Origin of the sequence: Streptomyces sp. NPDC006339, assembly GCF_040612775.1 — a bacterium.
Taxonomy (GTDB): Bacteria; Actinomycetota; Actinomycetes; order Streptomycetales; family Streptomycetaceae; genus Streptomyces.
Genome location: NZ_JBEXQW010000001.1, coordinates 225,113 through 278,900, shown reverse-complemented (window position 1 = coordinate 278,900; position 53,788 = coordinate 225,113). Strand labels below are relative to the sequence as shown.

Sequence of the window (53,788 nt, the reverse complement as noted above, 5' to 3'; positions counted from 1 at the left end):
CTGAAGGTCAACCTCGTCGACAACCGCAAGGTTGCCGCCCACGAGCGCGAGGCCCGCAGCCTCGAGCACCTTGCCCGCAAGCTTCGCTAACCCCGAAAGGAGCCCGCTATGGGCTTTCGCATCTCGCACGCCGGCACCCAGTCGACCCTGTCCTACACCCAGATCGCGCAGCTGGGCGAGGCGGTGAAGCGTGCCGCCAGCATCGCCAGTTGGATGACCCTGCGTCCGCTGTTCGCCCCGAGTCGCGACGGCTACGCGGAGATTCCTCCGGTGCGGGCCGCCAAGTACGGCAAGGCGCTCCTCAAGGTCGCGGGCGACCTGCCGGACGGCTGGGACAAGGTCGCCCGCCAGATCGGCCAGTCCGCTCTCCGCGCCGCCGGCCGCAACGAGCCCTGGGTGTGGTCGTGATGGGCTCCGTCTGGCGTGACGCCCGCAGCATCGCCGACCTGGGCCAGACGATGGCGGACTGGCTGGAGGGCCGGATCCCGTCCTGGCCGGGCTACGACGGTCCGTTCGGGCAAGAAGAGGAGGGCGGCGCCCGTCACCTCATCCCCGTGCTCGCGGCCGTGAACCGGGCCGGATTCGTGACCGTCGACTCCCAGCCCGGGACCGTGTCGCGCGACTCGACTGGTGAGGTGACATGGCGGCAGCGGGCCTACGTGCAGGGGGTCATCGACCGCCGCAACCCGCTCCTCGACCGCCTTGTCGTCGCGGCGAAGCAGACGGGTCTGACCGTGCACCGCGGTACCCGCCGGCCGGACGAGTCGATCGTGCTGACCGAGGTCCGCGGTGAGCCGTTCACCGGCATCACGACGAAGCTGCGCCGGAACTACCTCGCCCGCGAGTGGAACGGAATCGGCAAGCACGCGCTGAAGGAGCTCCGTACCTACGGCGTCCACCTGCTGATCTGCGACTACGTGTGGGCGTCCGACCGCCGGCTGTGGCCGCTGCTGACGGAGGCGGTCCGGTGATCGTCGACTGGCGGCAGACCCGCCGACCCGCGATCTCGTTCGCCGTCTTCGGTGCCCTCGCGTTCGTCTTCGGCGCGCAGGTGCCGCTGCTGTGGCGGATCGCCCTCGTCGTCTTCGCCGGCCTCGCGGTCGTCGCGTCCAGCGTCGTGCCGTGTCCGCCGACCATCCGCCTCGTCAAGCCCACCACCATCCCGCCCCAGCGCACCACCGGAACCTGAAGGGATTGATTGCCGTGAGCGGCACGTCGTTCACCGAGCAGTCCGCGAACGCGGACAAGATCCGCACCGAGGCGCACATTGCAGCGGCTGACGCGGAAGCCGAGCGCCGGCGCCGCGAAGCCCTCGACGCCCCCAAGCTGGCCGCCGCCAAGGCCAGGGCGGAGGAGATCGAGCGCAACTCCCGTGCGGCTGCCGAGGCCGAGGAGAAGCAGCGAGCCGAGCAGCTCGCCGCCGAACAGGCCGAGGCCCGGCGCAAGCTCGCCGGGCAGAAGCTCGACACGCAGGCAGCGAAGGCCGTGAAGTACTTCGCGATCGTCTGCTTCCTCGTCGCGCTGCCACTGCAGATCCGGGCCTTCTGGGAGCCGGAGCGCCCCTGGAACGTGGCCCTGCCGATCATGCTGGAGTCGGCGGCCTGGGTGACGCTGCGGCTCGTCGAGGCCGCCATCGCGAACCGGCGAGTGGTCTGGCCCTACCTGGCGGCGACCGCCGTGTTCGCGTCGATCGCGGCGGCCATCAACGTCACGGACGGCGCGCTGAACCCCAAGATCGGGCTTGTCTTCGGGCTCGTCGGCGGCGTCGCCTCCCTGGCAGGCCCCGGCGTGTGGACGATCCACAAGTTCGGCGACCGTGCCAAGCACGCCCAGGCCACCCGCGTCGAACGGCGGATCGCTGAAGCCGCAGCGAAGAAGGCCGAGGCCGAGCTCGCCGCCAGGAAGGTGGAGGCGGAAGGCCGGCGCCAGATCGAGGCCGACCGGCGCGCCGCGCACGAGGCGAAGGTCGCCGCAGACAAGGCGGCCGAGACGGCGGCGCTCGCGGCCCAGGACGAGCAGCGCCGCTCCCTCTACCCGGAGGCGTGGGAGCAGTACGAGAGGATCCTCGCCGCTCACCCGCTCGGCACGATCAGCCGCGACCGGGCCTGGGACGAGGCTCGCCGCGCCGCCGGCCACCCCGACGTGTATGCCCGGTACCAGATTTTCACTCTCAACGCCCCCGCCAACGTGAAGTCGTCGGACCTGTGGGCGGAGGCATGGAAGTCGGTCAAGGGCCTGCCGCTGGGGCAGACGATCGAGACCCTGGCCACTGAGCTCGCCGCTCGCGAGTACGTCGAGCAGGTCGTCGCGGAGCACCTCGACACGGCCGGACACCTTGCCGTCGAGGAGCTCATCGCCGACATCTTTGGGCGCGGCGGAGAAGGCGGCGGCACCCCCGTGAAGGGGAAGCCCAAGAGGCCGTCTGGCGGCCCGGCTGAGGGCGCTACAGCCCTTGGGGGAATTGAGAAGGAGGGCCCCTCGCCCTCCGGCCGTAAGGATGCCGTGGAGCCCCTGAAGGATGCCGATCTGGATGCCGCCCGGAAGCTCCACGATGCGGCCCCGGAGAAGTTCTCTACTCCTGCTGTCGCGAAGCTCATCGGTCGATCTGACACCTACTCCAAGCGCGTCCGCGATGCGGTCCGTGACGCCGTCCGCTCCGAGAAGAGCTGAGGACCAATGACTACCGCCCCGCACTCTGAGCAGGCTGTCGAGCGGCCCGCGCTGACCCTCGTCAAGGACAACGTCGAGCAGCCCGTCGAGGGCACGGTCGTCGCCCACCAGGGCACCGCCGTCACCGAGCAGCCGGCGTGGCTGACCGCCGTGTGGGACCACGCCTGGCAGCACCGTCTGTACGTCCCGCAGATCGGCCGCGGCTACGGCCACCTCATCCGCCGCTGGGTCGACGGATACCGCGACGGCTGGCCGCAGCAGATCGCCACCGCCAAGGCCGACCTCAAGGCCGCCAAGGGCGACTCCGCCGCCGAGGCCAAGGCGCGGGCCCTGCTGCAGAAGCACCGCGCCGAGTACCGCCGGCACCGCCTCGTCCACGGACTGAAGACCGGAGGCTGGGCCGCCACTGTCGCGCTCGGCATCGTGGTTGGCACCGCTCTCGGGGGTGTCCTCGTCGACATCCCGCTCGCCCTCACCGCTCTCGGCATTGGCGCCTGGAGCGGACGGCCTGGTGCCCCGGTCGCCCTCACCAGCGGCACCGTAGGCGTCGACGAGCTCTCCGCCGCCGACCCCGAGCAGGACGAGGCAGAGCTCCGCGCCGCCCTCGCTGCAGCCGGGTTCACCAACTCCATCCGCATCATCGAAGCGTCCCCCGTCCGTGCCGACGGAAGCCGCGAGATCACCTTCGACCTCGGCGGCGCCACCACCGTCACCGAGCTCCGCAAGAAGATCGAGTCGATCGCTGCCGCCCTCAAGCGGGACGTCACCATGGTCGACATCACCAAGGGCGACCACCTGGGGCAGGCCCGCCTGTGGCTCGCCAACAGTGACCCCTTCGAGATCGCCCGCCGCTCCCCGCTGCTTGAGCAGGCCACGCCCCTCGACTCGTGGCGCAACGGCATCCCCGTCGCCTACGGCAAGCGCGGCAACACCATCTACATCCCCCTGGTCAACCAGAATACGGTCATCGGAGGCCGCAGCCGCTCTGGCAAGGGCGTCGGCGCATCCAACCTGATTGTCGGCGCAGCCATGGACCCGATGGTCAATCTGCGGATCGTTGCAGGCAAGCACAACGGCGAATGGGATCCCTACGCCCGCGCCGGCCTCGCCTCCACCTACTTCAAGCCCAGCCCGGAGCGACTCCTCGCCCTCCTCAAGGGCCTCCTCGCCGACAAGGACCGGCGCGAGCGGGACCTCGGAAAGCTGGCCAAGTCCAAGCTGATCCACAACCTGATCGCCCAGATCGGCGGAGTCGAACTCCTCGTCATCGACGAGCTCGCCACCTACACCAGGCCCGGGAAGCCGCTGCGTGACGAGATCCTCGCCGCCATTGAGGAACTGTCGCAGGTGGCCCTCGGCGCTGGCATCCTCATGGTGCTCATCACGCAGTACCCCGAGGTCGATGTCCTGCCGCAGGCCATCAGCATGAACTGCGGCACCAAGTGGGCCATGCTTGTCGAGAACGCCAGCCAGTCCAACGCCATCCTCGGATCCGGCCAGGCGGGTGCCGGCCGGGACGCCTCTAAGTTCGACCCGCCGCGGCCCGGCCTGGGCTGGCTCGTCGACCCGTTCGCCGGGGTCACTGACCTTGCCCGGTCTTTCGATCTCGACGAGGACGAGCGTGGCGAGATCACGGAACTGCTCAAGCGGGCCGCCGACTTCCGGCAGGCCGCAGGCCGACTCGTCGGCCAGTGGGAAGACCCGATCGAGATGTACCTGCTCGATGTGACCGGGCTGTCGTCGGCGGCCGGCGGGCCGAAGCGGGACGGCGCTCCCGGCCGAGCTGTGCACGAGATGACCGAGGCCCAGCGGGACCAGGTCGGTGCCCTGCAGGGCGCTCTCATGGCCATGGACCACTTCGGGCGGGACGAGGCCCAACTCGACGAGATGGCCCGCTTCATGGGGGACGGGGTCACCCCCGACGAACTTGGGGAGCTCCTCCGGAAGGCGGGCGCTGGCGGCACCGTCAAGGTCACCGTGCCGCACAAGACGGGGCGGGTGAACGGCTACCGCCGAGCAGACCTCATGGACGCTCTGGCCTTCCTGACAGGCGCCTGACCGCCCGGACAGCGCACCTTTTTATCCCGGTATATCCCCTGGTCGGGGGCCGGACAGGCCCCGGACGCGACCCGGGTCACATCCCCCTTCCGTCCGCCCTCTGTCCGGGGTGCATACCGGTCCAAACCATGCCCCCGTCCGGGGTGCAAACCACCACAAACGACATCCTGAAGGAGACCACGATCATGGCCCTCAAGCCCGTCTACAACGACACCCGCGGCGACCAGAAGAGCCTCCTCCGCGACATCCGCCCCGGCAACCGCATCTACGTCATCCACGACATCGCCGAGCGCTACGTCCTCGGCAAGGGACCCCACGGCTACGACGAGCCCCACTACTACAGCGAGTACGAAGTCACCCGCGACAAAGCCCCGTTCACCGGCCACCCCATGGTCCGCTGCACCACCACCGGCGGCCTGCAGAGCATCACCCAGCTCCACAACCGCGAACGCCGGCTCTACACCCAGCTCCCCGCCGGCATGCAGCACATCGCCGCCTAGCCGGTTCTGACGGCTGCCCGATCCGCCCGACCAGAACGGGCGGTGAGGGGAGCCGGAACAACCCCGGACCCAAACACCCCACCAAGGAGACACGCATGGGCTTCATCAAGAAGACCGCCGACAGCATCGCCGCCGATCTCGCTTCTGGCGACACCGCCCGCATCGAGCAGGCCGCCAAGGACTACGTACACGCCCTGCTGGAAGGACCCGGCACCGCATCCCAGAACGCCAGCGCGCTCGCGGAAGCCGTCAAGAAAAGCAAGAAGAAGTGACCCCCAACGGCTGAGTGCACATCCCCCGTGGGGCGCCCCTGACCGCCTGGACAGCACCAGGGGCGCCCCTCCTCCCGCGAACGGAAGACGACCACATGACCACAACCGCCCCGCCCCCCGTCAAGCCCGCCACCGGAATCGACGCCCACCAGCTCATCGCCGACATCGAGCAGTACCTCGCCGACCAGGCGCCGCGCACCGCCCACCCGCTCGTCACCAAGACCACCGACCAGCTCATCGCCGAAGCCCTCGCCGACCAGCCCGCCACCGCCGCGGCACCCACCCTCGCCGCACCCAGCAAGACGTGGCGGCTCCTGCCCGACTGGGCCCTCGGCATCGTCCGGCAGCTCCACGCTGGCCAGACCCGGCACATCACCGTCACCCAGCACCTCCAGCTCACCGCCCTCGTCATCGAGCAGTACGGCTGGAAGCGCGGCGCCCTCCGATCCACCTCTGGGCGTCGCTGCATCCTCGGCGCCCAGGCCGTCCTCTGCCGTCTCGGCTACGGCGACGAGCACACCGCCCGCGAAGCCGGCCAGCGCATCCAGAACATCCTCACCCGTCGCGGCATCGCCGAGCCCTACCACCGCTGGAACGACCGCACCGGCCGAACCCAGACCGAAGTCCTCCACCTCATCCGCGAAGCCGCCGCAACCAGCTCCTGAAAGGACCAGCCATGGCCTGGTACCACGACGCCTCAGACGCCGACCTCGTGCAGTCGATCGAGCTGGCACGAGACACCATCCGCCTCGCACGCAAGCAGGGCAACAAGCAGCGCGAAGAAGCCTTCACCGAAGACCTCAACAACTTCCTCGACGAAGCTCGCCGCCGCGGGTGGAAGCAGGGAAGCCCCTGGCCCGGACGGTAGCCCCCACCCCGCACCGACGAAGGAGATCCGTGCCCATTCAGATCCGCATCACGTCCTACGGCACCGGCCACAACGACCCGCCGCACGCCACCAACCCCGTCGTCGTCGACACCACCGCGCTCCGCAACCCGCCCGAAGACCCCGCAGTCCGCCGCCAGCTCACCCAACTCACCGGCCTCAACCCCGACGTCGCCACCTACGTCATGAACACACCCGGCGCCGAAAACCTCGTCGACCAGGCCCGCCGACAGGTCGAGCAGCGCATCAAGCGTGGCGACCAACACATCGACGTCCACGTCCACTGCTACGGCGGCCGTCACCGGTCCGTCGCCATCGCCGAACAGCTCGGCCAGCAACTCCGAGGCCACGGGCGAGTGCACGTCCAACACCGGCACATCAGCCAGCCCATCCTGCCCAGCCGACCGCGGTAACGCCTAACCAAGGAGAACCAGTGTTCAAGCGCTGCCCCTCTGCCGAGATCGACGACGAGCCCTGCAGCTCAGGCGTCCACGACCACCTGTTCCTCGACGCCGACAACGCAGGCGCCTACGGCTGCGAAGACCACATCCTCAAGCTCCTCCTCCGCTTCCCCCGTGGCCGAGTCGTCGGGAGCCCCCACGACCCCGGCTCCGGTATCCGCATTCTCAAGGCCGCCTCCACCGCCCGGAGGAACCGATGAACGCACTTCGACTCAAGGTGACCTACTCACCCGCGCACTACGTCCGCGGCGGCCTCAGGCCAGCCATCGTCCTCTCCCGGAAGCCCGACCCCGACTGCCCCGACTGCTGCGGCGACGGCGTCATCGCCTACGACATCGACTGCATCAACACAGACCCGCGCCACTGCGCGCCGGAAAACCCCCTCCTCAGCCTGCCGTTACCGCGCAAGGTCAACCCGAACTACCGGAACTACCGACGCCGACAGAGGCTCGCCACCACCAGCCGCGGGCTGGGTAAGACCACCAACAACGACTAGGGAGCAAGCCATGGGATACGCCCGCTACGAGATCTACCGGAACGGCGAGAAGATCGAAGCCGGATACGACGTCGCCACGACATGCGAGCGCGACGAATGCGACGCACAGATCGACCGCGGTCTCGCCCACCTCTGCGGCAAAACGCCCGGCGGGGACGAGCACGGATGCGGTGGCTACTACTGCAGCAGCCACCTCTACATGAGCCTCGACGACGAGGTTGGCGACCTCTGCGGTCAGTGCATCGCCGACTACAAGCGCCAGGCCACCAACGCCTGACTGCTACCCGCGGCCCTCGTCCTCGACGGGGGCCGCAGGTGTCGCCCGGGCCATCCACCGGCCCGTACCCCGCGACTCCATCGGCAGCATCGTCGGCGCCAAGCCGAACACGGCACACAACCGGTCCAGTTCCGACCGGCACTCCAACTCAGAATCCGCCTGCACCGAGAACACCGTCGCCATGAAGGCAGTCTCTCGAATAGGTCACCCCTATCGCACTCGAAACGGCAATAGGTTGACTCAATCCGGTTGCCGAACATATGGTGTGCTCAATCGGAGCTTTGCGCCTGCTGAGGCCGCCCACGCTGGGCGGCCCTTCGCGTTTCCCGACGGAGGTGGCCATGCCCGACGTCATCCTCGTCGACGAAACCGCAGCCGCCTGGTACGCCGGCCGCCCCCGCGTCACCATCCGCCGCTGGGCCCACGAAGGCCGAATCGCCCGCTACGGCTCCGGCCGCGGCAAGGTCCGCTACAACATCCTCGAACTCGACATGGGTGTGAGAGACGAAGAGACCAACGCCCTCATCAGGCCCGGAAAGACTCCCGCCCTACCGGCGGGCGCCCGCGCCGCCTGACCGCACCGCCCCCGACTGATTGGAGGGGGCGTCCGTGCGTCTCCGTGCTCTGCTGTCTGCGTTACTCCTCACCGCCGCAGTGTTGACCGGCGCCTCTCCGTCATCGGCCGTCGAACCGGACCTGCGGCAGTCGTTCACGATCCAGGGCCTGGATCTGCACGACACGACGATGAAGCGATACGGCGACACCTACTACCTGTACGGCTCGATGTACGGCTGCGGATACCAGTGGTACGTGAGCGGTACCCCGTGGTGCGGATTCGGCGTCTCGACCGCACCGAGCCCGCAGGGGCCATGGACGATGCCGCAGCCACTGTTCGACCCGGCGTCGTGGGACCCGTGGTCGAAGCGGTCGTGGCAGGTCACGTGCGGCGGCACCGGCCAGGGCTGCTTCAACCCGCGCATGATCCAGCGGACCGGTTGGGGCCCGAACGACGGCGTCTTCGTCCTGTGGTTCAACGCACCGAGGCACTACTCCGACACCGGCGCCAACGCGTACAACGTCATGGGCTGTGCGGGCCCTGCCGGCCCGTGCGGTCCCGGCGTGACGCCCTATGGCTCCTACAACAAGCCCTCGCTCTCGGTCTGCGCTGGCAACGGCGACTTCGGCTTCATCGAGCGCCCCGGTCAGCGGCCCGCGATCGTGTGCTCCATGCCGGGCGCCAACCAGCTCAACCTGGAAGAGCTCACCTACTCGGGCTCCGGAGGCACCGGCCAAGGCGTGCGCAAGATCGGGAACATGGGCGGGCCGATCGAAGGCCCCGGCGGCTGGTGGGACGAGACGACGCAGCAGTACGTGCTGACCTACTCCGACCAAGGGTGCGGCTACTGCGCCGGCACCCCGATCGGCTACGCGACTGCGCCCTCGCTCTACAGCGGCTGGACAGCGCCAGGAAACGTCGGCTGGGGCGCACCCGCCTACGGCCGCCGCATCTTCAACGGCAACAGCTGCGGCGGCCAGCCGCGGACCGTGACCGTCCTCGACGGCCAACCGTGGCAGATCATCGACCTGTGGTTCGGCACCCGCAACGAAACCGACGCGGACACCCACCTCGTACCGCTCGACTACCAACCGCAGCCCGGCACCGCCGGCGACGGACAGATCTGGCGGCCCCCGCTCACGCTCGACTGCTGACCGAGGGGAGGCTGGCCGAATGCCCTTCCCCGTAGGCACCCCGACGGCGACGTTGGAGGGCACACTCCCCGCTGCCGTGGCGGGCACAGGGTTCAACGGCCGCGGCCGACTCACCCCGACGCACCAACTTGTGGACAGCGACCGCAATGCCGCCTATGCCGGCGGCGGTCCCTTCAAGGTGACCAACGGCGCCTTTTCCGTCACCCTCCTGCCCACCGACGCAGCAGGCATCGAACCGCTCCCGGCCACCCCAGGTGGAACCCCACCCGACGAATGGCTGTGGGAGCTCGACATCTGGCCGGCCGGCGGCGAGCGCATCCACTTCTGGACACGCATCGACGGAACGGGCACCGTCCAGTTCGCAGACCTCGAACGTCTCCCGAAGCCAGGCAGTCCGACCCCGGAAGAAGCAGTACTAGTCGAGGGCCCGCCGGGGCCCCCAGGGCCAGCCGGGCCCACTGGCCCCCAAGGGCCCGCCGGCCCGCAAGGAGAGACTGGGCTGCAGGGGCCGACCGGCGCCGCAGGCCCGCAAGGACCGCCAGGCGCCGACGGCGCCCAGGGCGAACAGGGGCCCGCCGGACCCCAAGGCGAGGCCGGTCCACAAGGACCCACTGGAGCGACGGGACCCACTGGCCCTCCAGGGCCTCCGGGACCCAGCCACCGAACCGCCGAAGCCCGAATCACCAACGGCGCCATCACCGACCTGCCCTCAGCCCCCAGCTGGACGATCGTCACCAACTCTGCGGGCACACCCCTCCAGTGCTCCATCGCCGCTGCAGCAGGCGACCGCATACGTGTCGACGTCGCCATGATGTACAACGGTGGCCGTTTCATGGACATTGCCATGCTGTCCAGCGCTGGCGGCATCGCCATCTACCACGGCTCGGGTACATCGTCCCCGCTGGCCGAAGGCGCCCCCTGGCTCTACCCCTCGACAGCCTTCTCGAAGGTCGCGAGCGTGATGCTCACTGTCGGCTCCGGCCATCTCAACGCAGGCGTGGCCACCTTCGCTCTCGTCCACCAAGGCACAAGCACCGGGCGCGTGTACGCCAACGCTACGTACCCATGGTTGATGACCCTGGAAAACCTCGGCCCTCAGCCTGCCTAAAGGAGGCCCCGTGGCAGACGACCTGCTGATGATCGTGCCAACCCGCGGCCGGCCCGACAGCGTGCCCGCGATCCTTGATTGCTGGCGTCAAACCGGCGCAACCGCAGACTTGCTGTTCGCGGTCGACGACGATGACCCCACGCTCGCCGGCTACCGCGAGCACATGGAGACCATCAACGACCCACGGATCCACTGGGTCATTGGACGCCGACTGCGGCTGTGCGGCACCCTCAACCAGGTTGCCTTGGCCATGGCGCCGCGCTACCGGTTCCTTGCGTTCATGGGTGACGACCACCGACCCCGCACGGTCGGCTGGGACGAGCGCTTCCGTATCTGCCTGTCCGGCGGCCCCGGGATCGTCTACGGCAACGACCTGCTGCAGGGCGAGACGATGGCCACCGCCGTCGCCATGACCTCCGACATCGTCACCACCCTCGGCTACATGGCGCCCCCCACCCTCATCCACCTGTGCCTCGACCTCGTATGGATGGACTGGGGCCGCGGCATGGGCCGCATCACCTACCTCGGCGACGTGGTCCTTGAACACATGCACCCGGCCATCGGCAAAGCCGCCATGGACGCCGGCTACCAGGAGTGCAACAGCTCCGAGCAGGCCACCTCCGATGCCACCGCCTACTACCACTACCGCGACGAGGGCGGACTCGAAGCCGACCTCGAAAAGCTACGGCTTCTCGTGCAGCTCGAGCACTACAAGCCGCGCTACGTCATGGGCATGGAAGAGGAGGCAGCATGAGCATCAGCGACATCATCGGCGCTTGGAACGAAGCCGACCCCACGGCGATACACCCCAGCCGCAGCATCTCTGAGGATGCCTACGAAGCCTCCGGGCAGAACCAGGCGGCCCTGCTGTCGACGGTCATCCCCGAAGGCAGCCGCGTCATCGACTTCGGCTGCGGCGACGGACGGGTCGCCGTGCCGCTGCGAGCGCTCGGCTACGACGTCATCGGCGCCGACGGCTCCCAGGTGATGCTCAACCGTCTCGCCGAACGCGACCCCGGCATGACGACCGTCGTCAGCGACGGGACAGACCTCGCCGGCGCCATCGGGAAGAAGGCCGACGCCGTGTTCTCCCTCGCCGTCCTCATCCACCACACCTACGAGTCGTGCGAGAAGATCATCGAAGGGCTGCGGGCGGCCGTCCGCGTCAACGGCCTCCTCGTCCTCGACTGGCCCATCGCCGACGAACCAGGTGAAGGCGGCAGTTGGATCGGTGTCACGACCTGGTCCCGCGAGCAGCAGGACACCGTCTGCGCACGCGTCGGCCTCAAGCGCCTGGACGTCGAAGGCGTGCCGTGGCCCGTGTTCCGAGCCGTGAAGGCCGCCGGGTGATGCGCGTCCTTTTGACCGGCACAGCCGGGTTCGTAGGCCGCCACCTGCACCGGGCGCTCGACGAACGGGGCGACACCGTCACCGCCGTCGACCTCGTGCACGGGCGGGACGCGCTCGATCTCTTCCGGTTCGACAGCGCCCCCTACGACCTCGCCATCCACTGTGCCGCGATCGTCGGCGGGCGCGCCAGCATCGACGGCTCCCCGCTCGGTGTTGCCACCAACCTGGCCCTCGACTCGTGGTACATGCGCTGGCTCGCACGTACCCAGACCCCGCGAGCCGTGTACTTCAGCTCCTCAGCCGCCTACCCGGTCGCCCTGCAGACGCCCGGCCCGGTACGACGCCTCGTCGAGGCTGACATCGACTACCAGCAGCCTGGCCGACCGGACGCCACATACGGCCTCGCTAAGCTCACCGGCGAACAGCTCTGCCAGTACGCGGCGGCCGAGGGTACGCAGATGACCGTCCTGCGGCCGTTCTCCGGGTACGGCAGCGACCAGGACGACGCCTATCCCTTCCCAGCGTTCATCCGCCGGGCCAAGGAACGGCAGGACCCTTTCGAGATCTGGGGCGACGGCACCTCCACCCGCGACTGGATCCACATCGACGACCTCGTCGGCGCCACCCTCGCGGCTGCCGACGAGGACGTTGAGGGCCCGGTCAACCTCGGTACCGGCAGGGCAACCAGCTTCGACGAACTCGCCCGCATGGTCACCACGGCCGTCGGCTACACGCCCCCGCTCAAGCACCTTGCCTCCGCCCCGCAAGGGGTGCACCACCGGGTGTGCGACCCCAGCAAGATGCTCGAGTTCTACCTGCCCAAGGTCACCCTCGAAGAGGGCATCCAGCGGGCGCTGGCCGCATGAGCGGCGGATGGCAGCGGTCGAATCGCGTCAAGCGACTCCCGCACAACTGGCGAGCGATCCGGGCACGGATCTTGAAGAGGGACCCCGTATGCAAGATCTGCGGGGTGCGGCCCTCGGCGTTCTGCGACCACATCGAGGCCAAGGTCGATGACCACACAGACACCGGCCTGCAGGGCGTGTGCGGACCATGCCACGACCAGAAGTCCAGCCGTGAGGGCAACCAGGCGCAGCGTGACAATGCCAAGCCTGGGCGCAAGCGGCCGACCGAAGCACACCCAGGGGTGAAGTGATGCCGGCATACCTCATCCAGCACCCCCTGGAGAAGCGACGCGAGGATGTCCTCGTCGAGGATCCCAACCTGACCCTCTCCTTCCAGGGCGAGTGGGCGGTGTTCTCCGATGCTGGCGGAGTGTGCTTGGCCATACCGAGTGCGCAGCAGGCGTCCATCCAGCGAGTCGACGCAAACGACGTCGCCGAACCGGCCGCCCGGCAGGCTGGCTGACGTGGCCGGCCAGGGCGAGGTGGAGGGCATGGGACTGGGACAGGTGGCCGTGCAGTGCCCGGAGTGCGGCACCAGCGTCCCGATCGCCTTGCGGCACCTGAGCGCGACCAGCGACACCGACAAGCTCATGATCGTTGTCGAGCCTGACCTGACCGACGTCTGGGCTCACAGCTGGCTCCACGAGATCACCTGATCAAGATCGTTGGCGAGGTCAACGATCAGCCGGTGCCCTGGGGGATACCCCCCTGCCGGCCCCTCTGCCCATCGGGGCCGTATAGCACCTGACTCCCTGTACGGGTTCCCTAGGGCCCTGACCTGCGGAGATGCAACGCCCACGGCTGACGAACCTGGCTCGGCGTACCTTGCTCGTCGATAACAATGCAGGTCAAGCGACTGTAGCCGTAACGCCGAGCCGGTAGACTGGCCTCATGCCCGCCATCGTTCACGCCGACTGCGAGCGCTGCGACGGTCCAATGCCGCTCCTGGCTCGGGCCGACGCCCGCTTCTGCTCTCCGGCCTGCCGCCAGGCGGCGTACCGGACGAGGCGTGCGGCAGAGCAGGAGCGGATCGCGTCGGAACGGGCTTCCCGCATCCCCGTCGAGCTGACGTCCCGGCCACGCTGGGTGCGGTACAGCGGGCGAAAGGTGCCTCTGCGCGTCGATGGCCGCTTCGCCGCGGTCAACGACCCATCGACGTGGTCCGACTTCGAGACGGCTGAGGCGGCAACCGCCGGCGATGGCATCGGGTTCGTACTGACTGCCCACGACCGGCTGGTAGTCATCGACCTTGACCATGCCGTCGAGCTGGGCCGGGTCCTGCCTTGGGCGCAGCGCGTTCTGGATGCCCTGCCCCCGACGTACATGGAACGCGGCAAGTCTGGCTCTGGCCTGCATCTGTGGTTCCGCGGCGAGGTTCCTGCCGGTCGCCGGATCCGGCAGGGCGAGCTGGCTCTCGAGGTCTACAGCGACCGCCGCTTCATCATCGTCGGCGACCGGGTCCCCGGTACGCCTCTTGAGCTTGCCGAGCTGCCTGATGCAGCCGGCGTGATCGCCTCGCTGGTCTGACGCCCCTGGTGGCGACAGGGCGGGGCTGAGTAGTCCCCCGCCCCTCGCGCCCTGGTGGCGCGTCTAGACCCTGGAGGTCGTCATGGGCACTCGAGGTCCCATTGCCAAGCGCTCCGAGGAGCGCAGGCGCCGCAATAAGGACGACGGCCCTGCGCTGGTCAAGGCGCCGTCGGGTACGCCGAACGTGCTCCCCGACCTTCCCGAGCCGGACCCTGACTGGCATCCCATCGCCGCCGACTGGTACCTGTCGCTGCGTGATTCCGGGCAGGCCGCCTTCTACCAGCCGTCCGACTGGGCGGTTGCTCGCTACGCGGCGGAGCTGATGTCCCGGGCCCTGAAGACCGACCGGCCGCCTAACGGTCAGCTGGTGGCTGCCCTCAATTCGGTGATGGGCAGCCTCCTGACGACGGAGGGCGACCGCCGCCGGGCGCGCATCGAGCTGGAGCGGCAGCCTGCCGTGGCTCCTGCGCCCGCCTCGGTGACGGCGATCGCCGACTACCGCGCTTCGATCGGTGGGTGACGAGAAGGTCCCCGACGTCGTCACCCCGTTCACGATCGGCCCTTCTTGGCGGCGCGGCCCGGACGGAAAGTTCGTCCTGCCTAAGTACACGCTGGGCTGGCACGCCCTGGCTTGGTCGGCCACGTACCTGCAGCACTACGTCGGGGCGCCGTGGCGCTACACCGCCGAGCAGGCACGGCTGACACTGTGGTGGTACGCGATGGACCCGGCGACGAACCGGTTCCTGTGGCGGGACGGTGTCATCCAACGCCTGAAGGGCTGGGGCAAGGACCCGCTGATCGCCACGTGGTCGGCGTTCGAGTTCGTCGGCCCCTGCCGCTTCGACGAGGTCGCCGACGAGGGCAATGAGTGGGGTGTCCCGCCGGGGCAACCGCTGGGCAGGCAGCATCCCGCCGCCTGGGTTCAGATCGCTGCGGTCAGCCAGGACCAGACCCGGAACACGATGACCCTCTTCCCGTCGATCCTGACGAAGCGGGCGATCGAAGAGTTTCGGATCGACCTCGGCAAGGAGATCATCTACGCCGACAAGGGCCGGGCCCGCATCGAGGCCGTGACCAGCTCCCCGCGGGCGCTGGAAGGTGGGCGGCCGACCGCAGTGAACATGGGCGAGACCCACCACTGGCTGGAGTCGAACCAGGGGCACGAGATGGCTGCGGTCATCGAGCGTAACGCCACGAAGTCGGCTGACGGGTCTTCCCGGACCCTGGCGAACACGAACGCCTACGAGCCGGGGGAGGACTCGGTCGCAGAGCGGACCAGGGAAGCGTTCGAGGCGGCGGAAGCCGGCCGGGCGGCGGGCACTGGCCTGTTCTACGACTCGTTGGAGGCTCCGGCCGAGGCGAAGCTGACGGAGGAGTGGATCGAGCCCACTCTGCGCGCGGTCCGCGGTGACTCGACTTGGCTGGACATCGAGCGGCTGAAGGCGTCGATCCTCGATGTTCGCAATCCGCCCAGCCGCAGCCGCCGGTTCTGGTTCAACCAGATCACGGCCGCCGAGGACGCCTTCCTGGCGCCCTACGAGTGGAACGCCTGTCCTCATGAAGGCATCAGCCTCGCTGACGGCGACGAAATCGTCTTGTTCTTCGACGGCTCCAAGTCGGACGACGCGACCGGCCTCGTGGCCTGTCGGCTGTCCGACGGCCACGTGCAGACGATCGGAGTGTGGCAGCGGCCGGCGAACTGGCCCGACGACATTCCTTGGCGGGTGCCTCGCGAGGAGGTCGACGGGGTTGTTGACCTGACATTCGCCACCTACAAGCCGCTGGCGTTCTTCGCCGACCCGGGATCCGGCTTCGACGAAGCGGATGGTGAACGTTACTGGGACGGCTACATCGACGCCTGGGCGCAGCGCTACGGCAAGCGCCTGAAGCTGAAGGCGGTGTCCTCGGGCCACGGCGCACACGCAGTGATGTGGGACATGCGTGACCGGCGCCGGCAGCAGACCTTCACGGAGGCTGTCGACCGCTTCTACCGGGACGTGCTGGAGAGGCAGTTGACCCATGACGGACACAAGGTCCTGCGCCAGCACGTGGCGAATGCCCGGCGTCGCACGAATGCCTGGGGCTACACGATCGGCAAGGAGCACCGCGAATCGGCCCGCAAGGTCGACTTGGCGGTCTGCGCGATCGGCGCACGGATGCTACGTCGAATGGTGATGAACAGCCCGGCTTGGGCGAAGCGGTCTACGGCCCGCGGCAAGGGAAGGGTGGTGGTGCTCCGGTGACGATTCCCACCCTTCCCCGGCTCAGTCTGTCTGACGACGAACTGCAGATCCTGACGTGGCTGCGGTCGGACCTGTTGTCGCAGCGTGTCAAGCTCGCGTTGTTGGACGCCTATTTCAACGGCGAGCAGGTCATCCGCGATCTGGGCATCAGCATCCCTCCGCAGCTGAAGACGCTCCACACGGTCATCGGATGGCCCAGGATCGGCGTAGAGGCTCTGGAGCAGCGCCTTGATCTGGAGGCTTTCCGGTGGGCTGACGGCTCGGACTCGTCCGAGCTCGAGGAGATAGCCGAGGCCAACGACCTCTACGACGAGTCCAGCCTGGCGCACCTGGACGCACTCACGTATGGCCGCGAGTACGTCACCGTCGGGTCGGCGGACGATGACGACGCTCCGCCGATCATCACCTACGAGTCGCCCATGGACATGACTCTGCGGTGGGATGCCCGACTGCGTCGGCCCCAGGAGGCCCTGCGGGAGTGCCAGGACCGGTACAACTTCGGCCTGGCGCCGGATGAGCGCCTGGTGACCTTGTACCTGCCGCAGCAGACGATCCACGCGGTGGAGACGAGCGCCGGCTGGGAAGTGCTCGACCGCGACGAGCACAAGCTGAACGTCCTGCCGGTGCTGCGGATGGCGAACCGGCAGCGTACTGGGGACCGGGTCGGCAAGTCGGAGATCACGCCCGAGGTTCAGTCCATCACGGATGCGGCGTGCCGACGGCTGATGGGCATCGAGGTGGCCGCCGAGTTCTTCGGTGCCCCTCAGCGCTACATCCTCGGAGCGTCGGAGTCCGCGTTCCAGGATGCAGAGGGCAACGCCAAGAGTGCCTGGGAGACGTACATCGGCCGCGTTCTGGCGCTGGAGCGGGACGAGGACGGCAACGTGCCTACGGTGGGTGCCTTCACCGCCCACGACCCCTCAGGCCAGACGAAGATCATCGATCTGTACGCGCGCATCATGTCGTCGCAGCTGTCGGTCCCGCCGCACATGCTCGGCTACACCAGCGACAACCCGGCCAGTGCCGACGCCATCCGGTCCTCCGAAGGCGCTCTGATCAAGAAGGCCGAGCGGCGGATCCGCCGGTTCGGGGCGACGCACCGGGCGACGATGAAGCTGGCGCTGTGGATCCGAGACGGCGAGCCGCCGGATCCGTCGCGCCGTATCGAGACGCTGTGGCGGAACCCGGCCACGCCGACGATCGCCGCCCAGACGGATGCCGCCGTGAAGATGGTGCAGGCCGGTCTTCTGCCTGCCGATTCCGAGGTGGCGCTGGAGATGGCGGGTCTCACTGAGGACCAGCGCCAGCGGGTCGCCGCCGAGCGCCGCCGAGCCGAGGGCAATGCGCTGCTCGCCCGGCTGACGCAGGCTTCTGGGTCGGCACCAGAGGAGCCGCAGCGGGAGCCGGAGGCAGACGGTGGCGACGATCTCTGATGCCTCTCCACAGGCAGCCCGTTCGCGGGCTGCTCAGTCAGCACTGACTCGGCTCTTGATCCGGGACATCCGAGCCCTGAGGCGGCTCATTGTTCCATCCCGGCTCGAGGAGTCCCTGTCGCTGTGGCGTGCGGCCGTCCGGGCGCTGGTGGACCAGTACGGTGCTGCAGCGGCGTCGCTGGCCGCCGACTCTTACGACCGGCAGCGCGCTGGTGCGGGCCCTCCGGGCCGGTTCAGCGCCAGGCTCTCCAGCCCAGTGCCCGAGGAGCAGGTCACGGCAAGCCTTAGGTGGGCGACCAAGGATCTGTGGCCCACCGAGACGGTGCAGGCGCCGTTCAGTGTCCGGCTGGAGGAGGCCGAGCGTCGCGCGGAGGGGGTGGCCCAGAAGCTGGTCGCCGACCAGGCGCGGGCCACGATGCGGCAGTCGGTGCAGCGGGATCCCGGCGCCGTAGCCTACGCCCGTGCCGCCGCCCTGGGCGGGTGCTCGTTCTGCAAGCTTCTGGCCAGCAGGGGCGCCGTGTACAAGAACGCCCAGACAGCCGGCCGGGACTCCGACGAGCGCTTCACCGGAGACGACAGCGTCGTGAAGTTCCACGACAACTGCCACTGCACGATCATTCCTGTCTTCCGTGGCCAGAGCTTCGAACTGTCTGCGCACGCGGCGGAGTGGGACCGGCTGTACCGCGAGTACGCCCAGGGCCACTCCGGCGACCAGCTCCGCCTGTTCAGGCGGGCTCTCGCCGAGCACGACCGGCACCCCTTGCCGGCCGCGCACTGACCCACCCAAGGTCGCCCTGGAGGCGGCCTTTCTCAGCCCCTGGAGGGCCAGTTCACCATGCCTGAAGAGACCCAGATCGAAGAGGTCGAAGAGCAGCAGGAGCCCGAGACCGCCCCGGAGGCGGAGGGATCCGACGAGGAGCTCTTCGACGCGGACCGCGCCAAGAGGGCGATCAGCAAGAAGAACGCGGAGAACAAGAGCCTCCGCGATCGTCTCAAGGAGCTCGAGCCGCTCGCCCGCAAGGCGAAGGAGCTCGAGGACGCGCAGAAGTCGGAGCAGGAGCGACTCGCCGAGCAGCTCGCCGCGCAGCAGGAGAAGGCGGCCAAGGCGATCCGTACAGCGGTTGCCTCGAAGGTCGAGGCGCTCGCCGCGAAGGAGTTCGCCGACCCAGAGGACGCGGCCAGCGCCCTGAACCTGCCGGACTACGTGGACGACGACGGCGTCATCGACACCGAGGCCATCAAGCGTGACCTGGCCGATCTCCTCAAGCGCAAGCCGCACTGGGCGAAGGCGCCCGACGGGCCGCGCTCGCCGCGGCCGGACCGCACCCAGGGCTCGTCAGGCAACGGCAACCGAACCCCCAACAGCCCGGCGGAAGAGTTCGCGGGCTTCATGCAACGGGCCCTCAACGGCCGCTGAGAGAGGTAGACCATGGCTGCTACGCCGCCCATCAAGCTGTCGGACATCGATTCGACCTTCCTGCCCGAGACCCTCGTCGGGCCCATCTTCGAGAAGAGCGTCGAGCAGTCGGCAGTCATGTCGCTCGCCAAGCGCGTGCCGCTGGCGATGACGGCGAACACCGCGGTGCCGGTGCCGCTGGACGTCCCGACGGCCGACTGGGTCGAGCAGGCCGGCCGGAAGCCGATCAGCACCGGCGGGGTCGACATCAAGCAGATGACCGGCAAGAAGATCGCCGTCCTCATCCCCGTCGCGATGGAGGTCGCGAACTCCAACGCCGCGGGCCTGTGGACGCAGCTCCAGCGCGACCTGCCGACCGCCTTCGCCCGCGCCTTCGATCGGGCCACGATCCACGGCAAGACGATGAAGGGCGCCACCGGACCCTTCCCGGACTACCTGGCGATGACGTCCAAGAGCGTCACCATCGGCGGCACCACGCAGGCCAACGGCGGCATCTACGGCGACATTGTCAAGGGCATGAAGGAGACCATCGACGACGACTGGGACTACACCGGCACCGTCCTGGACCACCGGATGAAGCCCAGCCTGCTCGGAGCGACCGACACCACCGGCCGCCCGATCTTCGTCGACACCACCCAGCCCGGTACCGGTGCAGCCCTCGCGGGCACGCTCGTCGGCGAGCCGGTCGCCTACTCCCGGTCCGTCTCCGGCAAGCTGCGCCGCCAGTCCGGGACCATCGACACTGGCCTGCGAGGCATCGGCGGCGACTGGTCCCAGACCGCCTACGGCGTCGGCATGGACATCACCGTCAAGATCAGCCGCGAGGCGACGTACATCGACGAGGACGGCGGCGTCCACTCCGCGTTCCAGGAGAACCTGGTGCTCCTCCTCGCGGAGGCGTACTACGGCTTCGTCCTCGGCGACGAGGAGGCGTTCGTCAAGTACCTGGCGGCCGGCGGCGCCTCGTGACCCTGGGCGGCCGGGCGATGCAGATCGTCGCCCGGCTGCACGGCTACCCGCCCCGCCACAACGCGGGAGCCGAGTGGATGGTCCACAGCATGCTGCGGGCGCTCGTCGACCGCGGCCACGACGTCTCGGTGTGGCTCTCTCGGTACACCGACGACAGGGAGCCCTACAACCTGGACGGCGTGCAGGTCGTGCCGCTGGAGGCGCGGCTGGACGCGGGCTCGGCGATCCGCAAGGCGGATGTGGTCGTCTCTCACCTGGAGAACGTTCCGTCGGCTGGAGCGCTGGCCCGTGGCTTCGGCAGGCCGCTCGTGGTGGTCTGCCACAACACGCACCTGCCGAGCTTCCGGCAGATGGCGTCCGGGGACACTGCCCTGGCGGTCTACAACTCGCAGTGGATGCACCGCGAGTCCGAGCTGTTCTTCACCGAGTACCCGAAGAGCATCAGGCCCCGCCAGTCGCTCATCGTCCGGCCGCCGGTGTTCGCTGACGAGTACCGGACGAAGCCCGGCGACCGCGTCACGTTGATCAACTGCAACGAGGACAAGGGCGGCCTGCTGTTCGAGAAGCTGGCCCGCCGCATGCCTGAGACGCAGTTCCTCGCGGTCCGCGGCGCCTACGGCGAGCAGATCCTGCCCGAACTGCCGAACGTCGAGATCCTCGACCACGTCCCCGGGCACGAGATGCGGGAGAAGGTGTACAGCCGCACGAAACTGCTGCTGATGCCGTCCTCGTATGAGTCGTGGGGTCGCGCGGGCGTCGAGGCGATGGCATCCGGTATCCCGGTGATTGCACACCCCACCCCGGGGCTGTGTGAGTCGCTCGGCGAAGCCGGCGTGTTCGTCGACCTGCACGACGTCGACGGCTACGAGTCCGTCATCCGCAAGCTCCTGGACCAGCGGGCCGAGTACCAGCTGGTGTCGAAGCGGGCCAAGGCCCGTAGCGCCGAGCTGGATCCGACCGGGGACCTGAACGCCTGGTGCGACGCCATGGAGGCGCTGATCACCACCTAGGAGGGGCGATGACGTTCGTGGCTCCCACGGCCGAGCAACTCGGCATCTACCTCGACCTGCCCGAGATCAACGGCGAGCGGGCCGACCTTCTCATCGAGCAGGCCGTCGCCTTGTGCGAGTCGGTCGTCAAGCCGCTGCCGGACCAGGCGACAGCTGTGGTGCTGTCGGTGGCGGGCCGCGCCTATGTCAACCCGCAGCAGGTGTCCTACGAGACGATCGGCCCGATGTCGGTGCAGAGGCCGAGCGGCTCGGGAGGCCTGTATCTGACGAAGGCCGACAAGGCGGCCCTCAAGTCGCTCGCCGGCCGCGGCGGGGCATTCACGGTCGATCCGACCCCAACGTCGGCCGACCCCTCGCCTACCTATCCAGTCAGCGAACCCTACGGCCCGGGAATGGTCTACGAACCGGGTTGGGGCTGGGTCTGATGCCCGGCCCGTACCCCTACGGAGAGACCATCCGCATCCTGCGTACCGGGGCCTCGCCCGGCCGGGATGAGCGGGGGCAGCCTCTGCCCGGCCCGGATGCGTCGTTCGACGTCGAGGGCTGCGTCGTCACCCCACGGGTCGAAACCCCCCAGGTCGGGGGAGATCAGCAGCAGGCCCGCGACACCGTGATCGTCGGTTGGACCGTGTACGTTCCGGCCGGCACTCAGTTGCACACCACGGACAAGGTGCGGATTCGGGGCGTCGTCTGCGAGATCACTGGCGAACCGGGCGACTGGGGGCGCAGCCCCTTCACCGGCACCCGCGGTCCGGTGCAGTTCGCTGCGGACCGGGTGACCGGCTAGCCGCGGGCCTGCTCCACGGCGGCGATCAGCTTGGTCGCCGCATCGTTGGAGCTCCTGCGAATGGACAGGCTGTGCGGGTCGGACTGCGGCGGCCTGCCACCAGCAAGCAGCCCTCCGGCTTCCGCCGCGGGTGCGCTGCCAGGCAGCACGAACTGGACGTAGCCGTGGAAGAGGCGGGTCGCCGGCTTCAGCCGCGTCCCTGTGACGTCCACCGCACGAATCTTGAACTGGGCTTCCGGCTGCCCGATCTGCCTCTTGACGATGGTGATCCATTCGCCGTCGAAGTGGATGCTTCCTTGCACGCCCTTGACGTCCATACCGCCCCCTAGTGAGAGGTGGTCATGATGCCCGCGAAGTTCAAGATGTCCAAGCGGGGCGTAGGTCAGCTCCTGCGCAGCGACATGATCCTCGCCGAGATGGTCCGTCGCGCCGAGGTCATCAAGGGCGTGGCCCAGGGCATCGCCCCCGTGGGCGGCCCTGCCGATCCGCACCGCGGCCTGTACAAGGACAGCTTCTTCGTGCAGCCGGTACGCCGTGGCGGTCGGCGCAGGGACCGAGCCGTCGCCATCGTGGGCAACACAGCCCCCTACGGCGCCCACGTGGAGTACGGAACCGAGCGGGTCCAGGCACACCACGTGCTGCTGCGCGCGGCGCAGGCGGGAGGCCGCTGATGGCAGACGTTGGCAGCGTCGATGTCGAGCTGGAGCTCATCAAGTGGCTGCAGGCCAAGGCAGGTCCGACGGTCGTTGTGCGGGACGAGGTCGACAACCACCTGCTTGAGGAGCTGCCCACGATCCAGGTGCAGAGGCTCCCGGCCGGCGGAGACGACGGCTTCCGGCTCGACCGGGCTCTGGTCGACATCGACGTGTACGACGCGACGCGCGCGGACGCCATCTCTCTTGCCGGCCAGGTCAGGGGATGGTTGCTAAGCGACCTGCCCGGCACGAAGACGTCGACCGCCGTGTTCGGGCGGGTCACGTCCACCCCGCCGCCGGCGGTCCGCCCCTACGAGAACACGTCCCTTCGCAGGGTTGGGGCGACCTACCAGATCTACAGCCACCCGGTTTCCTGACCGGCCCCTGGGCCCGCGCCGGACCCCCAGTATCCCGCCCGAGCGCGGGCCTCTTCCATGTCTGGAGACACCATGGTCAACATCACCCGCGCCGCGGATCTCACGATGGTCGGCGCCAACGGAGGCGGCTGGGTCGCGCCCGTCGGCACCCCGGCGCTCGCATCCCCGCTCACACAGCCGACTGACCCCTGGCAGGCCCTGGGCGCCATCTCCGACGATGGCCTCGTCAACGGCTGGGACGAGGAGTCGCAGCAGTTCACGCCGTGGGGCCTCACCTCGCCGTTCCGCACGCAGATCACCCAGTCCGTGCGCACGTTTTCCCTGACCGTCTGGGAGACGTCCCGACTCCCTGTGATGTCCCTGCACTACCGCATCGACGAGGCCGACCTCGCCCCCGTCGGCGGTATCACCAGCTTCGCGGAGACCGCCTCCCCGGTTCCGGACCGTCGCGCGTTCTGGTTCCTCGTCATCGACGGCGACAACTACCGCGGCTTCTACGTCCCCGAAGGCGAGATCAACGAGCGATCCGACGTCACGTACAAGCAGGACGAGATGTCCGGCTTCGAATGGACCATCACCACCTACCCGGACGCCGCCGGCAACACCGTGTACCACGTCGACAAGATCCCGGCGACGCCGAGCGACCCGCTCAGCTAACCCAAGACCGGGTGGGCGGGCTACACCGTCGGCGCGGGCCCGGCCCGCCCACCCTCCGTTCCCTTCTCTGCCCGCGCCATCACCCAGACGAAAGGCCCGCGCCATGACCACACCCGAAACCACGCCCGCCGAGGCCCAGGAAACCGAGGCGGCCGGCCACTACATCACGACCACCCTGGCCGGAAAGGACGTCGAGTGCGCCCCCAGCGGCGCTTGGCGCCAGTCGACGATGCGCAAGCTCCGCATCGGCGACATCGACGCCTTCATGGAAGACGTCCTGAGCCCCGAGTCCTACGACACGTACCTGGACCTCGACCCGACCAACGACGAGGTCGCCGCCTTCGCCAACGCCGCCGGCGAGGCGTCGGGCGAGCAGATGGGAAAGTCCAGTGGACCGTCGGCGTCGTCGAGGCGCACGCGGAAGCGGTAGAAGCCGACCTCGCCCGCTACTACCCGCGGGACGCCGACCAGATCGACGCATGGTGGCGCGGGGAGATGTCGTCGCGCCGCCTTCGCGTCCTCATCCAGCACTTGCCGCCCGAGTCGGCCACCATGACCGCACTGCGCAACGCCCTGAGCGCTGAGGAGTACGAGCGGCAGGCGCGCGGCGGCAAGCCGGAAGAGGGCCGCTGGTCGATGGGCGAGCAACTGCTCGCAGGGATCTCGGACGGCATCCGGGAGTTGCAGTACATCCTCGTGGTCGCCAACTCCAACGGGAAGGGCCGCAAGCCCCGCCGGCCGGAGCCGATCCGCCGCCCTGGCGTCACGCCCAAGCCAGAACGCGAACCCATGTCGGATACCGCCGCTGAGCGGCTGTTCACGCTGATCAACGGGGGCGCGTCCTGACGCGTTGAGAGGGGGCGGGCTATGGCCATCCAGGTCGGGTCGGTCGAGGTCGATGTCGTCCCCAACACTCGCGGCATCTACGCACAGCTGCGGTCTGGGCTGGTCCCGGCGGCGACGCGTGCCGGAACCGACGCTGGCAATGCCGCAGGCCGCTCGTTCGGCCCGGCCATGCGGGCTCAGGTCGGGGACATCGGTCTGCGCATCGGCGAGGAGATCGGGCAGCAGATCGCCAACCGGGTCACAGCGTCGATGCGGGACTCGGTGCGGGATGGCATCACTCAGGGCGGGCGGGCCGCGCGGCCCGCCGCAGCCCGTCAGGGCGATGACACCGCCGGCGCGTTCTCCCGCGCCCTGCGGGCCCGCCTGGAGGCGGCGTTCCGTAGCCTTCCGAGGATCGAGGTCGGCGTCGACACCTCCGAAGCGGACTCTGATCTGCAGGCCCTGCGCGTGCGCATGGAGGCCCTGGCGGGCAAGCGCGTCGGCATCGACATCGACGCGGGTGAGGCTCGCGCGGAGATCCGGCTGATCGAGGCCGAACTCACCCGCCTGGGCGCCGAGCATCCCAACGTGCAGGTTCGTGCCGACACGGCGACCGCTCTCGCCGAGCTGGCGGCCGTTCATGCGGCCATCGAGGCAGTGGACGGGCAACGTGTCCGGGTGGACGTCGACACGTCCGGGGCCCTGTCGGCTGTGCTCCACCTGGCCGTCGCCATCGGTGGTCTCGGCGCCCTGCCTGCGATCCCGGTGCTGGCGGCCGGCATTGGCGCCATCGGATCCGCTGCCGTGGCCGCCGCGGCGGGTGTCGGCGCCCTGGCTGCTGTGGCAGCTCCCGCGTTCGTCGGAATGGCCGGCGCTCTGCAAGCACAGAAGCAGGCGCAGGACGCCGCTACCACCGCCTCGCTCAAGGGGGGTCAGGCGGCAGCCGCCGGGGCGTCTCGCGCCCTTCAGGTGGCGGGCGCTCAGCAGGCTCTCGCTGCCGCGCACCGCAACGCCGCCCAGCAGATCCAGTCCGCGCAGGAGCAGGTGGAGCGGGCCGAGCGAGGCGTCGAGGACGCCGAGCGTCAGCTCGCCGCCTCCCAGAGGGAATCACGGCAGGCACAGCTCGACCTGGTGGCGGCCCGTCAAGAGGCTGCCCGGCAGCTTGAGGATCTCGCCGACCGATACGCGTCCGCCCAACTGTCTCAGCGCGACGCGGCCCTCTCTCTGGCCGAGGCTCAGCAGCGCCAGCGAGAGGTCGAGGCCGACCGGAAGTCGACGGTGCTGGACCGGCAGCGGGCTGCCCTGGCAGTGGCCCAGGCGACCCAGCGGCTTAAGGAGCAGACTACCGAGACGGCCCGGCTGAAGAGTGAGACGGCCGCCGCGAACAAGGCGGGGGTGAACGGCAGCAAGACCGTCCTGCAGGCGCAGGACCGGCTGGCGAAAGCCCAGGAGACGGTCCGCGACCACACCCGCGGAGTCGCCGACGCCCAGGACGCCGTCGTCAAGGCGCAGAGGAACGTCGCCCGAGCCCAGGCGCAGGCCGCAGACTCGATCGCATCCGCGCAACGCCAGATAGCCTCCTCGTCGCTTCAGGCGGCCGGAGGCGTAGATCAGGCTGCCATCGCGCAAGCCAAGTACCAGCAGGCCCTGGCGAAGCTGTCACCGGCGGCGCGCGGTACCTTCGACGCCTTCCTGGCTCTGCGGACCGCCTTCGACGGCTGGTCCAAGGCGCTGCAGCCGGCCGTCATGCCGATCTTCACGCGGGCCATCAACGGCGTGAAGAACAGCCTGCCCGGCCTCACGCCGATCGTCCTAGCGGCAGCCAAGGCCATCGGAATGCTGCAGGACCGGGTCTCCGCGGGCTTCAAATCCCCGTGGTGGAAGGAGTTCAAGGCCGACCTGGCCGGGGCTGTGACCCCTGCAATCGTGGGCCTGGGCGTATCCTTCGGGCGGATCTTCAAGGGCATGGCCGGAGTCGTACAGGCCTTTCTGCCGCACATGGAGTCCATCAGCCGACGCATGCAGGAGATCACCGGGCGGTTCGCCTCCTGGGGCACTGGCCTGAAGGGAAGCGCCAAGTTCGAGGGCTTCCTGGCCTACTCGGCGGAGCAGGCGCCGATCCTCGCGGAGGCTCTGGGCGACATCGGCAGCGCGCTTTACCAGATGGCCAAGGCTGCTGAGCCGCTCTCCGGCCCCGTGCTCGCCGCCCTGGGGGCAGTCGCGTCGGCGGTGGCCTCAATCGCCGAGACGCTGCCCTGGCTGATCCAGCTGTTGTATGCGGCGTGGGTGGCGACCAAGCTGTGGACACTGGCCATGATCGCTTTCAACCTGGTGATGAGCGCCAACCCGATCACTCTGATCGTCATCGGCATCATCGCTTTGGTGGCCGCGGTCATCTATGCCTACAAGCACTGGGGATGGTTCCGTGAAGCCGTCCAGGCGGCTTGGGCTGGCATTCAGGCATCTGCGATGTGGGCGTGGGAGAACGTCCTGAAGCCCGTGTTCAGTGGTCTCGTCGCAGCTTTCAAGGTGGTGGCTGCTGCAGCGACCTGGTTGTGGCAGAACGTCCTCGGGCCGGCATTCCGGTTCATCGGCGCCGCAGCCCGCATCCTCATCACGGTGATCCTGGTCGTCCTCGTCGCACCTTTCGTCATCGCTCTGAAAGCGATGGCGGCGGTCGGCACGTGGCTGTGGAAGAACGCCCTGAAGCCCGTCTTTGAGGGCATCGGGAAGCTGGCCGACTGGCTCTGGACGGTATGGCTGAAGCCGACCTTCGACAGCATCGTCACGATCCTGCAGTTCGTTGGCCGCATCGCCGTGTGGCTGTGGGAGAACGTGCTCGGGCCTGTCTTCGGCTGGATCGGCCGGGCTGCCAAGTGGATGTGGACCAACGCCCTCAAGCCGGCCTTCGACAGCTTCATCCGCGGCCTCGACGCTGTAGGCAAGGCTGCCAAGTGGGTATGGGAGAAGGTCTTGTCGCCGACGTTCACCTTCATCGGCGACAAGGGGAAGTGGCTGTGGGACAAGGCCCTCAAGCCTGCCTTCGACAACATCAGGAAGGGTGTCGACGCAGTCGGAAAGAGCTTCGACGACGCCAAGAACTTCATCGGCAAGGCATGGGGCGGCCTCCAGGAGATCGCGAAGAAGCCCGTCCGGTTCATCGTGGACAAGATCTACGACGGGGCGATCGTTCCCACCTGGAATCTGATCGCCGGCGCGTTCGGCGCCCCGAAGCTCGAAAAGATGAACCTCCAGGGCTGGGCCCGCGGCGGCATCCTTCCCGGTCAGTCCTCCTACCGGCAGGGCGACGACCAACTGGTGCCGATGCGCCGAGGCGAGGGTGTCTACGTGTCGGAGGCGATGCGAGACCCCTACGAGCGGGCGAGGCTCCACGCGGTGAACGCCGCCGCGATGAAGGGCAAGCCTCTGGACCAGTTCCAGGGATTCGCCAAGGGCGGCATCTTCGACTGGGTCGGCAAGGCAACGTCTTCGGCAGTGGACCTGGCCAAGAGCGGTGTCTCCTGGCTCAAGGACGGCGTGAAGGAGTCCGCAGCCGCCGGTCTGCGCAGGGTCGTCGAACCGCTGATCGCCAAGATCTCCGGGTCGGCATCCCTCTACCGCGACATGGTCACCGGCATCCCCAAGAAGATGATCAGCGCAATCCTGGGATACGGAAGTGAGGCAGACAAGCGCCTCGGCGCCGCAGGGATCGGAGGGGGAGGCTTTGCCAAGGGCCTCGCCTGGGCGCGGACCCAGGCCGGCCTGCCCTACCAGTGGGGAGGTAACGGCAACCCCAGCTGGGACTGCTCCGGGCTCGTTTCCGCTATCGAATCGGTCATCCGTGGCGAGACTCCTCACCGCAGGTGGGCGACAGGGGCGTTCAGCGGAAAGACGGCACCCCCTGGCTGGGTGCTCAACGGCCGCAGCCCCTACCGCATCGGCATCACGAACGCGGGCGTCGGCCACACGGCAGGCACCCTCAACGGCGTCAACGTCGAATCCCGAGGTGGCGACGGCGTTGTGATCGGCTCCAGGGCCAGGGCATGGAACGACAAGCTGTTCACCCACCACTACGCCTACATGGGCAAGTACGACTCCGGCGGCTACCTGCAGCCGGGCCTCAACCTTGCCTACAACGGCACCGGCCGGCCCGAGCCTGTCTTCACCACCTCGCAGGCAGCCGCACTACAGAAGGCCGCAGTGACACCGGGAGGGGGTGTCTTCGAGGGCGATCTGTACCTCGACTCAGGAGAGTTCATGGGCAAGGTCCACGGAGTCATGGGCCAGCGCGACCAGGCACTGCTCTCCGCGATTCGCGCCGGCCGAGGGAGGTGACCGTGGCGATCCCTGGGAACTTCCTGTCGGAATCGACGTCGTCGATGGACCCGTCGGTCTCCGGCTGGGTAGCGATGCTGAACTGCACCATCTCAAAGGGGACAGGCGGACGGGTGGGCGACGGATGCCTGTCCGTCCGCAGCGTCGCCGCCGGTGAGATGCAGGCCCGCACCGTCGCCTCGTACCCGGTCCTCCCAGGGACCGAGTACCAGGCATTTGCCGATGCCTCCGGCTCCACCGTGCCGGAGCGCATCGGCATCCGCTGGCTCAACGCTGCTTCGGCGGAGATCAGCATCAGCTGGTCGCTCACCACATCGGCAGCATCCAGCTCCTGGCATCGCATAGCCGTGGCTGATGTGGCGCCCGATGCCGCCGCACACGCCCAGGTCGTGTTCTCCTCCACGCCGGCTGCAGGCCTCGTCAGCTCCTTCTACGAGAACGTCTACCTGGGGCTGCCCGTCCGCACGACGGGCAACCTGCTGGCGGCCAACACAGAAACCAGCGAACGGGGCAGCAGCCTCGCTTACGTGGCTGTCACGAACTGCTCCATCTCCCGGACAGCGCCGCCGGTGACGTGGCCGGTCGACTACTACCTGGCTGGCGGCCACACCATCACGATGACCGTCACCGCGAACGGGCCGGCGGACTTCCGCTCCACCGACCTGGCGCCGGTGACTCCAGGCACGGAGTACCTCGCCTACGCCTACCTCAACCCGCCGGCATCCGGCACGGCAGCGTGGATCGAGCTGCGCTTCTACAACGCCTCGTCGGCGCAGATCCAGGCCACACGGTCCGTGCTGTCGGCGCCCGGCACCGGTTGGTACCGGCAGCGCGTTGCCGACTTCGCACCGGCAGGCGCCGCCTATGCGACCGTCGCGTTCGGCCTGTCAACCGCTACTGCGGGCCAGGTCATGCGCATCGATCAGTCCGTCGTCATCGTGGCACCGGACCTGCGTGAAGGAAGCGTCGTCCCTTACCGCGACGCCAGCTTCGAGCGGGACACGGGGAACTGGTCGGTCGTCTCCGGTGTCGCGACCCTCGCCCGCCTCACCCCTTGGGGCACGGACGGCCTTGAGGGCTCCTACTGCATGACCGTGTCGTCCGCGACGGCCACCACGTCAGTGATCCGCTCGCCGAGGTACGCGATCGGAGCGGCAGGCGGGCAGACGTGGATCTCCGAGACGGGCATGAAGGTGGCCGCCGGCAGCTTCAACTTCATCGCCACGATCCGCTACTACAACGCCGCCAACACCGAAATTGGGCAGGTCTCCAGCCGCAGTACGCCCGTACCGGCATCGGGCTGGTGGCTGATCACAGAGACGGGCAGCGCCCCGGCCGGCACCACGCAGGCCGCGATCGAGTACACGCTGGCCGCAACCAGCGCATCGTCCGTCCTGCGCATGGACAAGGTGTCTCTCTGGCAGACCCTCCCCATCACTGAGGTCACCGCCAACGACGACACCGCGTCCATCACCATCACCCTGCGAGAGCTGCCGACCACGGACACCATCACGGTGTGGCGCGTCACCGCCGACGGCACCCGCACCCTCGTCCGCGGACCGAACGGCCTCATCGACAGAGCAGTCACCACCTCTGATGTCCTGGTCATCGAGGACTACGAGGCGCCCCTCGGCGTCCCTGTCTCGTACTACTCCGAGTCCAGGAGCACCTCCAATGCCCTCACGGCGAGCCGGACGACAAGCGTCGTCACCCTGGCCGTGAGTGACCGAAACGAGGCGTGGCTGAAGGACCCGGCCCACCCGGAGCGCAACCTCAAGGTGCTTGTCCACCGGGCGCCGGACTGGGACCGGCCCATAGCGCAGGTCGAGCACCGGGTCCGCCGCCGCCGGAACTCGGTGATCTTCTCCGACGTCCGCGGTGGCCTCGAAGGGGACCTCTCCGTGTGGACCCGTACCGACGCGGAACGCGCCAGTCTGCACCGGCTGCTCGACTCCGGCAGTGTGCTGCTCTGGCAGGCCGCACCAGGGATGGGCGTCGACGACATGTACGTCAACGTTGGCCAGGTCCGCGAGAGCCGTGTCACCGACTACGCCCCCGAGCTGTGGCGCGCTTGGACGCTGCCTCTGAAGCAGGCCGACATGCCAGTCACCGTCGGCGTCGCCTCGTCCGCCGGCCGCACGTGGCAGGACATCCTCACCGAGAACGCCACCTGGGGCGACGTCCTCGCCAAGTACGCCACCTGGGAAGACGTCCTGTTCCACCGCCCGATCGGAGGCTGAATGTATCCGGTCTCTGCCCGTTTCCTGCAGCGGATTGTCGAGGACCACACTCCCATCACGGAGGTGGTCCTCTTCCGTACAGACGGCTCAGTCGAGCGCCTCGACCACGAAGGCGGCACGGTCACTGTCGACTGGGGCGCCCAGTGCCGCCGCACCTGCAACGTGACCGTCCCTGACCCCGTGCTCATCCCGCGGACCCCGACGGACAAGCTCGCCGTCTACGGGGCACGGCTGCGCATCTCCCGGGGTGTCGAGTACGCGGACGGCACGCAGGAACTCGTTCCGGTCGGTGTTTTCCGGCTGGACGAGGTCACGGGCGACGTGGACGACGGGCCGGTCACCCTCGGCGGCAAGAGCCTCGAATGCATCGTCGCCGACGACAAGTTCACCGCCGCCTACCGGGCCTCCGGTACGGCTGTGGGCGCGATCACCGCGCTCATCCAGAGGACGCTGCCCGACGCGATCGTGACGAGCACGGCCGCAGATGCGGCCATCGGGCCACGGACATGGGACGTGGAAGCCGACCCATGGGCCGCAGTCCTTGAGCTCGCCGCAGCGATCGGGGCAACCTGCTACTGCACACCGGACGGCGAATTCGTCATCGCCGAGCTACCCGACCTCACCACTGCAACACCTGCGTGGTCGATCGAGGCAGGTGAGGGCGGAGCATACATCCAGGCATCGCGCGGCATGACCGTCGACAACGTGCACAACGGCGTCCTCGCCCGCGGGGAGAACACCGAGAACAACATCGCCCCGGTCTCATCCCTCGTCGTCGACAATGACCCGACAAGCCCCACCTACTGGTCCGGTCCTTTCGGCCGGCGGCCGACGTTCTACTCGTCCAGCACGCTCATCACCACCAGCGCCTGCACCGCTGCGGCCACACTGCTGCTCCGCTCCGCACAGTCCCCGAACGCGTCCGCAGACATCTCTGCCCTGCCCAACCCGGCCCTCGAAGCCGGCGACATCGTCAGGGTCGTCTACCCGGACGGCACCAAAGAGCTCCACCAGGCAGCGAGCTTCTCCATACCCCTGGACATCGGCGGCTCCTTCACCTTGCAGACGATCAGCGCCAAGGAGGGCACATGACCTCCGGCTTCCAGGCCATCGCGATCGACCTCGCCGACGCCCTCCACGATGAGGCCCTTCGGGCCGGCGCCTCCTCTCCCGCTGTACGCGGGGCGACCTGGCAGACAGCCGTCATCACCGCTGTGGCCACCGACGGCACACTCACAGCCGCCGGCATCCCCGGCATCCGCCGCCTCGAGCGCTTCACTGACCCCGTCGTCGGTGACGCTATCGTCATCTCCCAAGCCCCGACCGGCGCCTGGATCGCCATCGACCGGCTCGCAGCAAGCGCCGGCGAGTGGACCGCGCTCACCCCCGCGGCCGGCTTCTCGGCAACCCCCGCCTACCAGTCACCGCGGTACCGGCTCGTTGGCCGGACCGTGCACATACAGGGCCACTTCACCAAGAGCACGACACTCGTGTCTGGTGACGTTTTCACGACCGTGCCGGCCGCGATCCGCCCGCCTGCAGATCACGACATGGTTGTTGTCGGCTCACAGGGCAACGCGGGCGCGAACATCGGGGCCTTCCGCGGGATCTTGAGGACCAACGGCAACTTCGAGTACCGCGGCCCCTCCGTCTCGACGATCGTCGCCATCCCCCCCACTACCTACTGGCTGAGCTGAGGAGAGCCCATGGCCACCGACGACTACTCCCAGGGCATCTCCATCGCCGACCTGACCAGCACCCCCAACGCAGAAACACTCGGCAAGAACATCGCCAACCCCCTCGCCGCCCGCTCCATCATGCGGTTCGCGTCCGCTTCCGCCCGTGCCGCCGCCCTCACCGGTGTTGCCGCGCCCGTCGAAGGCATGGCCACCTGGCTGCAGGACGTCAACCGCCTCTACGTGTACGACGGCAGCAGCTGGATCGAAATGTCCAGGGCCCTCACCAGCGAGTTCGTCGACGACACAACCAACCGCACCACCACCTCGACCAGCTACGGCAACTCCTCCTCCGTACTCTCCGACACCATCACCGGCCCCCCGTCAGGACAGATAGAAGTCACCATCGGCGTCCGCTGCGACAACTCCGGCGGCTCCAACACGCTCACCAGCTTCAACGCCAGCGGATCCGTCACGGGCTCCATCTACACCGCCAACGACGGTCAAGCGATCCAGTGGGCCGACACCCAGTCCGGCGGGCCACTCGGCATCACCCAGCTCATCAGCTGCGCTGTCGGCGAGACCGTCACCGTCACCCTTCAGCACCGAGTCATCGCCGGCACCGGAAACTTCCGCTACCGCTACCTGCGCCTCCGCCAGGTCTGACCGCCCAACCCATCCACGCCCGCCCCGCGCCGCTCGGCCCGGGGCTTCGTCATGAGAGAGGGGCCCGCCGTGCAGCTCGTCACCAGAGCCCAGTGGGGTGCCCGCGCCTACCGACTGCCGAGCGGGGCCACGCTGTATAGCCGCCCACGCCGCGGCGTGAAACTGCATTACCTCGGCACCCCATACACCGACCGTCCGCATGACCGGTGCGACGACTACGTCCGCCAGATCCAGGCCCAGCACATGGACGGCAACGGCTGGTCGGACATCGGCTACTCCTTCCTCGTCTGCACACATGGCTACGTGTACGAGGGCCGCGGCCTGCGCCGCCGCAACTCTGCGAACGGCTCGACCAGCTTGAACGAGCAGGACTACGCGGTCTGTCTGCTGGTCGGCTCGTCAGGGCTAACCGAGCCCACCAACGCCCAACTGCACGGGACGCGGGACGCCATCGAGTACTGCCGCGCAGAGGGACCGGCCGGGACATGGCTCGGCGGCCACCGAGACGGCTACGCCACCACCTGCCCCGGAGGACCCATCTACGCCTGGGCGCAGGCCGGTGCACCCCGCCCCACCACTGCCACTCCCGAGGAGGACGACGTGCCCCTGACCGACGCCGAGATCAAGAAGATCGCCCTGGCCGCCCGCGAGGAGGTCTGGGGCGTCCAGTGGAAGTCCCCCACCGACCCCGACGGGCCGCCTCGCCGCGCTGACGTGTTCGCCCGCTGGGCCGACGTCCGCCACCAGCGCGTCATGACCCAGCTCGCCGCCCTGGCGGCGGCCGTCGAGGCGCTCACCAAGCTCGTCGGCGAGGACGTCGACACCGAAACCGTCGTCGCCGCCGTGAAGGAAGCCATCCGCGACGCCGTCATCAAGGTCGACGTCGACATCAACGGCGCCCCCGCCCAGTAACGAGAGAAGAGAAGCTCATGACCGTCGACCTCGACCGCGCCTACTGGCTCGGCCTGCTCGTCTCCCTGGTGCTGCCCGTGCTCGTCGGGTTGGTCACGACCCGCGTCACCCACGCCGGCACCAAGGCCGTTCTGCTGCTCGCCCTGTCCACGCTGAACGGCTTCCTCGTCGAGCTCGCCAACCCGGGCCCCGGCTGGGATGCCAGCACCGCCGCTGTCCTCGCGCTCGTGTCCTTCGCTACCGGTGTCCTCGCCCACTTCGGACTGTGGAAGCCGACCGGCGTAAGCGGCAAGGCCCAGGACAGCCTCATCACCGGACGCTCGGCGCCCCGAGGGGTGTAGATGCGGTGCGCGGCGCTACGGCGCGCCCGCAAGCACCTGGGCCGTCGCGGCGGTTTCCTGCTCGTCCTCGGCGTCGGTAAGACGTGCTGGGGCGTGTCCTTCCTCGTGGACCCGCCCAGCGGTGAGGGACTGCACCTCCTGACCAGCATGTGCAGTCTGCGCCACTGGGCCTGGCTGTGGATCATCTGCGGGATCGTCACCACCTTCTCCGCGTTCCTCCGCGTCGGCCGTGACCGGTGGGGCTTCTACGCGGCACTCGTCCCCCCATCGGTCTGGGCCATCGCCTACCTGGCGGCAGTCCTGACCGGCGACTACTCCCGCGGCCTGTGGGTCGCGGTCTGGTACCTGACCTCCCACGTGGGAGTCATCATGTGGGCCGCGACGGTGCCCGAGTACTCGGTCCCCCCAGCTCGCCGCGGCCGGAGAGAAGAGGCCGGATGACCATCGGTGACTGGGCGGCCATTGTGGGGGCCGCCGGCGGCATTCTCGGCGGGGGCGGCGTGTTCGTCGCCCGCGCCACTGTCAAGGCCGCGAAGGCTTCTGCAGCCCCGCAGCAGCAGGCCGCCGACCTGGCCGTCCTGCAGGCAACGGTGAAGCGGGTCGACGAGGAGAACTCCGCTCTGCGCGGCAGGCAGGCCCGTTGTGAGTCCCTGCTGCGCGCTTTCTCCTGGACCGTCAACCGGTGGGCGGACCAGATGCACAAGTCGGGGATTGAACCGGTACCGGTGCACCCGCTCGTCGACGAGTACAACAGGACCGGAGTGTGACCATGCCCGAACCGCCAGTCCCGCGGCCCGTGCAACGCCGGGTCGACCCTGCCGCAGCCGACACCGAAACCCTCGTCGACATGGGTGTGCTTCCCGAGCAGCCCACCCCGCAGTACGAAGGACTCTTCGTCGAGCCCGACTGGCCCCAGGAGGAATGACACAGCCCCCGCCACGCATCGCGTGGCGGGGGCTTCTTGCTGTGCCAGAGTCAAACGATCTGGCGGGCGCGCCCGTCGTTCCGCGGTGTTCACCAATCGGTCGTTACGTGCGACGAGTGGGCGTCGGGGCAACTCGAGGGGTCGACTTCACTCAAACTGTTCATCAAAGGGTTCAACAACCGCTAGCGTTCAAGAAGACACCTCGCCCCCTTTGATGAAAGTGAGGCCGCATGGCCCTAGTTGGGCTTGTCCGCGTATCAACCGACAAGCAGAACGTCGACCGCCAGCACGACGCGCTCGACCCCATCTGCGTCAAGGTCTTCGAGGAGAAGGTCTCCGGCAAGCTCGCTGTCGATGAGCGACCGGGCCTGAGCGCCGCTCTCGACTACCTGCGTGAAGGTGACATGCTCACGGTGCAGGAAGTCGATCGACTCGGCCGTGACACCCTCACCGGCCTGATGACTCTCGCCGACCTCTTCGAGCGCAACGTGGCCGTGAAGGTCCTCGAAGGCGTGGGCGCCGGCGAGCACACCGAGATGAACCTGCTTCTTGAGCTCGCGCTGGTGCTCGCCTCGGAGCGGCGGCGGGACATCGTCCGGAAGACCAAGGATGGACTCGACGCAGCTCGAGCCCGCGGACGCGTCGGTGGGCGCCGCCCCGTGATGACCGAAGCCCTGACGATCCAGGCAGTCGCGCTCAAGCAGCAGGGGTTCACGCTCCGCCAGATCCAGCCGCACCTGAGAATCACGGAAGGCAAGAACAAGGGGAAGAACCCCAGCATCGGCGCCATCTCCCAAGCCCTCCGTGAGCACGAGGGCGCCTGCGAGGGGGTGGGATGATGGCCAACCCGCTCTGCTGGTACTGGCCCACCCAACCCTCCTCGACGAGCGAGGTACATCAGCGATTCAAAACGCGGATGGAGCGCAACGGGTGCACGCCCGAGCAGGTTGAGATCCTCTGGGCAATGGAGCGTGCGGCGGACGCCCGTGTCGGCAGCGGCGCAGGGGCTATCGCGGAGTGGCAGGACGGGCGTTGCGCGATCTGCGGCAAGGTCAGAGACCTCGTGTGCGACCACGACCACCGAACCGGCCTGGTCCGCGGCTGGCTCTGCCAGTCCTGCAATGCGGGCGAGGCAACCCACAGAGAAAAGGACACGATCTTCGAGCGGTACAGGCAGCGCCCGCCCGCAGCGATCCTTGGGGTGACCGATCTATACCTCAACCCCATCACAGGCGAGCACGCCCAGCCAGAACTGACCGCGGCGGAGAGTTACGAAGACCGCTGGACTGACGCCGCATCGAAGGACATTGGACTGTAGCCACACGGCGAAGCCCCGCCCTAGCTGGCGGGGCCGGTCGGCGGTTTGGTCACAGCAGGTCCTGCTTGGTGAGGGTTTCGTGCGGCCGCCAGCGGCCGTCTTCCCACTCCTCCACGCGAGCGCGTTCCGCAGTGGTGTCGAACAGGAACGCGCGCAGGGTCAACTGTGCGTCGTCCTCGCTCGTGCAGGCGAGCGATGTCTGGCCTCCGTCCCCTCCGAAGGCAGTGACTCGCCAGGGCTTGTCGGGACGTGACTCCATGACCGTTCCTCCGTGTGGTCCGAAAGCCGCGAGTGTAGCGAGGGCCGGTTGCTCGCAGCGCTTAGGGGAACGTTATGCGCTGAACCGGTCGGGCCGGTGCGACGAAAGCCGCTCCCGTTGTCACCACCTCGTGCCACACTGGTTCTGCGGCATCCGGGTGCGAGACCCGGCGCTCACGCCTCGCGCTGCTTGAGAGGTAGCCCGCCTAGCCTTCGGGCAGTCGGATGACTCCTGTGCCGTACAGCCCGCTCGTCTGCTACTGGGAAACCGTGGCACCCGGGAAGTCGCCGGCTCATAGCCGAGCGGGCCCCACGAAGCCCGCCCCCGACCTCACCGGGGGCGGGCTTCGTCATATGCCGTCGTCTCTTTCGTGCACGCCTCTAGCGCCAGGCCTGCCGCGGGTGCAGTCTGTGCGGCACGCGGTCCTGGCAGCCCACCCCCGGAGAGGGATCGCGCTTGGCCCCGTCTGCTTGTCCCAGCGGGCGGGGCCGCCCTGGCCTCCCGCTCCTCCCACGGGAGGCTCCAGGCGTGCGATCACGGGAGGTGTCTGCGTAGCCTGAGGTCAAACCCCAGGGGGGCGTCCTGGAGGTAGCGATGCCCCGTTCGATGTGGACCGGCGCGATCAGCTTCGGCCTTGTCACCGTGCCGATCAGCCTGGAGCCGGCGACCGAGTCGCACGACGTCCACTTCCGGCAGATCCACCTCGAGGACGGCGGCCGCATCCGCTACCAAAAGCGATGCGACATCGACGGCGAAGTCCTCACCGAGGACCAGATTGGCAAGGCATACGAGGTCGACGAGGACACCCTCATCCCGATCACGGACGAGGATCTCGCGAACATGCCGCTGCCGACGGCGAAGGCCATTGAGATCGTCGCGTTCGTCGATGCCGATAGCATCGACCCCGTCTCTTACGGCGCCGGCGACTACTACGCCCGCCCCTCGGGCCCGGTGGCTGCCAAGCCGTACACCCTTCTTCGCAAGGCCCTCGACCGCACGGACAAGGTGGCAGTGGCCAAGTACGCGCTCCGCGGCCGCGAGCGGCTCGGGCTGATGCGGCCCCTTGGCGAGGCCCTGGTGATCCAGGGACTGCACTGGGGGGACGAGATCCGCTCGCCCGCTGCGGTCGCCCCGCCTCGCACAGAGATCACCGAGCAGGAGATCGAGGGGGCGCTGGCACTGCTGGAGACGATGAGCCTGGAGCGCCTGGCCGACCTCGGAGACTGGCTGAAGGACCACTACACCGACGCGCTGTACGAGGTGATCGAGGCGAAGACCGAGCACCGCACGCCGAAGCCGGTTGCGGGAGAGGGGGCGCCGGCCGTGCCCGTGGTCGACCTGATGGCCGCCCTGGAGGCATCGGTGGCGAAGGCGAAGGAGTCCCGCAGCGAGGCGGGCGGTGCGCCGGGTACGGTCCACGAGTTGCCGAAGCCGAAGAAGAAGGCGCCCGCCAAGAAGGCCGCGGGGAAGAAGACGACCGCGGCCAAGAAGGCTCCGGCCAAGAAGACGGCACGGAAGCGAGCCTCCTAGGGGGTGCCTCCGCCGGGCAGCTTTCTGGGCGCCGGCTTGTCGATGCCGAGGCTGCCCCAGGGGTTGCAGATGGTGCACTGCACGAGGTCCGGGAACTCCTGGAAGGCGATCTTGACCTCTTCGAGGTTGAGGTACCCAATCTCGCCGTTGAAGATCGAGCAGTTCCCGCGGTGCAGGACCGGGTGGCCCTCGACGGCGCGGGCCGGCTGCAGCTTCCAGGACATCTCTCGGCGAGCGACTCCCCGGCGTCGCCGCTCCTCCGCCTCCTGGGCCTCGAGCTCGCTGATGGCACGGTCGGCCTGGGCTAGCTGATAGGCGAGCCATTCGCGGAGGGTGCGCTGTTTGGCTAGGCGCTCGGAGATGGTCAGGCCGTTCATGCTCCGGATGCTACGTCTGTTCGATTTCGGTGCGCCACTCTCACCGGAACCCGGGGCTGTCAGTGGCGCCCCGTACAGTGGATCCATCCCAATCGCGTCTTTTGGCTGACGCGGCTACCGGACCCGCCCCGGCGTGATGCACCGGGGCGGGGCTGCGTTTGGAGGCATTCGTGGATCTGGTGGAGTTCCTGACAGCCCGCCTCGACGAGGACGAGCGTGTGGCCCGCGACGCGCGACCCGCACGGGAGGACCCCTCCTCGGGAACATGGATTGCCTATACGCACGATCCGGGCCCGGCGGACCTGCAGGAGGCGTCTGTAGCGCTTGTAGGCGCCGTACCGGATGACCCATCAAGCACCGGTGGCATGGACTGGGCGGTCTGCGAGGCAGGGCAGGGGGTGCGGGCGGGGGCCATTTCGGCTCACCTCGCACTCCACGACCCAACTCGTGTCCTTGCCGAGGTCGACGCCAAGCGGCGGATCGTGGACGAGCACCCCAACGTGAACGACGGTGACTGCGGGGCGTGCGTCAAGGGGCACTGGGGCTATCCGACGCATGGCGGCAGCAGCCCGGAGCGGTGGCCGTGCCCGACGCTGCGCCTGCTGGCCCTGCCATATGCCGAGCATCCCGACTACGACGAGGCGTGGCGCCCGTAGCTCCCGGACCTGACGGTTCCGCCCCCGCCGAGTGCACATCTCGCCATCCGAGAGGAAGACTGGCTGCATGCCCGAGATCGAAGCCGTGACCGCCGACCGGCTGGACAGCCTGCTTACCGACGAATCCATCCCCGTCGCGCACCGCGCTCTGTGGGCAGCCCTCTGGGACGAGACGGGCCGCCTCGACGACCTACTGTCCGCTGACATCCGCGACATCGACTGGAAGGCCAGCACCTTCACCCTGCCCGCGGGGGCGAAGACGGATGCGGGTGGCACCGTGCCGGTCAGCGCCCGGACCATCGCGCTGCTGCGCGAGGCCGTGCAGGGGCGGGACGCAGGACCGCTGCTCACTGCTGGCAGCGGACAGGCTCTGTCGAGGGAACAGGCTGCTGCCGTCGCCCGGGAGGCGGGTGTCGGCATTCACGTATTCCGGCTGGGCGGTCAGAAGCATCGGCTGGAGAGAGCGTCGGCCTAGGCGCCACGAACGAGCCCCCACCTCGCCGAGGGAGGTGGGGGCTCTGTCATGCCCTACGCCCGGATGCCCCTGCCTGGATGCACCTGGCGTCTACTGCTCGGCCGGCGCCGGGTTCCTGACCCGCTTCTTCAGCGCCATCTCGACCTCGTAGCGGCTTTCGCCGGTGTTCTTCGCGTGCGCCGTGACCGCCGCCTGTACCGCCGCCGCGGTTTTGACGGTCAGTTGCCCGGCCTGAATCTCGGCCCATGCGTCTTGCTCGAGCTGGATGAGCCCGGCACTAAGTTCGATTGCCACGGGCGGATCCTAAGCCGCGAGCTCCTGCTCGGCGCGCAGCGCCTCGGCCCAGGCGACGACGAGCCGCTGGTATTCGGCGCCGGCCGCTGGCAGCCGGCCTGTGGCGGCCAACTCGCGGATCTGCTGGTTGAGCTCGGCCGCGGTCGGGCGGGGTACCTCGGGCGTCTCGGGCATGCGGCAAGCCTACGGCGAGGGTCGGACAGTCGGGAGCGGGTTAGAGGGTTGCCCTCACTCGCGGGCCTGTGAAGGTTGAAACGTTGTCGCCTGTACATAAATGTGGACTACAGACTTCCGTCAGCAGCGCGTTTCGGCCACACTCGTGACCACTTCCCTACATGCGGTGAGCGGTTAGCCGCCGACCGTCCACCTGTCCGCCGGGAGCACGAGATCAGCCACCTCTGTTACGGCCCCCGCGGCATCAAGCCGCGTCCGGTCCACCAAGAGCGCCAGGGCGCCTGTCGGCAGGCCCAGCAGGTGTGCCTCGTCGGGCGTCATCTTGTGCAAAGCGACAGAGATCCTGACCGACGCGTGGGTACGCCGCCGGCCGCGCCACCAAGAAGTGACGAGCATGGCGGGCCGGCCGTCCGGGTCGAGCAGCTCTGCGCATTCGCAGGCGACCTGCGTGCCGGGCTCACAGCGGAGCCGCATGGCGAGGTCTGTGTCGGCTCGAGGGCGCGAGCGCGTCACTTCGCCGCGACCGTGGGGCCACTCTGCGTCGGGGTCGGCAAGGGTGCGCACACCGGCAGGATGGCGGACGGTGAGCCTGTTGCGCGGCTGCCCTTCCAGGTGTCCGGACTCTCGCAGCATCTGCACGGCCCTGTAGGCAGCCCCATGCCCAGCACCCAGCTCGGCTGCGAGGGATCGATAGGACGGGAAAACGCTCCCGGCCGGGTAGACGCCCTCCTGGATGCGCTGCAGCAGTTGAGCGGCGAGCTTCTGCTGCAGCGCTTCTGCCATGTGCGACCCCTGCGACGATCTTGGAGAGGCCACCGTAGAGGGGGGTGTTCCGGCTGCTACGTGGCAGATAGCCTCATGTGTCCAGGGAGGCCATGCGGCAGAACGACTGGCATATGCCACTGGGCTAGGGGTACGTTGCAACAATCGAAAGCGTGTTCACCCGAATGGGTGAACATTGAATGACCATGGATCCGGCAGGTTAGGAGACGGTCATCTCCCCAAGGACGCGTCAAGGCTGATCCAACCCTGGCCCGCTTGTTGGCGGCCGAGACGCGAGGTGGCCCCCCTCCATCAGCCGGAGGGGGGCCGCGCTCATTCTTCACCCTGCAGCGGGGCTACGCACTCTCCGGTTGGGAGATTCTTGGGAGATGATCTTGCGGGTGCATGCCGGAGGAACCCGGAGAAATCCTGAGAAGCGCGGGGGAGTGGCGACTCGCGCCCAGGGATTCTCCGCGGTTCGACTCCTTGTCCTGCAAGTGCCAAGCTCGGATCGGCCATCTACACCATCTTCGAGGGCACGAGCGAGATCCAGCGCCTGGTCATCGCCCGCACCCTCTCCGGCATGCCGATCCGCTGACGCGTGCGGGGACCGGGGCCGGGGCCCCGGGCTCACACCACGCAGAACTCGTTGCCCTCGGGGTCCCGGAGCACCACCGCGTAATAGTCCATGCCCTCCGGCTCGTCCATCGCGTACAGCACCGAGGCGCCCAGCTCCGTCAGCCGGGCGACCTCGGCGTCCACCCGCGCGCGGCGGACGGCGAGCGGCACACCGCGGCCCCCGCCGACCTTGAGGTCCAGATGGAGCCGGTTCTTGACCGTCTTGGGCTCCGGCACCCGCTGGAACCAGACACGGGGGCCGGCCCCCTTCGGATCGACGATCGACTCGGGCAGCTCCCCGGCGCCGTCCCCCAGCTCGTCCTCGGGCACGCCGATCGCCGTCCAGTACGCGTGCCAGCTCGGGTGGCCGTCCGGCGGCGGCTCCGGCACATAGCGCAGGGCCTCGGCCCAGAAGGCGGCCAGCCGCTGCGGGTCCGCGCAGTCGACGGTCAACTGCAGGGTCATCTCAGGCGGGTCGGTCTCGGATGCGTCCATGAAGGCAGCGTCGCAGACACCACTGACAACGTCCGGACCGAGGCCGCCGCACGGTTGACGCGCGGCCGCCGCGCCGCCTACCGGCGGGTCGGTTCCTGCGGCAGAATCGCGAGGCCACACGCTCCTAGGGGGACACCACGATGGCGATACCCGAACTCACGGGACTCCCACTGCTCGGCTCACTGCTCGACCTCAGGAACGACTCGCTCGGCACCTTCCTGAGGGCCCGGCGCGACCACGGGGACGTCGTCCGGATCAGCGCGGGCCCGCCCGGCATGCGGGGCACCGTCCACTGCGTGTTCTCCGCCGAGGGCGCCCAGCAGGTCCTGGCCGGCGACGCCGCCAACTTCCGCAAGGACAACGCCTTCTACCAGGAGATCCGCGAGTCCTTCGGCAACGGGCTGCTCACCAGCCAGGACGGCGACTACCTGCGCCAGCGGCGGCTCGTGCAGCCGCTCTTCACCCGCCGCAGCGTCGACACCTACGCCGCCGCCGTGGCCGCCGAGGTCACCCGGCTCACCGACGGCTGGCGCGAGCGGGCCGAGGAGACCGTCGACGTCGTCCACGAGATGACGGGGCTCGCCCTGCGGGCCGTCGCCCGCATCCTCTTCGGCACCGACGTCGAGGAGGCCGTCGGCATCGTCGAGCGCTGCTTCCCGGTGCTCGGCGCCTACGTCTCCAGCCGCGGCTTCGCGCCGCGCAAACTCCCGCGCGACTGGCCCACCCCCGGCAACCGGCGGGCCGCCGCCGCCCATGAGGAGCTGTACGCCGTCTGCGACCGGATCATCGCGGAGCGCCGCGCGGCCGGGACCGACGGCGCCGGGCAGGACCTGCTCACCCTCCTGGCCGCCGCCGGCAGCGACGAGGACGGCGGCTTCGACGCGACCGAACTGCGCGAACAGGTCCTGGTGTTCCTGCTGGCCGGCCACGAGACCACCGCCACCTCCATGGGCTTCGCCCTGCACCTCCTCGCCCGCCACCCCGAGGAGCAGAAACGCGCCCACGAGGAGCTCGACCGGGTCCTCGCCGGCCGCACGCCCGACGCCGCCGACCTCGACGCGCTGCCCCACCTCACCCGGGTCCTCAAGGAGGCCATGCGGCTCTTCCCGGCCGCCCCGGCCATCGGCCGCAGGGCCGTCGCCGCCACCGAGATCGGCGGCCACACGATCCCCGCCGGCGCGGACGTCATCGTCTCCCCGTGGGTGACCCACCGTCACCCGCGCTACTGGGACGACCCCGAGCGCTTCGACCCCGACCGCTTCACGCCCGAGGCCGAGGCCGCGCGCCCCCGCTACGCCTGGTTCCCCTTCGGGGGCGGCCCCCGCGCCTGCATCGGCCAGCACTTCTCGATGCTGGAGTCGGGCATCGCCCTGGCGATGATCCTGCAGTCCTACGAGCTGGAGGCGATCGACACCGAGGTCCCGCTGGGTTCCGCAATCACCCTCCAGGCCCTCGGTCCGGCCCGCTGCCGGCTGAAGGCCCGTACCTGACCGGCGTACCTCAGGCGGAACAGGTGGTGCCGGGGCGGACCTTCGTCAAGGAGACGAGATAGTCCTCGACCTTCCGGTCGACGCAGGCGTTCCGGCCGTAGCCGGTGTGGCCGGCCGCGTCGAAGGACAGCAGCATGCCGCCGGGGAACTGCCGGGCCAGGCTCACCGCCTCGTCGTAGGGCGTGGCCGGATCGCCGGCCGTGCCCACGACGAGGACCGGGGGGACGCCGTCGGCGTTCACCCGGTGGGGGCGCTGACGGCCGGCCGGCCAGTCCTTGCAGACCAGTTCGCCGGTGACCCCGGTCGTGCCGTACGCACCGGCGGCGCGATGGGCGGGGGCGAGCGCGTCCCAGTAGGCCCGCTCGTCACGGGGGTGCGGGACGTCGAGGCAGTTCACCGCGATCAGGGCCGCTTCGGAGTTGTCGGCGGGGACGTCGGGCTCGGCGGGTTCGGAAGGCCGGGCGGTGGGCCGGGCAGCCTCGGCCGGCTCCTCGGAGGCGCCCTCGCCCTCCTCGCCTTCCTCTCCTCCGCCGGCCTCCGCCTCCTGCTCCTGCTCCTCCGTCTCCTCGGCCAGGGCCGCCAGGGCGGTGCCGTCCCCGCCGTCCGCCGCCCGCAGCGCCTCGGACAGGCCCTCCCACTGCTCCTCCGGCGTGTACATGGACAGCGCGAGCGCCGAGACCACGCCGGCGGCGTCGAGACCGTCCTCGGAGCCGTCCACCGGCAGCGGCTCGCGCTGGGCCCGCCGCACGAGCCGGTCGATCAGCGCCCGTATCTCCTCGGGCGTGGCCCCGGGACAGCCCGCGCCGACCGTGTCCGCGCAGGAGTCCGCGTAGGCGTCGACGGCCTTCCGGAAGCCCGTGGACTGGCTCAGCGTGCGCTGCCGCCAGTCGAGCGACGGATCGACCGCCCCGTCCAGGACCATCGCCCGCACCCGGCGCGGGAACTGCTCGGCGTACGAGGTGCCCAGGCTCGTCCCGTACGACCAGCCCACGTACGTGAGCTTCCGCTCGCCGAGCGCCGCCCGCAGCACGTCCAGGTCCCGCGCCGCGTCGTCCGTCCCGACGTGCGGCAGCAGCGGCCCGCTGGCCTCGACGCACGCCTCGGCCGTGGTCCGCGCCTCGGCCAGGGCGGCGGCGCGCTCCGCCGCGGTACGGGGATAGAGCGGCGCGGCGGCCGCGTCCGGCGCCTCCTCTTCCTGCCCCTCCTCCTCGTCGTCCTTCGTACGGCAGGTCAGGGCCGGGCGGCTCTCGCCGACGCCGCGCGGATCGAACGCCACGATGTCGAACCGCTCCCGCACCCCGCGCCCGAGGTCCTCCGCGAGGCCGTCCCGGAGCGCCTGCACGCCGCGCTCTCCCGGCCCGCCGGGGTTGTAGAGGAGGGCGCCGACGCGGCGCCCGGCCGTGGCGGTGGCCGCCTTGGCCACCGGCAGCACGAAGGTCCTGCCGTCGCCGGGCCGGGAGTAGTCCATGGGCACGGTGAGCGACGCGCACTCCAGCTCGCCGCACGCCCGCCAGGCCAGCTTCTGCCCGTAGAAGCGCCGCAGTTCGGGCCGCTCCGCCGGATCGGCGCCGGCCGCCGCTTCCGGCCCCGACCGCCCGCGGTCCGGGCCGGGCCCGGCGGTGCACGCGGCCAGGGAGGTGGTGCCGAGGACGGCGAGGGCGACGAGGAGGGCCGCGCGGTGGCGGCGGCGGACGTCGGGGCGGATCACGGGAACACTCCTTCGGTGGTCGGTCCACCGAAGGATCACGCGCGCATGCTGAGGTTTTCCTGAGGGCCGCCCGCGAGCCCGGCGGAGCCGCGGTCCCGAGCCGGTCCTCAAGCCGGTCCCGAGTCGGTCCGCAGCCTGCCCGGTCCTGAGCCGGTCCCGCACGTCAGGAGCCTGCCCGGAGCCGGTCCGGCGGCCTGCCGGAGCCCGCGCGGAGCCTCACTCCGACGTCGGCAGGCGCAGCACGAAGCGGGCGCCACCGCGCGTACCGCGCTCCGCCGTGAGCGTGCCGCCGTGGGCGTGCGCGACCCAGGACGCGATGGACAGACCGAGGCCGGTGGAGCCGGAACCGCTGCGGAAGCGGTCGAACAGGGCGCCCGCGACCTCCGGCGGCAGTCCGGGTCCCGCGTCCTCGACCGTCAGCGTCCCGTCACCGCCGACCGTGACCAGCACGTCCGCCGGCCCGCCCGGCGCACGGCCGTGCGTGAGGGCGTTGCCCAGCAGATTGGCCACGGCCCGGCGCACCAGGTCCGGATCGGCGACCACGACCGTGTCCTCCGCCTCGACCCGGACCCGGTGGCCCTCCGTCGGAGCCTCCTCGACCACCGCCTCCACGAGCTGGTCGAGCCGCAGCGGCTGGCGCGCCGGGGCGACCGTGCCCGACATCAGCCGGGCCCGGGTGAGCAGACCGTCGACCAGCTCGCCCATGCCCTCCGCCAGGCGCAGGGTGCGCCGGTGCACGTCCGTGCTGTCCGTCTCGCCGCGCAGCGCCGTCTCCGCGAGCGTCCGCAGCGAGGCGGCCGGGGTGCGCAGATCGTGGGCGGCGTCCGCGAGGAACGCCTCCTGCTGGGCCAGCGCGACCAGGGCCGGACGGACCGCCCGGCCCGACAGGACATGGCCGACGCCGGCCGACAGGAGCACGAGCAGCGCGCAGCCGCCCGTCACCAGCCACACCAGGCGCCGGTGGTCGTCCCGCTGCGCCGTCGCGTCGGCCACGGTCACCAGCACGCCCTGCGGAGCCTCGTCCTCCGCCGCCTCGGCGTCGTAGAAGGGCATCGCGAACACCCGTACCGGCGCGCCGCTCGTCGACCGCCGGTCGAAGCCCCGCCCCTCCTCGGCCCGCACCGCCGCGCGGCCGGCCGCCAGGACGACCTCCCGGTCCACGGCCAGGCACGGTTTCGCCGGGGCGTGCCGCACGGTCAGGCCCCGGCCGGCGACCAGGAGCACGGTCAGCGGCGGGCAGTCGATGTTCATCGTGTCCGCCAGTACGGACGTGTCGAGCCGGCCGTCCGCGTCGGTCTCCAGGAGGCCGAGGGCCCAGCTCGTGTCGGCGTCCATCGCGTGGTCGAGCTGCTCCCGCCAGCGACCGCTGTCGCTGCGCACGGCGAGCACGGCCATGGTGATCAGCCCCAGGGCGCTGGTGAGCGCGAACAGCAGGCTGATCCGCCGGCGCAGCCGCAGCACCCGCGCGCTCGGCGTGAGGGGCGTCGCACGCCGGCGGAGGCTCACCGGGCGTCGCCGGGCGCGAGCCGGTAGCCGACCCCGCGCACGGTGTGGATCAGCGGCGGTTCGCCGAGTTTGCGGCGGAGCTGGGACACCAGCACCTCCAGGACGTTGGACTGCGGCTCGGCCATCTCGTCCCAGCAGCTCTCGATCAGCTCCGCCCGGGGGACCGCCTGGTCGGCCCGGGCCGCGAGGACCTCCAGGACCGCGAACTCCCGGCCGGTCAGCGTCAGCAGCACACCGCCCCGGCGGACCTGGCGGCGCGCGGTGTCGATCTCCAGGTCGCCCACGCGGTGCACGGGCGGGCGGACCACCGCGGCCCGGCGGCACAGGCTGCGCACCCGGGCGACCAGCTCGGGCACGGCGAACGGCTTCACCAGGTAGTCGTCACCGCCGCTCGCGAAACCCTCCACCCGGTCCGCGACCGTGTCCCGCGCGGTCAGGAACAGCACCGGCACCTCGCGGCCGGTGCGCCGCAGCCCGTCCACGTAGGCGGCGGCGTCCCCGGAGGGCAGCATCCGGTCGAAGACGGCGCAGTCGTACGCGGTGACGAACAGCGCCTCGTCCGCCTGCGGCAGATCGCCCGCCTCGTCGACGGCGAGCCCGGCGGCCCGCAACGCGGCGGCCACCCCGAACCGGAGGTTTTCGTCGTCCTCGACGAGCAGTACACGCACCCCGTCACCCTAGGCGGTCCCTGTCGCCTCGGACCGCGACCCCGGGCCGCGCCCCCCGGGCCACGGGCCGGGCGCCGACGACCCCGGCCGTGACGCCTGGCCACGGGCCGGGTCCGCAGGGGGTGCGACGGTCGGTTGCCGCACGGGACTCCCGCCGCGTTTCCCGCCGCGGCGGACCACCCGGCGCATGCCCGGGAACCGCCGGCGGAACGCGGCCGGGCCGGTCAGGAACCGCGGGTCGCCACGATCACCGTCGCGTACAGCTCCTCGTCCTCGACGATCCGGGCGGTCAGGCCCTGCGCCGTGACCGCCGCCAGGGCCTGCCCGGCCTGGCGCTCGCTGGTCTCCGACAGCAGGTGACCGCCGGGGGCCAGCCAGTCGACCGCCTCGGCCGCGACCCGGCGCAGCACGTCCAGGCCGTCCGAGCCGCCGTCCAGGGCGACCAGCGGCTCGTGGTCGCGGGCCTCGGGCGGCAGGAGCGGGACGTCGCCGCTCGGCACGTACGGCACGTTGGCGACCAGCACCTCGACCCGGCCGCGCAGCGCGCGCGGCAGCGGGGCGAAGAGGTCGCCCTCGTAGACCAGGCCGCCGCGCGGCTCCACGTTGCGGCGGGCGCAGCGGACCGCGGCCGGTTCGATGTCGGACGCGTGCACCTCGGCGCCCTCGACGGCGTCGAGCAGCACCGCGGCCGCCGCGCCGGAGCCGCAGCACAGGTCGACGCACACGGCGCCCGGCCGGGCCAGCGACACGGCCCGGCGCACCAGGAACTCCGTCCGCCGGCGCGGCACGAACACCCCGCCGTCGACCTCGATCCGCAGCCCCGCGAACTCCGCCCAGCCCACGACGTGCTCGAGCGGCAGGCCCGCGGCCCGCCGCTCGACCATGGCGTCGAGCTCCGCGGGACCCGCGGCCGCCGCGCCGAGCAGCTCCGCCTCCTCCTCCGCGAAGACACAGCCCGCGGCCCGCAGCCGCTCCACGACCTCGGGCTCAGACAAGCTGGGCCTCGATCGCCGCCACGATCTCCGGGGCGTCCGGCTCGGTGCGCGGGCGGAAACGGGTCACGACGCCGTCGCGGCCGATGAGGAACTTCTCGAAGTTCCACTGCACGTCCCCGGCCTCGCCCTCCGCGTCCGCGACCCGGGTCAGCTCCGCGTACAGCGGATGCCGCCCGGCGCCGTTCACGTCCGTCTTCTCCAGGAGCGGGAAGGTCACGCCGTAGGTCGTCGAGCAGAAGGTCTCGATCTCCTCCGCGCTGCCCGGCTCCTGGCCCGCGAACTGGTTGCACGGCACGCCGAGCACGGTGAAGCCGCGCTCCCCGTACTCCTTCTGCAGCCGCTCCAGGCCGGCGTACTGCGGGGTGAGACCGCACCGGGAGGCGACGTTCACGACCAGCACGGCCCGGTCGCGGAAGTCGGCGAGCGAGAGCGGCTCGCCGCTGAGGGTCGTGAGCGGAATCTCGTACAGGCTCATGCGCAGCTCCTCGTAGGAATGAGGTTTGATCTCAGCATGGGAGACGAACCGCTGGCAATCGAGATCGATTCCGCCCCGGAGCCCGGGGAGGGGCCGCGCCGCGTGTGGTGCCGGCTGTGCGGCCGGCCGCTGACCGGTGCCGCGTCCCGCCGCACCGGCCTCGGCCCCGCCTGCGACGCCAAGCTCCACCCGCCGGGCCCGGACATCCGCACCCGCCGCCACGAGGTCGAGCAGGACACCCTCCCCGGCGTCTAGAGCCGCCTGGGAGAGCGCCGGGCCGCCGCTACAGCTTCCGGAACAGGCCCTCCTGGACCACCGACACCAGCAGCCGGCCCTCGCGGTCGTAGATCCGGCCGCGCGCCAGGCCCCGGCCGCCCGTCGCGATCGGCGACTCCTGGTCGTAGAGGAACCACTCGTCGGCGCGGAACGGCCGGTGGAACCACATCGCGTGGTCCAGGGACGCCATGTCGAAGCCCCGCGGGCCCCACAGCGGCTCGATGGGGATGCGGACCGCGTCGAGCAGGGTCATGTCGGAGGCGTACGTCAGCGCGCAGGTGTGCACCAGCGGGTCGTCGCCCAGCGGCCCGACGGCCCGCATCCACACGGCGCTGCGTGGGTCCGCGTCCGTGACCTCCTCCTGCGTCCAGCGCAGCCGGTCCACGTACCGGATGTCGAAGGGCTGGCGGCGCGCCATCCGCTCCAGCGCCTCCGGCAGCGCGCCCAGGTGGTCGCGGATCTCGTCCGCGAGGTTCGGCAGGCTCTCCGGGTCGGTGAGGTGCCGGGGCGGCAACTGGTGCTCGAAGGCGCCCGCCTCCGGGAGGTGGAAGGAGGCCGTCAGATTGAAGATCGTCCGGCCCTCCTGGACGGCCGTGACCCGCCGGGTGGTGAAGGAACGCCCGTCGCGCACCCGCTCCACCTGGTAGACGATCGGCACGCCGGGGCGGCCGGGCCGCAGGAAGTAGGCGTGCAGCGAGTGCACCGGGCGGTCGTCGTCCACGGTGCGGCCGGCCGCCACCAGGGCCTGGCCGGCGACCTGCCCGCCGAAGACCCGTTGCAGCGACTCCTGCGGGCTGCGGCCGCGGAAGATGTTCACCTCGATCCGCTCCAGATCGAGCAGGTCCACGAGCCTCTCGGCGGGATTGGTCACCCTCGTCCTCCTCTACAACGTGCCCACGGACGTCACGCGCACGACCGCCCGGCCCTCCTCGTCCGAGGCCGCCAGGTCCACCTCCGCGCTGATGCCCCAGTCATGGTCGCCCTTCGGGTCGGCGAAGGTCTGCCGGACGCGCCACAGGCCGTGCGCCGGGTCCTCCTCGATGGAGAGCAGCTTCGGGCCGCGCGCGTCCGGGCCGGTGCCCAGGTCGTCGTACTCGTCCCAGTACGCGTCCATCGCCTCGCCCCACGCGTCGGCGTCCCAGCCGGACTCCGCGTCCAGCTCGCCCAGCTCGTCCACGTGGTCGAGCGCCGCCAGCTCCACCCGGCGGAACATCGCGTTGCGCACAAGCACCCGGAAGGCACGGGCGTTCGCGGTGACCGGCTTGACCTGGTCGGCCCGCTCCTGGGCCTCCTCCGCGGTCTCGACCTCCGGGTTGGCGAGCTGCTCCCACTCGTCGAGCAGCGAGGAGTCGACCTGCCGCACCATCTCGCCCAGCCAGGCGATCAGGTCCTCCAGGTCCTCCGTCTTCAGGTCGTCCGGGATCGTGTGGTCCAGCGTCTTGTACGCGCTCGCCAGATAGCGCAGCACGATGCCCTCGGTGCGCGCCAGCTCGTAGAAGGACGTGAACTCCGTGAAGGACAGCGCCCGTTCGTACATGTCGCGGATCACGGACTTCGGCGACACCGGGTGGTCGCCGACCCACGGGTGGGACTTGCGGTAGACGTTGTACGCGTGCCAGAGCAGCTCTTCGAGCGGCTTCGGGTACGAGATCTCCTGGAGCCGCTCCATGCGCTCCTCGTACTCGACCCCGTCGGCCTTCATCGCGCCGACCGCCTCGCCGCGCGCCTTGTTCTGCTGCGCGGCCAGGATCTGGCGCGGGTCGTCGAGGGTCGACTCGACGACCGACACCATGTCCAGGGCGTACGAGGGGGATTCCGGGTCGAGCAGGTCGAACGCGGCCAGCGCGAACGTCGACAGCGGCTGGTTGAGCGCGAAGTCCTGCTGGAGGTCGACGGTCAGGCGGATCGTGCGGCCCTCGGCGTCCGGCGTCTCCAGCCGCTCCACGACGCCGCCGTCGAGGAGCGAGCGGTAGATCGCGATGGCCCGGCGGATGTGCCGCAGTTGCGCCTTGCGCGGCTCGTGGTTGTCCTCCAGGAGCTTGCGCATCGCCTCGAAGGCGTCGCCCGGGCGGGCGATCACCGAGAGCAGCATGGTGTGGGTGACCCGGAAGCGGGAGGTCAGCGGCTCCGGCTCGGAGGCGATCAGCTTCTCGAAGGTGTTCTCGGTCCAGCCGACGAAGCCCTCCGGGGCCTTCTTCCTGACCACCTTGCGGCGCTTCTTCGGGTCGTCACCGGCCTTGGCGAGCGCCTTCTCGTTCTCGATGACGTGCTCGGGCGCCTGGGCCACCACGAATCCGGCGGTGTCGAAGCCGGCCCGGCCCGCCCGGCCCGCGATCTGGTGGAACTCACGGGCCCGCAGCGTGCGCACCCGGGTGCCGTCGTACTTGGTCAGGGCCGTGAACAGCACCGTGCGGATGGGCACGTTGACGCCGACGCCGAGGGTGTCCGTGCCGCAGATCACCTTCAGCAGACCGGCCTGCGCCAGCTTCTCCACCAGCCGCCGGTACTTCGGCAGCATGCCGGCGTGGTGCACGCCGATGCCGTGCCGGACGTAGCGGGAGAGGTTCTTGCCGAACTTGGTGGTGAACCGGAAGTTGCCGATCATCTCGGCGATGGCGTCCTTCTCCTCGCGCGAGCACATGTTGATGCTCATCAGCGACTGCGCCCGCTCCACCGCCTGCGCCTGCGTGAAGTGGACGATGTAGACCGGTGCCTGCTTGGTCTGGAGGAGTTCGGTGAGGGTGTCGGTGATCGGGGTCAGCCGGTACTCGTACGACAGCGGCACGGGCCGGGTCGCCGAGCGGACCACCGCCGTCGGCCGGCCGGTGCGCCGGGTGAGGTCCTTCTCGAACATCGACACGTCGCCGAGCGTGGCCGACATCAGGACGAACTGGGCCTGCGGGAGTTCCAGGAGCGGGATCTGCCAGGCCCAGCCGCGGTCCGGCTCCGCGTAGAAGTGGAACTCGTCCATGACGACCTGGCCGATGTCGGCGTCCTTGCCGTCGCGCAGCGCGATCGAGGCGAGGACCTCGGCGGTGCAGCAGATGACGGGCGCGTCGGCGTTCACGGAGGCGTCGCCGGTGAGCATGCCGACGTTCTCGGTGCCGAAGATCTTGCACAGGTCGAAGAACTTCTCCGACACCAGCGCCTTGATCGGCGCGGTGTAGAAGGTCACCTGGTCATTGGCCAGGGCCGTGAAGTGCGCCCCCGCGGCGACCAGCGACTTCCCGGAGCCGGTCGGGGTGGAGAGGATCACATTGGCCCCGGAGACCACCTCGATCAGCGCCTCCTCCTGGGCCGGGTAGAGCGTGATGCCCCGCTCCTCGGCCCATGAGGAGAATGCCTCGAAGAGGGCGTCGGGGTCGGCGGTCGGCGGCATCTGATCGATAAGGGTCACGCCCCCATCTTGCCTGGATTCCGCCCGGAGGAGGGAACCGGCCGACGGAACCAAGATCACGGAAGGATAGGCTGGTCCGTCGACCGGCGCCGGGCCGGTCGGCCGACCGGCCGTCAACTGGACGCCGGCGCGCGAGGAACGGGGCGGAACGACCATGATGGGACCGGCGCACTCGCTGTCGGGAGCGGCGGCCTGGCTCGGGGTGGGGGCGGCCGCGGCGGCGCTCGACCGCCCGATGCCCTGGCCGGTTCTGGTCGTCGGCGCGCTCCTGTGCGCGGGGGCCGCCCTCGCGCCCGACCTCGACCACAGGTCGGCGACGATCTCGCGCGCCTTCGGCCCGATCTCGCGGGGCCTGTGCGGGATCGTCGACACACTGTCGTACGCCGTCTACAAGGCCACCCGCTCCGCCGCCGACCCGCGCAGGTCCGGCGGCCACCGCACCCTCACCCACACCTGGGTGTGGGCGGTCCTGATCGGGGCCGGCTGCTCGGTGGCCGCGGTCACCGGCGGCCGCTGGGCGGTCCTGGCGATCCTCTTCGTCCACCTGGTCCTCGCGGTCGAGGGCCTGCTGTGGCGGGCCGCGCGGA

The 53,788-nt window shown here is 69.7% G+C and carries 69 protein-coding genes (2 of these 69 cut by a window edge); 55 read left to right on the top strand and 14 right to left on the bottom strand.

What is annotated here, in order from left to right; translation table 11 throughout:
• The 32 genes from ABZ135_RS01380 to ABZ135_RS01225 all read left to right on the top strand — a co-directional run.
• A protein-coding gene (locus ABZ135_RS01380) for a hypothetical protein (RefSeq protein ID WP_356690577.1) crosses the window boundary here: on the top strand, positions 1-90 show its 3' end. It extends 420 nt beyond the left edge of the window; 90 of the gene's 510 nt are visible here — the last part of the coding sequence; the start codon falls outside the window, past its left edge; its stop codon occupies positions 88-90.
• 18 nt (positions 91-108) lie between these two features.
• The gene (locus ABZ135_RS01375; RefSeq protein ID WP_356690575.1) at positions 109-408 is read left to right on the top strand and encodes a hypothetical protein; all 300 of its coding nucleotides are present in this window, start codon (positions 109-111) and stop codon (positions 406-408) included.
• Positions 408-971: a hypothetical protein gene (locus ABZ135_RS01370; protein WP_356690573.1), complete on the top strand. Its 564-nt coding sequence runs from the start codon at positions 408-410 to the stop codon at positions 969-971. The genes ABZ135_RS01375 and ABZ135_RS01370 overlap by 1 nt, the downstream gene beginning before the upstream one ends.
• Complete coding sequence (locus ABZ135_RS01365) at positions 968-1,189, top strand: hypothetical protein (RefSeq protein ID WP_356690571.1); 222 nt, start codon at positions 968-970, stop codon at positions 1,187-1,189. Before ABZ135_RS01370 ends, ABZ135_RS01365 begins: the two co-directional genes overlap by 4 nt.
• Before the next feature lie 14 nt (positions 1,190-1,203).
• Positions 1,204-2,670 (top strand): hypothetical protein, encoded by a 1,467-nt coding sequence (locus ABZ135_RS01360; RefSeq protein ID WP_356690569.1) that lies wholly within the window; start codon positions 1,204-1,206, stop codon positions 2,668-2,670.
• A gap of 6 nt (positions 2,671-2,676) precedes the next feature.
• Positions 2,677-4,728 carry a hypothetical protein gene (locus ABZ135_RS01355; protein ID WP_356690567.1) on the top strand — a complete coding sequence of 684 codons (2,052 nt, stop codon included), beginning with the start codon at positions 2,677-2,679 and terminating at the stop codon, positions 4,726-4,728.
• Between the two features lie 143 nt (positions 4,729-4,871).
• Positions 4,872-5,228 carry a hypothetical protein gene (locus tag ABZ135_RS01350; protein WP_356690565.1) on the top strand — a complete coding sequence of 119 codons (357 nt, stop codon included), beginning with the start codon at positions 4,872-4,874 and terminating at the stop codon, positions 5,226-5,228.
• A gap of 95 nt (positions 5,229-5,323) precedes the next feature.
• Positions 5,324-5,500 carry a hypothetical protein gene (locus ABZ135_RS01345; protein WP_356690563.1) on the top strand — a complete coding sequence of 59 codons (177 nt, stop codon included), beginning with the start codon at positions 5,324-5,326 and terminating at the stop codon, positions 5,498-5,500.
• A 95-nt stretch (positions 5,501-5,595) separates the two neighbouring features.
• Positions 5,596-6,165 (top strand): hypothetical protein, encoded by a 570-nt coding sequence (locus ABZ135_RS01340; protein ID WP_356690561.1) that lies wholly within the window; start codon positions 5,596-5,598, stop codon positions 6,163-6,165.
• Between the two features lie 11 nt (positions 6,166-6,176).
• Entirely contained in the window at positions 6,177-6,368 is a 192-nt protein-coding gene (locus ABZ135_RS01335; protein WP_356690559.1) for a hypothetical protein, read from the top strand.
• 29 nt (positions 6,369-6,397) lie between these two features.
• Positions 6,398-6,799, top strand: a complete 402-nt coding sequence (locus ABZ135_RS01330) for an RNase adapter RapZ (protein WP_356690557.1) — start codon at positions 6,398-6,400, stop codon at positions 6,797-6,799.
• Positions 6,800-6,819: 20 nt separating this feature from the next.
• Positions 6,820-7,047: a hypothetical protein gene (locus ABZ135_RS01325; RefSeq protein ID WP_356690555.1), complete on the top strand. Its 228-nt coding sequence runs from the start codon at positions 6,820-6,822 to the stop codon at positions 7,045-7,047.
• On the top strand, positions 7,044-7,343 hold the full coding sequence (locus ABZ135_RS01320; RefSeq protein ID WP_356690553.1) for a hypothetical protein: 300 nt from the start codon (positions 7,044-7,046) through the stop codon (positions 7,341-7,343). The genes ABZ135_RS01325 and ABZ135_RS01320 overlap by 4 nt, the downstream gene beginning before the upstream one ends.
• Before the next feature lie 10 nt (positions 7,344-7,353).
• On the top strand, positions 7,354-7,620 hold the full coding sequence (locus ABZ135_RS01315) for a hypothetical protein (RefSeq protein WP_356690551.1): 267 nt from the start codon (positions 7,354-7,356) through the stop codon (positions 7,618-7,620).
• 341 nt (positions 7,621-7,961) lie between these two features.
• Complete coding sequence (locus ABZ135_RS01310) at positions 7,962-8,195, top strand: DNA-binding protein (protein WP_356690549.1); 234 nt, start codon at positions 7,962-7,964, stop codon at positions 8,193-8,195.
• 82 nt (positions 8,196-8,277) lie between these two features.
• Entirely contained in the window at positions 8,278-9,330 is a 1,053-nt protein-coding gene (locus ABZ135_RS01305) for a hypothetical protein (RefSeq protein WP_356690547.1), read from the top strand.
• Positions 9,331-10,162: 832 nt separating this feature from the next.
• Complete coding sequence (locus ABZ135_RS01300; RefSeq protein ID WP_356690545.1) at positions 10,163-10,438, top strand: hypothetical protein; 276 nt, start codon at positions 10,163-10,165, stop codon at positions 10,436-10,438.
• Positions 10,439-10,448: 10 nt separating this feature from the next.
• Complete coding sequence (locus ABZ135_RS01295) at positions 10,449-11,192, top strand: hypothetical protein (protein WP_356690543.1); 744 nt, start codon at positions 10,449-10,451, stop codon at positions 11,190-11,192.
• Positions 11,189-11,788 carry a class I SAM-dependent methyltransferase gene (locus ABZ135_RS01290; RefSeq protein WP_356690541.1) on the top strand — a complete coding sequence of 200 codons (600 nt, stop codon included), beginning with the start codon at positions 11,189-11,191 and terminating at the stop codon, positions 11,786-11,788. The genes ABZ135_RS01295 and ABZ135_RS01290 overlap by 4 nt, the downstream gene beginning before the upstream one ends.
• Positions 11,788-12,654 carry an NAD-dependent epimerase/dehydratase family protein gene (locus ABZ135_RS01285; protein ID WP_356690539.1) on the top strand — a complete coding sequence of 289 codons (867 nt, stop codon included), beginning with the start codon at positions 11,788-11,790 and terminating at the stop codon, positions 12,652-12,654. Before ABZ135_RS01290 ends, ABZ135_RS01285 begins: the two co-directional genes overlap by 1 nt.
• 289 nt (positions 12,655-12,943) lie before the next feature.
• Positions 12,944-13,156, top strand: coding sequence for a hypothetical protein (locus tag ABZ135_RS01280; RefSeq protein WP_356690537.1), 213 nt, complete (start codon positions 12,944-12,946; stop codon positions 13,154-13,156).
• Between the two features lie 28 nt (positions 13,157-13,184).
• Positions 13,185-13,349 (top strand): hypothetical protein, encoded by a 165-nt coding sequence (locus ABZ135_RS01275; RefSeq protein WP_356690535.1) that lies wholly within the window; start codon positions 13,185-13,187, stop codon positions 13,347-13,349.
• A 235-nt stretch (positions 13,350-13,584) separates the two neighbouring features.
• The gene (locus ABZ135_RS01270; RefSeq protein WP_356690533.1) at positions 13,585-14,220 is read left to right on the top strand and encodes a bifunctional DNA primase/polymerase; all 636 of its coding nucleotides are present in this window, start codon (positions 13,585-13,587) and stop codon (positions 14,218-14,220) included.
• A gap of 82 nt (positions 14,221-14,302) precedes the next feature.
• Positions 14,303-14,740, top strand: a complete 438-nt coding sequence (locus ABZ135_RS01265; RefSeq protein ID WP_356690531.1) for a hypothetical protein — start codon at positions 14,303-14,305, stop codon at positions 14,738-14,740.
• Positions 14,733-16,463, top strand: coding sequence for a terminase (locus ABZ135_RS01260; protein WP_356690529.1), 1,731 nt, complete (start codon positions 14,733-14,735; stop codon positions 16,461-16,463). Before ABZ135_RS01265 ends, ABZ135_RS01260 begins: the two co-directional genes overlap by 8 nt.
• On the top strand, positions 16,460-17,896 hold the full coding sequence (locus tag ABZ135_RS01255) for a phage portal protein (RefSeq protein ID WP_356690527.1): 1,437 nt from the start codon (positions 16,460-16,462) through the stop codon (positions 17,894-17,896). Before ABZ135_RS01260 ends, ABZ135_RS01255 begins: the two co-directional genes overlap by 4 nt.
• A 55-nt stretch (positions 17,897-17,951) precedes the next feature.
• Complete coding sequence (locus tag ABZ135_RS01250; RefSeq protein ID WP_356690525.1) at positions 17,952-18,674, top strand: hypothetical protein; 723 nt, start codon at positions 17,952-17,954, stop codon at positions 18,672-18,674.
• A gap of 57 nt (positions 18,675-18,731) precedes the next feature.
• Positions 18,732-19,313: a hypothetical protein gene (locus ABZ135_RS01245; protein ID WP_356690523.1), complete on the top strand. Its 582-nt coding sequence runs from the start codon at positions 18,732-18,734 to the stop codon at positions 19,311-19,313.
• Between the two features lie 12 nt (positions 19,314-19,325).
• Complete coding sequence (locus tag ABZ135_RS01240) at positions 19,326-20,282, top strand: phage major capsid protein (protein ID WP_356690521.1); 957 nt, start codon at positions 19,326-19,328, stop codon at positions 20,280-20,282.
• Complete coding sequence (locus tag ABZ135_RS01235; protein ID WP_356690519.1) at positions 20,279-21,292, top strand: glycosyltransferase family 4 protein; 1,014 nt, start codon at positions 20,279-20,281, stop codon at positions 21,290-21,292. Before ABZ135_RS01240 ends, ABZ135_RS01235 begins: the two co-directional genes overlap by 4 nt.
• 8 nt (positions 21,293-21,300) lie before the next feature.
• Positions 21,301-21,717: a hypothetical protein gene (locus ABZ135_RS01230; protein WP_356690517.1), complete on the top strand. Its 417-nt coding sequence runs from the start codon at positions 21,301-21,303 to the stop codon at positions 21,715-21,717.
• A complete protein-coding gene (locus ABZ135_RS01225; RefSeq protein WP_356690515.1) occupies positions 21,717-22,079 on the top strand; it encodes a hypothetical protein in 363 nt (120 codons plus the stop codon). Before ABZ135_RS01230 ends, ABZ135_RS01225 begins: the two co-directional genes overlap by 1 nt.
• Here the strand turns inward: ABZ135_RS01225 and ABZ135_RS01220 are convergent.
• Positions 22,076-22,396: a DUF4429 domain-containing protein gene (locus ABZ135_RS01220; protein ID WP_356690513.1), complete on the bottom strand. Its 321-nt coding sequence runs from the start codon at positions 22,394-22,396 to the stop codon at positions 22,076-22,078. The two genes, ABZ135_RS01225 and ABZ135_RS01220, sit on opposite strands and share 4 nt — an antisense overlap.
• Positions 22,397-22,423: 27 nt before the next feature.
• Between ABZ135_RS01220 and ABZ135_RS01215 the strand changes: the two genes are divergently transcribed.
• From ABZ135_RS01215 to ABZ135_RS01135, 17 genes are all read left to right on the top strand, one after another.
• Entirely contained in the window at positions 22,424-22,750 is a 327-nt protein-coding gene (locus ABZ135_RS01215) for an HK97 gp10 family phage protein (protein WP_356690511.1), read from the top strand.
• Positions 22,750-23,151 carry a hypothetical protein gene (locus ABZ135_RS01210; protein WP_356690509.1) on the top strand — a complete coding sequence of 134 codons (402 nt, stop codon included), beginning with the start codon at positions 22,750-22,752 and terminating at the stop codon, positions 23,149-23,151. Before ABZ135_RS01215 ends, ABZ135_RS01210 begins: the two co-directional genes overlap by 1 nt.
• A gap of 57 nt (positions 23,152-23,208) precedes the next feature.
• Positions 23,209-23,808: a phage tail protein gene (locus tag ABZ135_RS01205; protein WP_356690507.1), complete on the top strand. Its 600-nt coding sequence runs from the start codon at positions 23,209-23,211 to the stop codon at positions 23,806-23,808.
• Positions 23,809-23,911: 103 nt separating this feature from the next.
• A complete protein-coding gene (locus tag ABZ135_RS01200; RefSeq protein WP_356690505.1) occupies positions 23,912-24,238 on the top strand; it encodes a hypothetical protein in 327 nt (108 codons plus the stop codon).
• Between the two features lie 65 nt (positions 24,239-24,303).
• Positions 24,304-24,654 carry a hypothetical protein gene (locus ABZ135_RS01195; protein ID WP_356690503.1) on the top strand — a complete coding sequence of 117 codons (351 nt, stop codon included), beginning with the start codon at positions 24,304-24,306 and terminating at the stop codon, positions 24,652-24,654.
• A 21-nt stretch (positions 24,655-24,675) separates the two neighbouring features.
• Positions 24,676-28,968, top strand: a complete 4,293-nt coding sequence (locus tag ABZ135_RS01190; RefSeq protein WP_356690501.1) for a hypothetical protein — start codon at positions 24,676-24,678, stop codon at positions 28,966-28,968.
• Positions 28,969-29,081: 113 nt separating this feature from the next.
• Complete coding sequence (locus tag ABZ135_RS01185; protein ID WP_356690499.1) at positions 29,082-31,208, top strand: hypothetical protein; 2,127 nt, start codon at positions 29,082-29,084, stop codon at positions 31,206-31,208.
• On the top strand, positions 31,209-32,300 hold the full coding sequence (locus ABZ135_RS01180) for a DUF5047 domain-containing protein (protein ID WP_356690497.1): 1,092 nt from the start codon (positions 31,209-31,211) through the stop codon (positions 32,298-32,300).
• On the top strand, positions 32,297-32,905 hold the full coding sequence (locus ABZ135_RS01175; protein WP_356690495.1) for a hypothetical protein: 609 nt from the start codon (positions 32,297-32,299) through the stop codon (positions 32,903-32,905). Before ABZ135_RS01180 ends, ABZ135_RS01175 begins: the two co-directional genes overlap by 4 nt.
• A gap of 9 nt (positions 32,906-32,914) precedes the next feature.
• Positions 32,915-33,550 carry a hypothetical protein gene (locus ABZ135_RS01170; RefSeq protein ID WP_356690493.1) on the top strand — a complete coding sequence of 212 codons (636 nt, stop codon included), beginning with the start codon at positions 32,915-32,917 and terminating at the stop codon, positions 33,548-33,550.
• Between the two features lie 69 nt (positions 33,551-33,619).
• Complete coding sequence (locus ABZ135_RS01165) at positions 33,620-34,462, top strand: N-acetylmuramoyl-L-alanine amidase (RefSeq protein WP_356690491.1); 843 nt, start codon at positions 33,620-33,622, stop codon at positions 34,460-34,462.
• 17 nt (positions 34,463-34,479) lie between these two features.
• Positions 34,480-34,803, top strand: coding sequence for a hypothetical protein (locus ABZ135_RS01160; protein ID WP_356690489.1), 324 nt, complete (start codon positions 34,480-34,482; stop codon positions 34,801-34,803).
• Entirely contained in the window at positions 34,804-35,244 is a 441-nt protein-coding gene (locus ABZ135_RS01155) for a hypothetical protein (protein WP_356690487.1), read from the top strand.
• Positions 35,241-35,570 carry a hypothetical protein gene (locus ABZ135_RS01150; protein WP_356690485.1) on the top strand — a complete coding sequence of 110 codons (330 nt, stop codon included), beginning with the start codon at positions 35,241-35,243 and terminating at the stop codon, positions 35,568-35,570. Before ABZ135_RS01155 ends, ABZ135_RS01150 begins: the two co-directional genes overlap by 4 nt.
• A gap of 2 nt (positions 35,571-35,572) precedes the next feature.
• Positions 35,573-35,728, top strand: coding sequence for a hypothetical protein (locus ABZ135_RS01145; RefSeq protein ID WP_356690483.1), 156 nt, complete (start codon positions 35,573-35,575; stop codon positions 35,726-35,728).
• Between the two features lie 230 nt (positions 35,729-35,958).
• Complete coding sequence (locus tag ABZ135_RS01140) at positions 35,959-36,567, top strand: recombinase family protein (RefSeq protein WP_356690481.1); 609 nt, start codon at positions 35,959-35,961, stop codon at positions 36,565-36,567.
• Positions 36,567-37,046, top strand: coding sequence for an endonuclease domain-containing protein (locus ABZ135_RS01135; protein ID WP_356690479.1), 480 nt, complete (start codon positions 36,567-36,569; stop codon positions 37,044-37,046). The genes ABZ135_RS01140 and ABZ135_RS01135 overlap by 1 nt, the downstream gene beginning before the upstream one ends.
• Before the next feature lie 49 nt (positions 37,047-37,095).
• Here the strand turns inward: ABZ135_RS01135 and ABZ135_RS01130 are convergent, their stop codons facing one another.
• Complete coding sequence (locus ABZ135_RS01130; protein WP_356690477.1) at positions 37,096-37,305, bottom strand: hypothetical protein; 210 nt, start codon at positions 37,303-37,305, stop codon at positions 37,096-37,098.
• 594 nt (positions 37,306-37,899) lie between these two features.
• Here ABZ135_RS01130 and ABZ135_RS01125 point away from each other — a divergent pair.
• Positions 37,900-38,835: a Ku protein gene (locus ABZ135_RS01125; RefSeq protein WP_356690475.1), complete on the top strand. Its 936-nt coding sequence runs from the start codon at positions 37,900-37,902 to the stop codon at positions 38,833-38,835.
• Here ABZ135_RS01125 and ABZ135_RS01120 read toward each other — a convergent pair.
• Positions 38,832-39,212, bottom strand: coding sequence for a DUF6233 domain-containing protein (locus ABZ135_RS01120; protein ID WP_356690473.1), 381 nt, complete (start codon positions 39,210-39,212; stop codon positions 38,832-38,834). The genes ABZ135_RS01125 and ABZ135_RS01120 overlap by 4 nt on opposite strands.
• Positions 39,213-39,382: 170 nt before the next feature.
• Here ABZ135_RS01120 and ABZ135_RS01115 point away from each other — a divergent pair, with 170 nt between their 5' ends.
• Complete coding sequence (locus ABZ135_RS01115) at positions 39,383-39,868, top strand: DUF6221 family protein (protein ID WP_356690471.1); 486 nt, start codon at positions 39,383-39,385, stop codon at positions 39,866-39,868.
• Between the two features lie 67 nt (positions 39,869-39,935).
• Positions 39,936-40,343, top strand: coding sequence for a hypothetical protein (locus tag ABZ135_RS01110; RefSeq protein ID WP_356690469.1), 408 nt, complete (start codon positions 39,936-39,938; stop codon positions 40,341-40,343).
• 90 nt (positions 40,344-40,433) lie between these two features.
• Here ABZ135_RS01110 and ABZ135_RS01105 read toward each other — a convergent pair whose 3' ends face one another.
• The 4 genes from ABZ135_RS01105 to ABZ135_RS01090 form a co-directional block, all read right to left on the bottom strand.
• A complete protein-coding gene (locus ABZ135_RS01105) occupies positions 40,434-40,637 on the bottom strand; it encodes a hypothetical protein (RefSeq protein WP_356690467.1) in 204 nt (67 codons plus the stop codon).
• 9 nt (positions 40,638-40,646) lie between these two features.
• Complete coding sequence (locus tag ABZ135_RS01100) at positions 40,647-40,811, bottom strand: hypothetical protein (RefSeq protein ID WP_356690465.1); 165 nt, start codon at positions 40,809-40,811, stop codon at positions 40,647-40,649.
• Between the two features lie 174 nt (positions 40,812-40,985).
• Positions 40,986-41,594, bottom strand: coding sequence for a GntR family transcriptional regulator (locus tag ABZ135_RS01095; protein WP_356690464.1), 609 nt, complete (start codon positions 41,592-41,594; stop codon positions 40,986-40,988).
• Positions 41,595-42,203: 609 nt separating this feature from the next.
• The gene (locus ABZ135_RS01090; RefSeq protein WP_356690462.1) at positions 42,204-42,686 is read right to left on the bottom strand and encodes a VOC family protein; all 483 of its coding nucleotides are present in this window, start codon (positions 42,684-42,686) and stop codon (positions 42,204-42,206) included.
• A 140-nt stretch (positions 42,687-42,826) separates the two neighbouring features.
• On the opposite strand from ABZ135_RS01090, the gene ABZ135_RS01085 reads away from it, so the two are divergent.
• Complete coding sequence (locus ABZ135_RS01085; protein WP_356690460.1) at positions 42,827-44,176, top strand: cytochrome P450; 1,350 nt, start codon at positions 42,827-42,829, stop codon at positions 44,174-44,176.
• Between the two features lie 10 nt (positions 44,177-44,186).
• Here the strand turns inward: ABZ135_RS01085 and ABZ135_RS01080 are convergent, their stop codons facing one another.
• From ABZ135_RS01080 to ABZ135_RS01060, 5 genes are all read right to left on the bottom strand, one after another.
• Positions 44,187-45,884 (bottom strand): alpha/beta hydrolase, encoded by a 1,698-nt coding sequence (locus tag ABZ135_RS01080; RefSeq protein WP_356690458.1) that lies wholly within the window; start codon positions 45,882-45,884, stop codon positions 44,187-44,189.
• Positions 45,885-46,100: 216 nt separating this feature from the next.
• Positions 46,101-47,390 (bottom strand): HAMP domain-containing sensor histidine kinase, encoded by a 1,290-nt coding sequence (locus tag ABZ135_RS01075; protein ID WP_356690456.1) that lies wholly within the window; start codon positions 47,388-47,390, stop codon positions 46,101-46,103.
• On the bottom strand, positions 47,387-48,058 hold the full coding sequence (locus ABZ135_RS01070; protein ID WP_356690454.1) for a response regulator transcription factor: 672 nt from the start codon (positions 48,056-48,058) through the stop codon (positions 47,387-47,389). Before ABZ135_RS01070 ends, ABZ135_RS01075 begins: the two co-directional genes overlap by 4 nt.
• A 224-nt stretch (positions 48,059-48,282) precedes the next feature.
• Positions 48,283-49,053 (bottom strand): putative protein N(5)-glutamine methyltransferase, encoded by a 771-nt coding sequence (locus ABZ135_RS01065; protein WP_356690453.1) that lies wholly within the window; start codon positions 49,051-49,053, stop codon positions 48,283-48,285.
• Positions 49,046-49,528 carry a glutathione peroxidase gene (locus tag ABZ135_RS01060; protein WP_356690452.1) on the bottom strand — a complete coding sequence of 161 codons (483 nt, stop codon included), beginning with the start codon at positions 49,526-49,528 and terminating at the stop codon, positions 49,046-49,048. Before ABZ135_RS01060 ends, ABZ135_RS01065 begins: the two co-directional genes overlap by 8 nt.
• A 36-nt stretch (positions 49,529-49,564) precedes the next feature.
• On the opposite strand from ABZ135_RS01060, the gene ABZ135_RS01055 reads away from it, so the two are divergent.
• Positions 49,565-49,783, top strand: coding sequence for a DUF6011 domain-containing protein (locus tag ABZ135_RS01055; protein ID WP_356690450.1), 219 nt, complete (start codon positions 49,565-49,567; stop codon positions 49,781-49,783).
• Positions 49,784-49,811: 28 nt separating this feature from the next.
• On the opposite strand, the gene ABZ135_RS01050 is transcribed toward ABZ135_RS01055, so the two are convergent.
• Positions 49,812-50,675 (bottom strand): acyl-CoA thioesterase II, encoded by an 864-nt coding sequence (locus tag ABZ135_RS01050; protein ID WP_356690448.1) that lies wholly within the window; start codon positions 50,673-50,675, stop codon positions 49,812-49,814.
• Positions 50,676-50,687: 12 nt separating this feature from the next.
• Positions 50,688-53,261, bottom strand: a complete 2,574-nt coding sequence (locus tag ABZ135_RS01045) for a DUF3516 domain-containing protein (RefSeq protein WP_356690446.1) — start codon at positions 53,259-53,261, stop codon at positions 50,688-50,690.
• A gap of 94 nt (positions 53,262-53,355) precedes the next feature.
• Here ABZ135_RS01045 and ABZ135_RS01040 point away from each other — a divergent pair, with 94 nt between their 5' ends.
• On the top strand, positions 53,356-53,788 hold the 5' portion of the coding sequence (locus ABZ135_RS01040; RefSeq protein ID WP_356690444.1) for a metal-dependent hydrolase. 359 nt of this gene lie beyond the right edge of the window; 433 of the gene's 792 nt are visible here — the first part of the coding sequence; the start codon lies at positions 53,356-53,358; its stop codon lies beyond the right edge, outside the window.

Bases quoted from the DNA above. Each gene is read 5' to 3' on its own strand.
- ABZ135_RS01240 (WP_356690521.1), top strand. From the start codon at position 19,326: ATGGCTGCTACGCCGCCCATCAAGCTGTCGGACATCGATTCGACCTTC.
- ABZ135_RS01345 (WP_356690563.1), top strand. From the start codon at position 5,324: ATGGGCTTCATCAAGAAGACCGCCGACAGCATCGCCGCCGATCTCGCT.
- ABZ135_RS01370 (WP_356690573.1), top strand. From the start codon at position 408: ATGGGCTCCGTCTGGCGTGACGCCCGCAGCATCGCCGACCTGGGCCAG.
- ABZ135_RS01090 (WP_356690462.1), bottom strand. From the start codon at position 42,686: ATGGACGCATCCGAGACCGACCCGCCTGAGATGACCCTGCAGTTGACC.
- ABZ135_RS01160 (WP_356690489.1), top strand. From the start codon at position 34,480: ATGACCGTCGACCTCGACCGCGCCTACTGGCTCGGCCTGCTCGTCTCC.
- ABZ135_RS01285 (WP_356690539.1), top strand. From the start codon at position 11,788: ATGCGCGTCCTTTTGACCGGCACAGCCGGGTTCGTAGGCCGCCACCTG.
- ABZ135_RS01060 (WP_356690452.1), bottom strand. From the start codon at position 49,528: ATGAGCCTGTACGAGATTCCGCTCACGACCCTCAGCGGCGAGCCGCTC.
- ABZ135_RS01320 (WP_356690553.1), top strand. From the start codon at position 7,044: ATGAACGCACTTCGACTCAAGGTGACCTACTCACCCGCGCACTACGTC.
- ABZ135_RS01300 (WP_356690545.1), top strand. From the start codon at position 10,163: ATGGACATTGCCATGCTGTCCAGCGCTGGCGGCATCGCCATCTACCAC.
- ABZ135_RS01175 (WP_356690495.1), top strand. From the start codon at position 32,297: ATGACCTCCGGCTTCCAGGCCATCGCGATCGACCTCGCCGACGCCCTC.
- ABZ135_RS01095 (WP_356690464.1), bottom strand. From the start codon at position 41,594: ATGGCAGAAGCGCTGCAGCAGAAGCTCGCCGCTCAACTGCTGCAGCGC.
- ABZ135_RS01180 (WP_356690497.1), top strand. From the start codon at position 31,209: ATGTATCCGGTCTCTGCCCGTTTCCTGCAGCGGATTGTCGAGGACCAC.
- ABZ135_RS01355 (WP_356690567.1), top strand. From the start codon at position 2,677: ATGACTACCGCCCCGCACTCTGAGCAGGCTGTCGAGCGGCCCGCGCTG.
- ABZ135_RS01135 (WP_356690479.1), top strand. From the start codon at position 36,567: ATGGCCAACCCGCTCTGCTGGTACTGGCCCACCCAACCCTCCTCGACG.
- ABZ135_RS01290 (WP_356690541.1), top strand. From the start codon at position 11,189: ATGAGCATCAGCGACATCATCGGCGCTTGGAACGAAGCCGACCCCACG.
- ABZ135_RS01200 (WP_356690505.1), top strand. From the start codon at position 23,912: ATGACCACACCCGAAACCACGCCCGCCGAGGCCCAGGAAACCGAGGCG.
- ABZ135_RS01125 (WP_356690475.1), top strand. From the start codon at position 37,900: ATGCCCCGTTCGATGTGGACCGGCGCGATCAGCTTCGGCCTTGTCACC.
- ABZ135_RS01280 (WP_356690537.1), top strand. From the start codon at position 12,944: ATGCCGGCATACCTCATCCAGCACCCCCTGGAGAAGCGACGCGAGGAT.
- ABZ135_RS01145 (WP_356690483.1), top strand. From the start codon at position 35,573: ATGCCCGAACCGCCAGTCCCGCGGCCCGTGCAACGCCGGGTCGACCCT.
- ABZ135_RS01230 (WP_356690517.1), top strand. From the start codon at position 21,301: ATGACGTTCGTGGCTCCCACGGCCGAGCAACTCGGCATCTACCTCGAC.
- ABZ135_RS01085 (WP_356690460.1), top strand. From the start codon at position 42,827: ATGGCGATACCCGAACTCACGGGACTCCCACTGCTCGGCTCACTGCTC.
- ABZ135_RS01215 (WP_356690511.1), top strand. From the start codon at position 22,424: ATGCCCGCGAAGTTCAAGATGTCCAAGCGGGGCGTAGGTCAGCTCCTG.
- ABZ135_RS01110 (WP_356690469.1), top strand. From the start codon at position 39,936: ATGCCCGAGATCGAAGCCGTGACCGCCGACCGGCTGGACAGCCTGCTT.
- ABZ135_RS01130 (WP_356690477.1), bottom strand. From the start codon at position 37,305: ATGGAGTCACGTCCCGACAAGCCCTGGCGAGTCACTGCCTTCGGAGGG.
- ABZ135_RS01120 (WP_356690473.1), bottom strand. From the start codon at position 39,212: ATGAACGGCCTGACCATCTCCGAGCGCCTAGCCAAACAGCGCACCCTC.
- ABZ135_RS01210 (WP_356690509.1), top strand. From the start codon at position 22,750: ATGGCAGACGTTGGCAGCGTCGATGTCGAGCTGGAGCTCATCAAGTGG.
- ABZ135_RS01270 (WP_356690533.1), top strand. From the start codon at position 13,585: ATGCCCGCCATCGTTCACGCCGACTGCGAGCGCTGCGACGGTCCAATG.
- ABZ135_RS01375 (WP_356690575.1), top strand. From the start codon at position 109: ATGGGCTTTCGCATCTCGCACGCCGGCACCCAGTCGACCCTGTCCTAC.
- ABZ135_RS01140 (WP_356690481.1), top strand. From the start codon at position 35,959: ATGGCCCTAGTTGGGCTTGTCCGCGTATCAACCGACAAGCAGAACGTC.
- ABZ135_RS01220 (WP_356690513.1), bottom strand. From the start codon at position 22,396: ATGGACGTCAAGGGCGTGCAAGGAAGCATCCACTTCGACGGCGAATGG.
- ABZ135_RS01100 (WP_356690465.1), bottom strand. From the start codon at position 40,811: ATGCCCGAGACGCCCGAGGTACCCCGCCCGACCGCGGCCGAGCTCAAC.
- ABZ135_RS01225 (WP_356690515.1), top strand. From the start codon at position 21,717: ATGCCCGGCCCGTACCCCTACGGAGAGACCATCCGCATCCTGCGTACC.
- ABZ135_RS01205 (WP_356690507.1), top strand. From the start codon at position 23,209: ATGTCTGGAGACACCATGGTCAACATCACCCGCGCCGCGGATCTCACG.
- ABZ135_RS01190 (WP_356690501.1), top strand. From the start codon at position 24,676: ATGGCCATCCAGGTCGGGTCGGTCGAGGTCGATGTCGTCCCCAACACT.
- ABZ135_RS01315 (WP_356690551.1), top strand. From the start codon at position 7,354: ATGGGATACGCCCGCTACGAGATCTACCGGAACGGCGAGAAGATCGAA.
- ABZ135_RS01275 (WP_356690535.1), top strand. From the start codon at position 13,185: ATGGGACTGGGACAGGTGGCCGTGCAGTGCCCGGAGTGCGGCACCAGC.
- ABZ135_RS01265 (WP_356690531.1), top strand. From the start codon at position 14,303: ATGGGCACTCGAGGTCCCATTGCCAAGCGCTCCGAGGAGCGCAGGCGC.
- ABZ135_RS01245 (WP_356690523.1), top strand. From the start codon at position 18,732: ATGCCTGAAGAGACCCAGATCGAAGAGGTCGAAGAGCAGCAGGAGCCC.
- ABZ135_RS01170 (WP_356690493.1), top strand. From the start codon at position 32,915: ATGGCCACCGACGACTACTCCCAGGGCATCTCCATCGCCGACCTGACC.
- ABZ135_RS01195 (WP_356690503.1), top strand. From the start codon at position 24,304: ATGTCGTCGCGCCGCCTTCGCGTCCTCATCCAGCACTTGCCGCCCGAG.
- ABZ135_RS01340 (WP_356690561.1), top strand. From the start codon at position 5,596: ATGACCACAACCGCCCCGCCCCCCGTCAAGCCCGCCACCGGAATCGAC.
- ABZ135_RS01155 (WP_356690487.1), top strand. From the start codon at position 34,804: ATGCGGTGCGCGGCGCTACGGCGCGCCCGCAAGCACCTGGGCCGTCGC.
- ABZ135_RS01150 (WP_356690485.1), top strand. From the start codon at position 35,241: ATGACCATCGGTGACTGGGCGGCCATTGTGGGGGCCGCCGGCGGCATT.
- ABZ135_RS01310 (WP_356690549.1), top strand. From the start codon at position 7,962: ATGCCCGACGTCATCCTCGTCGACGAAACCGCAGCCGCCTGGTACGCC.
- ABZ135_RS01335 (WP_356690559.1), top strand. From the start codon at position 6,177: ATGGCCTGGTACCACGACGCCTCAGACGCCGACCTCGTGCAGTCGATC.
- ABZ135_RS01055 (WP_356690450.1), top strand. From the start codon at position 49,565: ATGGGAGACGAACCGCTGGCAATCGAGATCGATTCCGCCCCGGAGCCC.